Raw genomic sequence first — 57,671 nt, 5'->3', positions numbered from 1 at the left:
CGGTCGCCACGCATATGGCCATCGCGGATCAGGAAGGCCGCACCGGAAAGCGCCGCCAGTCCCGCACCGACGAACCATGCAGTCTTGCTGTCCACACCTTCGGGTTTGCGAGGGCGGGCAAAAGCTTCGTAATTTCCGCTACCATAATACATCGCGACTTTCTATCCGATTGGATTGGACGATCAGTTGGGCTCATCAAAAGATGTTCTCGGGCGCCAGGCATTTGCGCGGGACGCCGACCGTCAGACCGCCATCGATGACGATCTCGGAACCGGTAAGGTAACTGGACTCGTCGCTGAGTAGGAACAAGACGACCTGCGACACTTCCTGCGGCTCGGCTGCGCGCCCCAGTGGAACGGGGAAAAGGGAGGACTCGAAGCCCTCGGTCATCGGGGTGGCAGTGAAGCCGGGATGGATCGAGTTGACGCGGACTCCCGAGGCCGCAGCTTCCAGCGCAGCGGACTTGGTTATGCCCCGCACGCCGAACTTGGAAGCGACATAGGCGTGGAGTCCGGCACTCCCCCGCAGCCCCTCGACCGACGAGACGTTGACGATCGAACCTCCGCCCGCGCGCCGGATGGCCGGCAGGGCTGCCTGCATTCCGAGGAATACGCCGGTTAGATTGACGGCAAGGGTCTTGTTCCACTGATCGAGCGGGAACTGCTCGATAGGGGCTATGTTGGCGATCCCGGCGTTGTTGACCAGCCCGTGCAGCGCGCCGAAGCGACGCTCGGCGCCTGCGATCGCCTGGGCCCACTCTTCCGGCTGGGTAACGTCCTGACGGACATAGACGGCGGATCCGCCAAGTTGAGCCGCGAGAGCCTCTCCTTCTGTATGAAGAATATCCGTGATGACGACGCTGGCCCCCTCAGCCACCAGCAGGCGCGCATGAGCCGCACCCATCCCGCGAGCCCCGCCGGTCACCAGAATGACCTTGTCGTTCACACGTCCCATAGTCGTTGGCTCGTTCCGTTGATCAATGGCGGTGCAGCGTCTTCCAGGCGTCGAAGAGGACACGGGGATCGTGCTGGCCCTTGTAAAAGGGCGAGACCGGACGCTGGACATCGAGCAAGCCGAAAACGGCGGTCTGCGCCGCGCGCACGGAATATTCGACGGTAAAGACAACGTCGTCGGGAATCTCGCAGAACTGGCCGATGAAGGCGAGGTTGCGCGCCCCCTTCGGGATGACCTTCGGTCGGTCGGTCCTCATGCGCGGCATGAACTGGGCGGTAATGTAAGGCATCATCGCCGTTATGACGCGCGAAGTCTCGAGAATGTGCCGAATACTCTCTGTGAATCGCAGGTGCGAAAGCAATTCGATCAGAATTTCACGCCCCGTGCACTCCGACATGGGCTTATGCACGAAGTTGCCCCGCTTGTCCGGGAAGAGCCCATAGCCCCACCACACCCAGACATTCTCCGGCTGTTCGTAAAAGTGCGGTTGACGGTTAAGGACGACGGTCAGGAGCCAACTGGAGTCTTTGATCGTTACAAGTCCGCCCTTGCCGGCCCTACTGCCGGAGAAGGCTTCAAGCCGGTCGAAGAAGCGCGAGTCGTCCGCCGTGACTGTGAACGATTCCCATTTGGACTGGTCGATCCTGGAAACGAAGACGGCGGGGCACCCGAAGTCTGGACTCTTGGCAGCCAGACGCTCCCAAAGTTTCCACGAACCTCCGTTTCGCTCCGTATTCAGCACCGGAACCGTGTCCATCGAACCGTAGCTGGTATCGGATGTCATTGACCCGTTGGTCACGAACACAAGATCACGTTCAGCCAAATCGATGGCGCGGTCCTCGTCGCCCTGCCGATACCGCAACCGTGTCGCAGTCTTCTGCCCGCCTTCGATCACAACATCAATATCGGTCACTTCCGCCCCCGTCTCGAGCCGCACGCCCCGGGCCTTCAACCATGCAACGATCGGGCGGACCATGGCGTCGAACTGATTGAATTGCGTGCGGTAGATCCCCGCCATGGTATCGATCGTCGAGAACAGATGCAGGAAGCGTAGACAGTAGCGCTTGAACTCGACCACACTGTGCCAAGGCGCAAAAGCAAAGGTCGTGGACCAGATGAACCAGAAATTGCTGCGGAAAAAGTGGGGTTCGAACCAGTCCTGGATCGTCCTGACGTCAAGCACCGATTCTGGAGCCGCGCAAAGCGCGATCAGGTCGAGCCGAGCTCTCTCTCTGAAACCGAGATCGGAGACGTCGACGATCTGACCGCCCGAAACCAAGCGCGCCTTGTCGTTCCAGAAGAACTCCTGATGGAACTTCATCAGTTCGTCCTTCGCCGACTTGGCCGGGTCGACAAACGAGGGAATGAAGGACAACAAGTCGTAGGTGCAGTTGAACTTTTCCTCGAACATGCGGCCGCCACGCATGACGTATCCATCCTTCGGACTGCCATGCGCGTCGAGGCTTCCGCCGAATTGCTCCATCTGCTCAAACAGGACGATATTCGGGCCCGATAGCTCGCCCTCCTTGACGAGGTAGGCCGCTGCGGCCAGGGCGGCGATGCCTGTTCCGACCAGATAGGCGTTGCGAGGAGCCGCCTCCTTCGGTGGATCAAGGCGGGAAACGAGAGAAGCAGAGCACATAAAGTTCTCCGGCATGTGGCAGTTGGAATGTCTATGCAATCGGCGCGCCGATGGCGGCGCGTGCAAATCAATATGATCGCGAAGCACAGCTGACGGGACTGCATAATCAGCAAGCGCCAGAAGCCATTCGGAGTACACAGCCACATGCAGTCGCCGTCCGACGCCTGACCATAAGCAGCAACGGCGCCGCGTTGATCGGAATGGATCAAGTCATACCAGCAACGGCTGCGCGGCGCGCAAAACACTGATTGCGGGCTTTGCCTGACGACGGAATGCGAGCGTCCTCGTGTCGGGTTTCCAACCATCACCGTCTTCAACCAGACGAGACAGAAAACGACTGGACAACACGCAACTTGAGATGCTGCCGGTCGTCGCTTTTGCCGAACTCGACCATACGGCAGCACGAAGTTGCCCAAGGCGACCTTACAGGGTGCTTGGTCACCGGCCGGGTCGAGTTCGAGCGCAAGCACGTACCGGTCGTTGGCGCCTAGCTAAAGTCTTTCGGGATGCGACGCACTGCTCAACGAGGTCCGGGCTGCCTCCTATCTCATCTGTGAGGTGCTCCAAACCCTGAGAGCCCGGGCTGTGAGGCTGGCGTTCGCCAATTCTCTCCAGGACTTCCGTACTTCCATCCAACAGATTTTTCGAGCGGGCAAGGTATCGAGCATTTTCTCGGCAATTGGTGCAAAGCGCGCGGCTTCCGAGTTCGGGTCACGCTTGGCATCTTCGAGAACTTCAAGAGCAGTCGTTTCGGACCGCCTCCACCCCGACTCGGTGAACCTGCTCTCCGCGAAATACTCAAAACAGGTCCGGAACGTCAAAGCACGACCGATGATCGTATGCGCGGGCAATCCCGCCTCACTCAGCCACCTCCGAAGACAGTCACACCACTCTCGGCTGCTGAGGTCGAGAAGGTCCGCACCTTCGAAGACCAAAAGCGCCGCCATGCCAGCGATCTCGCATTGCACCTCGTCGTCCAGCTTTTCGAGCCAGTCCCGGATTGCATGCAATGGCGTCACCGGCCGATTCACAACCGATACCTGCGCCGTGTCGGCGCGATGGAACGGAACCACGTTTTCCAGCGGTGGCATGCGCGGCCACGGCCTTCCCTCCGCGTCCCACAGGACCCAGCGCTCGGCAATCTTCTTTGCCTCTTCGGGCGACCTGGTTCGCCAAAGCTCCTTGAGCGCCTCATTGACGTAATATGAGACGTCAGCTTTCAGACCGCGTGTACGTGCTATTGCCGCGAGGCGCCCGGCGTCAATGAGCCGCGCCGCGAAATTGTTCTCCGCGTTCATTTGCCGAGGCCTTTCGCGCCCTTTCCAACGCGTCCCGTTCATCCGGCTCAATATGATCAAACCAAGAGCCCGGGGGAAATGTCGCGATACGCTTGGCAAGGAAGGATTGCGGCTCCCACTCTTGTCCCTCGCGTTTCTCGAAGCTGATGACCCCCTTGCGGGTAAGATAACGGGGACTTGGAATATGGCAGTTCACCAACAGCCGCACACGCCACAGATCACCTTTCGTGGTCTGATTCTCGTCCACCTTCGGCAAGTAATCCACGCTAACAGGTTCAACGATCGTGCAACGGCCGTGCCCGAGGAGATTGCCCAGCGTGCCTTGTGCAGTCGTTACGAAGTTGAAATTGGCTTGATCATGCAGAACGCGACGATTGACGTCATTTTCGCCGTCGGCGACTTCACCGGCAATCAATGAGAGCGCGAAGGCCCGCCAACCCAATTCCATTGGCTTTGCGTACGCCGAGACAATCCTGATCGTCCCGTCGGGAACGACCTTCCAAACGATGACGTATTCTTCGAGTGATCTCTTGTCTTGGTGTCTGGTCCACGAAAGGAAGACATATTCAGATTGATCAATTGCTCCGGCAACGCCCCACGTTCGAGGGACGAAGTGCGCCACCTTCGCGACCTTGGAAATAATTTGTTCTACTGTCTCGCCGTCTTGCGCTCGCCACGTCGACCTGACCTTGTCGACAAGTGGACTGTCGTCGGCACGAACACTGTCGCTCGTGACGGCCTCAGCCAGGCCGATCAGCAACAGGCCAAGGCAGAACCAAAGCATTCGTCGTCCAGCCATTTCTTTCATAAGTCCGGGCCCATCTGTTCTTTTTCGACACGTCACTTCTAGAGTGGACCAACCGTCGAATGTGCTATTCGCGAGAGATAAAAGTTAGCGGCGACGTGACGCAGGTGCCCGCCGGTGTCCCGCACGAGCAGGCGCCGTCCCCCGTCTATGTCACGCGCCGCTAACCTCAGTAGCCAGCCACGGCTTCAACTTGCGATGGTAGCCATGCCCAAGGGAGGGCGCCCTGGGCATGTCAAGGGAGTCTGCATTCTTCGTGCCAGGCAATAGTCGGAAGTTTCGCCCCGCATTTGTGTTGGCTTTGTCTGCTTTCCAACCTGCGCACGTCGTGATGTTTGCACCCTGGCCTATCCATAGCGACCTCATGTCGACCGCTGTCGTCCCCGCAATCATCGACAACGCGAGCGAACGTTTTGCCGCTAGTTCCGACACGGATGAAAGGGTCATCGGCGCTGTTTGAGCCGGCGCCGTTGCAGGAAGGTTGACGCCCAACCCAGGCCGCGCTTTTGTGTGCATGCGACCAAGGCTTCCAAGGCGGCGGCTTGGCGCTCTGACGCAACCACGCTGCGCTCCTGGAGCTTAAGGGTGACGTCGACCAGTTGTGTTTGGCACTCTACACGGCCGCGACGATGCAACGCCGTTCTTTCAGGGCGAAGTGCGCTTCGACGACGGGATCGACGAGGTCCTCAGCTTCGAGCAAGCGAATATACGGTTGCGCGTTCTGACCTCTGCACGCGCAATGGCACGTATTAGCCTGCCGTCCATCCGCCCGTCTTCGCTATTCATGATTGGAGGCCCCACGCCATCGCATCGGTTCTCGAGCGGAGGTGGTCCCGAGTCGTTTTAGCTCCGAGCCGAGCTGCTAAACAAGTTCTTCGTGAGCATATGCCCGATGCGCTGACTCCTAAACGGCCTGACCAGCCACCCAAAGACATTTGCCGAAAAAACGCCAACCGCAAAGACGCCGAGCGCACTCCAAACGGCCATTTTCATCGAGGCCCTCTCCGCTTGCGAGGGCCCTCTCCGATTGCGTTGGGCTCGTTCAATATGTCCACGTTAGTTCCGTATCGGCAAAAAGGAACCGCGAGGCTCCTACCAGAATTGGTCGGCCTTCCAAATCAACGTGTTCGCCCAACTGTCCTGCTGGACCCACAACTGTCTTGCGCCTTCGTCAACTAGTGAGCTTGGTTATTGATCGAGAGGACGAACAGATGGCAATCCCTGTTCGATGAACCATCAAGGAGTCGATTCGCATGAAGAACATCCTGCTGGGCACAGTAGCCCTGATCGCGCTGACCGCTCCTGCCTCTTCCGCAGATTTGCCTGCAAGGCCTTACGTTAAGCACCTCCGATGGTCATTCCGATCTTCGATTGGACCGGCGTCTACATCGGCATCAATGGCGGGGGCGGCTCCGCGCATCAGTGCTGGGACGTGGTCAGCGCCGCCGGTTTGGTCTTCGCTCCGCCCCGTGGCGTGGGGTGCCACGATGCGACCGGAGGCACGTTCGGCGGCCAGATCGGCTACCGCTGGCAAATAGCCAACTCGGTATTCGGCCTGGAAGCGCAGGGCAACTGGGCCGATTTCAGAGGCTCCAACTCCAATCTCGCTTTCGTCGGTGTCCAGGATGAAACCAAGATCGACGCCTTCGGCCTGTTCACGGGCCAGGTTGGCTACGCTTGGAATAACGTGCTGCTCTATGTGAAAGGTGGCGCTGCGGTCGTCCGCGACAAATACCGGGTCTTCGATTTCTCAACGGGACTGAACGTCGATAATGGCAGCGAGACACGGTGGGGCGGCGCCGTAGGCACGGGCCTTGAATTTGATTTGGCTCCGAACTGGTCAATTGGCTTTGAGTACGATCACTTGTTCATGGGCCATCGGGATGTGGACTTCTTCTTTTCAACCGGGCTCGTGGGCGCTCCGGCGGGCGCTTTTGCAGGGACCGCGCGTATTGCTCAGGACGTCGATATCGGTTTGGTCCGTGTGAACTACCGCTGGGGCGGCGCGGGGGCTGCGAGATATTGAGTTCGCCAGGACAAACGAATTCCTTGGCCTCGCTCTGGGCCGAGAGCGGCGACAACATTAGACTATAGTCTAGTGTCCTCCTGAACCAGAAGTTCGCAACATCTGGTCGTGCTTTGCGGGGAGATTGTAACGGCGGAAGCGCTCGATGGAAGCAAGGATATCATCGGCAGATTTGGTCCATCGGAACGGTTTTGGATTGGCGTTGTGTCGTTCGATGAACGAGGCGATGTCCGCCCGGAGGGCGGCGACGCTGCGATAGACGCCGCGCCTGATCTTCTTATCGGTGAGGAGCGCGAAGAAGCGCTCGACCTGGGTGAGCCACGACGAACTGGTCGGGGTCCGATGCACGTGCCAACGCGGCCTTTTGACCAGCCTAACAAATAATTCGGACAAATGAACGCCCAGCGCTTCAGCGACGCGGTCGAGAACATCAATTGTCGGGTTTTGATTGCCGCTCAGGACTGGCCAAGTAGGAGCGGTCAATCCCGGCGCTGCTCGAGCGGCGACCGTACAAGCCAACCATGTCCCGCGATGTCGTTTATGAGATTTTCGTTTGGCATGAAGAGCAAATTATAGAGTCCCCTGGTCGACGCATTCCGCCATGTCGCGTTGAGTAGAGATGGCCCTGCGGGAGATGGTGCATGACGGGGGACCAGGCGAGGCGATTAAAGCGCGGCGACTATGTTTGCTGGCCGGGTACTCCTGAGGCGGACCTTGGCGTCGTTCGGAGTGTCGGCCGATTTGGAGCTGTCATCCGGTGGGCAAACGGCAAACAGACCTCGCCCTTGTTCAACGACATGAAGTTGATGAACCAAACCGACATCAACGGACGGCGGCGTTAAGCGCCAGAAGATCGTTTTGACGATGCCGCTCATCGATTGCCCCGCGGCCGCCACCGACTCCATCCTGGGCGCGGACACGCTCATTGTCCATACTGACCAGTATTTGCCGGGTCGTACCGTTGGCATGCTTCACGACCTTGAACGGCTTACCGTTGCGGTCGAGGATTGGATTATAGGAAGCTTACCGCCGCTCCGAAGGCAGGTCAGGCGGTCTCGCTCGTTCTGGAATAGGCGCACGATCTCGGGTGGGTCGTGTTGACCGGCCAACCACCTTCTCGGCCATCGTTCCCGATCGACCACGCATAGCCATTCAGCGAGGTCGCTGCCATTCGCCCTTCACTCCTGTCGCAATCTGACGTGTCCGGCTTGATACTTTAATGTCTCGGGTCCGACGCTGCGGAGCTCGAGCTTCAGGAGCGTAGTGCTAACCACATATTTTTCCCCATCTCTTCGAATACGGCATCTCAGCATCTGCTGATGGCACGCCGCTTGCTGATTGAGCGAGGGATCCGATTCGTGCGGTCATCGGGGTCTCGCAATTTCGGGGTGAAGCTCAGATGAGCCAACTAAGAACCAGGATGTGAGGACGATCCCTGCTCACATGCTCGACACCTGGTCACAGAAACTTAACGCATCAGAATTGAGAGGAACGTCATGGCTACGACAATCACAATCAATGTGCAAAACGACAGCCCCACGCTTCAAAACTTTTTCTTCTTTCAGCAGCCGGCGATCTACACCGGTGGGCCCGACGTATATACTAACAGCCTGTACTCTCAGGCTCTGTTACCCTATGCAACGTCCGGAGCGATCCTGACATTTTCACTGGTGCTGCAAGACTACGCCGGCGTCCAACAGCAGGTGACTCCGCCAGCGATCGGCCAACCGTCCGGTCAACTGGCGGCCACGCGAGCGATCAACGTGACCCCGGCGGCCGGCGGAACGCCTACCAAAAATACGACGACCATGACTGTGACTCCATCGCTCGGGCTCTCCCAGCCGATTTCCACGTCCGGGCCGCAAGCCGGTTCTTTCCGCATTATCACGCCGGTCTACAACCCGACCTTAGAGAACTACAACGCAGGATCCGCCCTACAGACTCTGACCGGTGGCGTCACACTATCCAACTTCGTGACCGCCCAGCCGAACACCAATCTGGACTGTCAGCCCATTCGCATTTTCTATGTCCAGACCGGCAATTACACAGCTGGCACAGTGATGAACTTCACTGCATCCTCGGCCACTGCTGCCGTTTGCGATGCGACGCCGGGATATTCTAGCTTCAGCGTGGTGTACAATGCTAACGGTACGTGGACGATCAAGCCGTTTGCGCTCGTTCGCGCGGCTGATGGCCGCGGTAGACTTGTCGAAGGTACGACCGCGACAAATGCCGAGGTGCTAAACGAAGCCGGGACAGCTACGATCTCCACCGGCTATGTTGCGGACGGCAATTTTAATCCGCCCATCCTGGTACAAAATCTGAGCAATCCTGCTGCGATCAACGTGCTTGGCGACTATCAAGTCGGGCCTATCGGTGGCGCTAAGGTCGGGACGACCTGCATCGAAAAACAGGGAACTTCCGCAACGTTCGCTCCCTAGGGCCAGCCCGTGTCATCGCCTGCCGCCTAGAGAGGGATACTCGGCCACGAGTGCCCTACGGGGCACTTACGCGACAAAGATCAGGCTATTAGAATCGCCAGCCGCGGTTTTCCTGCCTTTCCCAACGACCGCGCCCGCTGGCGTATATCTCTTCGAGAACATGAAATAATGGCAAGGAGATCGTGATGACAAACGAAGCCAGTATCACCGATGGCATGGGCCATCGCAGTCGGCGCATTTCAGGACCTCACCAAACGGGTGATCGCAACGCAGACCGAGCATCCCGCGGTGCGCATCCACCCCGAGACTCGGTGAGCGCACGTTATTGCTCGGCGCGCTGGTACAGCGGTTTGTCGACGTCCCCAAGTATGACGGCCAGAAATTGTTCAATCTATTCCAATCTCACACCACTGCGGCCGAGAACACGGTGCGCTGGAACCGGATGAAGGACGATATCGCGATATGGGACAACCGCGCGACGCTGCATTACGCGATCAACGATTATGGCGACCAGCACCGCGTCGTGCGCCGGGCGACAATCGACGGCGACGTGCCCGTAAGCGTCGACGGCCGGCGCAGCATAACGCGGCTCAAGATCAGCGAACAGCCACCCATTGATGTCGCCCAGCGCTCTCCAAGCTGAACAGTCGAGAGAGCTGAGTGAGCGGAGCTGTTCCCGCTGTTCTGGCGGATTGCCTCACGCCCTCTCGTATCTTCAGTTCGAGTGTCCGAACCAGTTGTTGAAGTTGAAGTCCATTCCTTCCAAGGACGAGGTAATCTCGACGCCGTATTGAACGCTACCAACGTTTATGTCGCCAAGGTAACCCATCGTCTTGATCCGCTCCAGGACACTCTTGATGTCTATCGTCCCGCGGTCGGTCTCGGAAGTGCGTAGCGATTCGATGACCTTGTGACCATTGAAGCCTTCAACATCTTTCAAGTCGCTCCGCCTGCGTTGACATTGCTGTAGACCGGGATCGCGGCCCCGGAAGGGGCATAGTGAATGAAATGGGCTTAAGGTTGCCGCCACCGCCGAGCGGACACGTGCTCGACGGTTCGGTTGTAGGTGGCATCCGCCTCTCGAGCCGAGGTTCCAATGGTAAGGAGGTTGGCTTTCGAGGAGCTGACGAACTCAAGGAGAAGGGTCGATCCAACGACCGAAAAGGCCGTAATCGGTAGATGTCGATCGTCGATACGCTCGGGACCGACCTAGGGCTTGCAAGGCGGCGCGCATGCTGACCAAGGATCTGATGTCCAACCCGGCATCCGAACCGTTGGAGCATGGAGCTTACGCTACGTGATCTCGAAGTACCGCTGACGTTCAAAGTCGGTGACACGATGTTGAACGGCCTCCCATTCCCAACGGCGCGAGCAAGAAAAGGCTTCAACAAATCTGTCTCCAAAGACGTCGATGGCGGCTAGAGACTGTGCAAACCGGTGTGTCGCCTCTGATAAGCTTTGCGGAAGTCCCCCGGAGGGATGGCAAGTCTTCTCGCTCGCATCACCGACGATCGAAGCCGGCAACGCCGCATTTTCTTCGATGCCCAGAATGCCTGAACCGATTGCGCACGAGAGCGCAAGATATGGGTTTATGTCTGCGCCAGCCAGCCTGTACTCGAGGCGATGTGCAGACGGGTCTGCCGGAATGACCCGTACCGCGCAGGAGCGATTGTCGACCCCCCAGCTTGGACAGGTTGGAGCCCAGCAGCCGGGTACCAACCTCTTGTAGCTATTGAAGTTCGGCGCGGCGAGCACACAGAAATCATTCATGTATTTCAGCTGCCCGCCAATGAACTGACTCATCCGTTTTGAGATACCGCGGAACCTGTCGCGGTCGTAAAACGCATTGTGACCGTCTGAGGACATCGAAATGTGAATATGTCCAGACTGGCCGGGCCATTTCTCAGAAACCTTGGCCATGAATGTGGCCATCATGCCTCGCGTCTGCGCCCACGCCTTTATCATCGACTTGAATATGATTGCGCGATCTGCTGCCTCCAGCGCATCACAATGAAGAAGTGACGCTTCGATGACACCAGGTCCCGTTTCAAAGTGCAGGCCGCTAAGAGGTATTCTGGCCTTCTCACAAAGTACCAAGATCTCACCAAACAGCTCCTGGTGTGCGACCGAGCGCGCAATCGAGTAACCGAATGGACCGCGGGTTAAGGGAACCCATGTCGCAAAGGGCTTCTCTTCTATTGTGTCGGCGTTCTCCTTGAACAGCATGAATTCAAACTCGAACCCAGCCGTGCAGCTTAAGCCATGTTCAGCGGCCCTTTGAAGGACTTTACGCAGAACACCACGCGGGCAAAGGCTTTCGTGCGCTCCCGTGAACTCGGCGAGGTAGAGCCGCAGATCCCCGACATAAGACACAGCACGCCCGGTGCCTGACAGAATGCGCAGATCGGCATCTCCGAACGCCGACAGAGGCTTTTGCGTGAAGCTGGTTGGCAGCACGCGGTCCGAACAATCCCAGGCGAGCACCGCTTCAGAGAACTTGACAACTCTATCTCCATTCGAGGCATCTTCACTTAAAACGTGTTTGCCTCGCAGGACGCCATCAAAGTCGCTCACGCCGATCATCGCCGCGCGGGCTGGATTTACGCCGGTCGGCCGGGACTCAGTTGTCATTAGTTGCGATCCTGCGTCACCAAATCGAACACTTGGTCCATCCGCATCGCTCGCAACTTGCGATAGTCGTCCTCAAGCTGGGTCAAGTCGTCATGCACGAGATAGACGATCCCCGGTGTCGACGCCAAGTCGATTGTCGGAATCAGCTTTTGACCTATCGGAACAAGTGCAATGGCATCCGCAAAGCTCGGGAGCTTACGGATTGCCTCGAGTCCCGGATATCCGGCAACAACACCACCTGTGTCGGAAATCAGCGAGACGCATAGTGCATGAGCCTGCCGCTTGTAAGCTCCGCGTCTCCTCATATATTCAGCAAAGCCTTTGGGATCTGCGTAGCGCCACGCCGTCAGCGTCATATGGTTGTGACCCAACGCCATTGTTCGTGCTTTTGCCGACATGGTACCTTGAAGCCTCGCTCCGAAGTCCACCAGAACCGGCCCCCGATGGTCGACGATGATCTCGGCATGCCCCGGTCCGTCGACGATCTGAAGCGCCTGCAATGCACGCACCAAGTAGTCGGATAACTCGTGAACAATTGGCTCCCTGCCCCCCAACAAGCGCTCAAGCGAACAGACCGATGACGCACCCTCAATAGGAACGGTGTCATAGGTCCAGACCTCCGTAACAAAGGCTTCCCCGTCGATCGAGATGGCATTTACAGTGTATTGCTGGCCGCTTATTTTTTCCTGTCCAAGCGCAAAACGGTTCAACGCTCCAACACGATTCGTCTTCCCGACAATGATGCCTACAGCTCTTTGAATGTCGGCGTCGGTCGAGCAAAAGAATACGTCCTCGGTGCCTGTACTGTTCAGAGGTTTGATCACGATTTCGTCGAAGCCCGCTTGATGCTTCCAGTTTGCGACCTCTGCCGCATTATCGGACACGACTTGGCTAATTGATCGCACGCCTGCATAGGCCAGCGCGTCGGACAAACGTGCCTTGTCACGCCGAGCGGCTGACAGAGCGGTCCCATTTGAAGCTAACCCCAGCCGCTCCGACAAGGAGTCGGCGAGCTCAACGCCGGTCTCGCACCCTGCTATAACGAACTCCAGCTTCCTGCCACGGAGAGCCTGAAGATGAAATTCAGCGACCTCTTCATCAGTCATGCGCTCGCGCGGGCGAATGATTTCGTCATACAGATCTGCATTGAAATGCGATTGAAAGATGGGTGGAATCTGCGCGGCAGACATCACGTGCACCGTTCCAATTCCATAACGCTTAAACTCGTCCGGCAAGTATCGGCCGGTGGAGTATGCATCCACGATTACACAATTCCGTCCGTTCATGCGGATCTCCGATACTGCAGGTAGATATTGCCCACGGCGAGTGCCGTAATGAGAACATTTCCAACGAACGTATGTGACGACGGCACGATGCGAGAGTCGAAGAACTGGAACAGGAACGTGATGATCGGAGCTATGGACAGGACCATATTGACCGTGACGGGCTCTATGCGGCGAACGCCCTCCTGTATCAGGAGCAGAGGGATGATGATCGTCGATAGCCCGACCGCTGCGATCGCAAACCAATGCTGAGAGATCTCAGGCACGATAGAGAAATGGTCGACCAGCCCGAGCAACAAAAGGATCGTTCCGTAAAAGCGATGCGCAAGCACCTGTCGGCCGGAAAATCCACGATCGAACAGCAATTTGATGAGTATATTCGTTAAGGCCAGCGATAAGCCGGCCACGATTGCCAAGAAAAGACCAAAGGACGATCGAGCCCCCCACTCCACGCCCGCGTTGCCGCTTGCCGAGATCCAAACCATGTAACTGCCCGTCGCTGCGATCAGAACGCTCACGACAACATCTGGTCCTGGAGGGACGCCTTGCCTTCTGATCAGCGCGTTCAACCACACTGTCGCGGCGGGTCCTAACGCCAGCATGAACGCGACGACGATCGCAGGTTCGGCGTATTTCAGTCCGATAAACAACCCCATCCAGCTTATCGCGGTCACGAGATTGAGCGACACAAAAATCAGGAACGATGACTTCGTTACTCCTGCACTATATCCCTCATAACCAGCCAGGAGATTGAATGTCAGACACACCGCAGCAAACGACAGCAGGAGAGCGACGAATACATCTGCTTGCTGAAAATATGCTGCCGCATAGACCTCACCTGCAGCACTCACTACGACATAAAGCGCCACAAAGAGAACTCCTAGAGCGAAGCGATTTGTCAATCGCCCGCTCTTGCTGGGCCTTTGGCGCGGTACCGGGCGCTCCCAAAACCGTGCTCGTCCATCAGTTCCGAGAAACTCCGCTTTCGACGTGGGTGGGCCGCGCTTGGATTGAAATGTCACAATTCGCCTCTAGTTTGTCTTTGATTGGCAGTATTCAACACACGCCTCTCCGAATGCCGTGAACAGTTTCCTGCTGACAAGATCGGTTGAGACGTGCCATTCGGGGTGCCATTGCACACCGATTTGCAGCGTCGGCGCGCCAATGACCGAAACTGCTTCGACCAGACCGTCAGGCGACCATGCCTCCCGCCTCAGCGCGGTGGCAAGCGCGTCTATGCCTTGATTGTGCAGGGAGTTCACTTGCGCTTCGATCGTGCGTGCGATCGGAAAGAGCGCTCCATCGGGACATATGCTCACGCTGTGCGCGGCATCGTACTGGCGATCTCTTGGACGATCTGGTTTCTCGGCATGCATCCGGCCACTTCTCAGGCTCCACTCCGTGAGCGATCGGCGAAGTGTGCCGCCGAAAAAGACGTTGAGCTCCTGAAGCCCACGGCAGATGCCCAAGATCGGCATTCCGAGCGCGATGGCCCCACCAATGACCACCGCAGAGAGTCTGTCCCGTGGGCGGTCACGGATCCCACCCACAACGTCTTGCTGGTCTGCCCCCGTACAGGACGCAGGCGCTCTCAAGGCAGCAGGATCGATATTCGATTCGTCTCCTGTCAACACCAGGCCGTCCAGCCCGCGCATGATCGCCAGGCCGGCCTCAACCCTCGCATCGTCAGCGTCGATCGTCGGCAATATGACGCACGCAACCCCCGCGTGATGAAGGAGGGCCTCTACGTACTTGCGCCGCAACCCGTCGCGATGCACACCGTCGACCAAAAGACGGTTCGACGTGACGCCGACCACGGCTCGCACCTTGTCTGGCCGTTGCAATGTCACGCCACTTGCCCTCTCGTGTAGGCGTCGGCCAAAGACTGCTCATACAGGCGTCGATTTCGCTCCTTCAACTGAGCGATAACGCTTGGTTGACCTTGGGGTCCCTTGACGAAGAGCCCTCCCCAGCTTGCGGCAACTTTTGCGTAATTCGGATCCTGCATCCGGATTCTCTGAGCTTTGCACAGCAGCCAGAATGGGATACCTGGCGACAGGTGATGCTCAAGGTGGTACTCATCCAGATTTTGCCCAAGGATGGCCCGCTCGAGCAAATTCCCTTTCCGATTCCTGGTTAGATAGACGTTCTTGGTCTCGGTCTCGCACAGAGGTGAGTGCTCGGCGAGCTCGACAAACCAACCAAGAACCTGAAACGTTGTGAGATAGGGCACGATCCAAAACAAGATGACGATGTGGAGCAGCCCCAGGGCATATGATCCCGCCAGTATGCCGAACCAGAAAAGATAGAAGCCATACTTGTCGACAAGTATGCTTGACCGGCTCTGGCCCTCGGCATCCGCTATCGAAAACCGATTGGTCCAGAGATACTTCAGGTACGCCATCGTCGCGCCGCCAAATATCGGCTTCCAGATAATGTTGAAGGCGTACCGCTCAGGAGGCTGGACGTCGTAAACGCCGTTGGCCAGGAAGAACTTCAGGTCCGGATCCTTGTCCGGGTCGCCGAGATACGGATGATGCAAATAGACGTGTGAGATCCGGTAGGCCCAGTGACGCTGGAACAGGGGATAGGCAGCGAACAGAATGCCGAGGATGTAGTTCCAGGTCGCGTTCTTCGCGAGCGTGCGGTGAGCCGCATCATGAGCGATTGTGGTCAATCCACGCTGATAGGCCCCGATCAGAAGAACGGCGATCGGGTAGAGCCAGCATGAGACGTAGACCGTCGCGAGCGTACAAGCTGCAATCACGGCGTAATCTTTGGCAATATAGGCAGCTCCCGTGATATTGTCGGGCCGCAGCTCGGAGAGTTGCTTATTGATCTCGCGGCTGAATTGAACGGCCTCGTAACGTGACGACCTTAGTTTCCAAGCTTCTGCCTGATTCATGAGAACCTCCTCCTGATAGCCTTGCAAGTTGTCAGATTGCGGAAAGCGCCTTATCCAGATCGCGGACGATGTCGTCGACATCTTCGATGCCGACACAAAGTCGGATCGAGCCGCCAAATATGCCGGCGGCTTCGCGCTTTTCCCGTGGCACGGTGGTGTGGGTCGTAGAAACAGGATGCGTCACGAGTGTGCGGGCATCCCCTACATTCGAAACGTGATACATCAAGTCGACGCTCTGGATGAACTTCCGCCCGGCTTGTTCGTCCTCCACCTCGAACATGACCATCGCCCCGTGTCCGTATGCGGCGTTGAGTGTCTGATCGACGGTTTCCCGATCGGCTCCTTCGAAGAGGCCGGGGTAGAAGACACGGCGCACTTTTGGATGCTCATTAAGAACGTCGGCCACGATCCTGGCGTTTGCGCAGTGCTGCTTCATGCGCAGAGGCAGCGTTTCAAGTCCTTGGATCAGTTGAAAGCTTGCAAAAGGAGCGATGGCCGCGCCGGTATCGCGCAACCAGGTCATGCGAGCCTTTAGGAGAAACTCACTTTTTCCAAGATCGTCGACGTCGCGCAGTGCGTTGCGCCAGATAATCCCCCCATGCGCATCGTCAGGACTGTTGAACAAGGGAAAGCGAGAGGTTCCCCGGTAGCTAAATTCACCGTTGTCAACGATCAGCCCGCCGAGCGTCGTGCCATGGCCGCATATATATTTCGTTGCGGAATACGTCGTAATCGCAGCGCCGAGATCTGACGGCCGGCACAACAGTGGCGTCGTCGTATTGTCCACGACCAAGGGAACGCCGTACTTACGGCCGATCTCCGCCAGCTGTTTGACCGGAAGGGGAATCAGACAAGGATTTGAAATCACCTCTCCGAACAGGCATACCGTGCGATCATCGATGGCACGCTCGAACGTCTCTGGCCTTCGAGGATCTGCCGTCCTAACGCTGATCCCAAGACGCTTTAATGTGTTGTGAAGCAGGTTCCAGGTATTGCCATATAGATACGGAGAGGCGACAACATTGTCCCCCACTTCGCCGCTTGATAAGTTGACAATGGCAAGGAACGTCGCCGCTTGACCTGATGCCACGGCGAGCGAGTCACTCCCCCTATCGACGGCCGCGTACCTCCTTTCCAGCGCGCGGGTCGTCGGATTGATGATTCTCGTATAGGTGAACCCATCAGCCTTTACGTTGTAGACGTCAGCAATGTGGTTTAGATCGCCATCGAGTTCATAAGCCGTACTCTGGTAAATCGGCACTCCAACGGCTTTCGTCACCGGGTCGCGTCGATAGCCCGCGTGCAGAACAGCCGTTTCGGCGGAGAATGGGAGCTGCGAGCTTCTTGCGACTGGAGGTGACATCTCTACGCGAGGCGCGCAAGTCTTCTGGGTTGACATCGGCCCCGCTGACGAAGCCTGACTGGACCGGAAATATGAACGAAAAGCGCACCCCAACTGCTCGATCCAACTGGATTGGATTTCTCCAATGCATCCGACCCGAAAACTCCGTGTCGCAAGGTGCAGCTTCGAGTAGACGTAAAGGTTGTGGGCCGCCAAGTGACGATATAGCCCATCGAACCCTGCCTGATCTGCGATTCTGGATGGCGCACTGAACGCGACACAGACTGGCGAGTGCAAGTCCGCGGGCAGCAGAGGAGACACCACTCCTTCGAGCTCTTTGATGAGATCGCCCCTGACTTTCTCATATCTGCGGCGCCTGGCATGAATGCCTTCGCCGTTCAAAATCTCCAACGCCTTTGTAGCAGCCTGGACGATGTGTGTGGGCGGGGTCGACCGCCACTCGCCTGTACGCTCGAGCGAGAGCCATTGATCTCTCACGTCGAGCACAAATGACCTTGGTTCTTGAACCGCATTCTCGAGCAGCTCGCGAGACGCGATGACAAAAGCGACGCCTGGCGGCCCTTCCACGCACTTGTTGCTCGACGTGACCAGGACGTCCGCTCCACCCCGGCTCAAGTCAATATCAATGGCGCCAAAAGAGCTCATCCCGTCGACGATAGTCTTGACTCCACGTCGCCTCGCCTCCTCTACGATCGGGTCCAGCGGATTGACGATTCCGGTTGTAGTCTCGCAATGCACAAGGCATAGATGCGTAACGTCGGGATTTCGGCTCAGATGCTCGGCGACTTCCTGAGGGTCCAAGGGCTCGGTGGCTCGCTTGACAAGCTTTAGTGCCTCGACGCCCCACAGCCGCAGAATTGCAAGAATGCGCTCGCCATAGATGCCGTTGATGCAAACGAGCGGCTTGTCGGCCTGGGACACAAATGAAGAGAGAGCGGCTTCCATTGCAAAGGAGCCGCCTCCCTGAATAGGGACCACCGAGTAGGCCTCAGCATTTCCCAGCAGATTGAGCACCAGCCGCCTCATGTGGGCGGTCACCTCCCTGAACTCGCTATCGCGCGATGCAAGGTCAAGCTGCATTTGGCTCTTGACCGCTGCCGACAGCGACAGTGGACCAGGCGTCAGCAGAGAGCGCTGTTTTGTCACACAATCCCCCTTAAGTTGTTCTCCTCAACCGATCTGGAGCATGATGGCGCGGCCGAGGAGACCCTATGGCGAGCGCCGACGTCCTCGGTTCAACGGCTTTGGAAGAAACGCCACAGTCCCTGGCGCGTTCGCGTGTCGGCGCACTGAAAAATCCGGCTGACGCCAACATCCGTATCTAGCGACAGATACAGAGTGATGTTCGCAACACTGCTCACCGATATCATTGTCTCTCCTGGGAATTCGCGTTGCGACCGCGTCCTTGTACGCATTTGGTGCGACGCGCCACTCTCACCCAGCCGTCATGCATGCGCAGATTTGAGCGGCAGTCGCCGTCTTGCGTCGCCGAACGGGCAGGTCAGCCGATCGGCTTACGTGCGAGTTGTGCCATTCAGGCGAATGTTGATGTTCAGACAAAGCTGCGCGCCATCGCGTGCGGATACAGCTGCGCGCATGGCGCACTTTCTGAGCGTCCTTGGTAACAGGACTCATCCTGCGTGAGCTTGAGACTTGAGACATTCGGACACTGTCACTCGTTGGAGATTTTGACGCCGCCTATTTCGAAATCGTACAACTTGACGTTAGGGGCGTTTCAACCCTCTCCGCGATTTTCTCGCGTAAGTTTTTCCTGACGCGCACTTCCACCCGGAGCGATAGGCCAAAATCCGGCGCTGAGCGTAGTGATCGGCAGCAAGCCGGCTGAGAATTTTCGTAGCTCAACGGTAGGATCTTGGACATTCATCCTGCGAGCCGCACGCAGGCACGTGAGGTTGGCCTGCCCCTTTCGCTTCACGCGCGATCCTTGCCAAACCTCCAGACCGGGATACCGAGTTTCTTCGCCTCGTCGGCGCAATTCTCCTGGATGCCGGAACCCCGGACGTGCATGCTCCCGATCGGCAGACCGCCAGCATGGCTGCAGCGCAGCAAGATGGTTTGGGCAATGCGCCGCAGCGATTGGCATCCTGCGATCGGAGGAGCGCGGTCTCGATACCCTCGCCTGCGGCACTAGCGGGCTCGAAGCCGCCGGAATCATACGCGCCAGTGATGCGTCCCTCTATATCCGCTACACGGGCAATCAATACCGGCCGGATCTGGCTGGGCGTGTTATCGTTTGGGCAGTCGTAACAGCGGGATGGACGCGGAGTGCCTTTTCGCAAGACAGCAATGTCGCGATTGCGCAAATAATACGCGGCGAGTGTCCCACAAGATCTGCCGCGACATCTCAAAGCGCCGCTGAGCCGGCTTCGATGAGCTCGGTCCTATCTGTCGCTGGTCGGCAGCGTGCACCTCTACCAGGATGCGACCAGGCACAGAGGAACGAGGGACACCCTCATTGTGCGCGAGAGATCGAAGCCGGATGGCCGAGACGCCGAGTGGCTCGGTTTCGCGAAAGCTCGGAGTGGCGCTAGTCGCACGCGCAGGGAACGCGCTAGCGAAAACTCAAACTACTGGAAGTCGGACTTCCTCTCTGGCCTTTGTCATAGCGTCGTAGACTCTGACCTGGAGCATGGGACGCCGCTTTTTGAGCTCCTCGGCTCCTGCCCAAGCTCCATCTCTGGTCGTGAATTCGGTTTTGAATTGACCGTCGACTTCGAGCACATAACCAGCGGCGGGCAATCGACGAGTGGGTGCGATCATCTTGTTCCCTTAGAGCTATGATTCCGATCGATGCCCCTGCTTAACCCGAGTCGCCTTGGCCGGGCCAGCAGGCTGGTGAGGGTCTCCTGCAAATCGATGGCGCGACGCGAGGTGACAGGTTCGATACTACTAACCGCCAAGGATTGCGCGCGCCATCAAGACACCGACCACGTCTTCCGCCAATTTCTCAGGCGTCTGCTCCATGGTCCTGAGATGAATTTCGGGTCTTATCGGGGCTTCGTAGGACGCATCGATGCCGGTGAAGTTCTTGATCTGACCGGACTTCACCTTTGAATAGAGACCTTTGGGATCGCGCCGCGCGCATTCTTCGATCGGCGTGTCGACAAAGACTTCAATGAACTCCTCCTCACTAACGAGGCTGCGCACCATGTCTCGTTCGGTCCTGTAGGGCGAGATAAATGAGCAGATCACGATCAAGCCGCCGTCCGCTATCAACTTGGCAACTTCCCCGACGCGCCGAATGTTTTCCACGCGATCGGCCTCGGAGAAGCCAAGGTCCGCGTTTAACCCGTGCCGGAGGTCATCTCCATCCAGCAGTATGGCATGCCGCGACATTGCAAACAGCTTTTGATCGACGATGCTGGCAATCGTCGACTTTCCCGCGCCGGACAGGCCGGTGAACCAGATAATGCAAGGCTTCTGGTTCTTGAGGGCGGCCCGCTCCTTCCTTCCCACCGCAACGGGTTGCCAAGCGATGCTGGCGGCCCGCCGCAGTGGACATGCGATCATGCCGGCCGCAACCGTACGATTGGTATGACGGTCGATGACGATAAATGATCCGGTCTTGCGATTGACCTCGTAAGGATCGAACGCCGCGGGCAGCGCCGTTGAGACATCGCAGAAGCCGATCTCGTTGAGGCTAAGCGTCCTGGCTGTCAGATGCTTACGTGTGTTGACGTCGATCCGATGTTTGATTGCAGTAATGCTGCCGGCTGTGGTCTGCGACCCAATGCGCAGGATGTAACCGCGTCCGACAACGAGCGGATCCTCGTCCATCCAGATCAGATGAGCGGCGAACTGGTCGGCGAGCTCCGGCCGCTCGGTCGGACGTGCCAGGAGATCGCCACGGCCTATATCGATCTCATCTTCAAGAGTAATCGTGATGGCATCACCGGCCTCAGCGCGGGGTAGATCGCCGGCCTGAGTCACGATCTGCCTGATGCGCGCGGTCCGTCCAGAAGCCGCGACAACGATGTCGTCTCCCACCGAGATACTCCCCGAAGCCACGGACCCGGCATAACCGCGGAAATCCAGGTTCGGCCGGTTCACCCACTGGACCGGAAAGCGGAAAGCCTGGGTCGCGCTGTCGGACCGGATATCAATGCTCTCCAGGTGGCCGAGCAGGCAGGGACCATCATACCACTGAGTGTTGCCGGAACAATTGACGACATTGTCGCCATACCGGGCAGAGATCGGGATTGGAACGATCGAGGCGAAGCCAAGACCGGCAGCAAAGGCCACATAGTCAGCGAAGATCCGGTCAAAGATTTCTTTATTATACTCGACGAGGTCGATCTTGTTTACTGCCAGGACGAGGTGGCGAATACCAAGTAGCGAACAGATGAACGAGTGGCGCTTGGTTTGGACCAGCACGCCCTTGCGGGCGTCGATCAAAATGATGGCCAGCTGGGCGCTCGAAGCGCCGGTTGCCATGTTGCGGGTGTACTGCTCGTGGCCGGGCGTATCGGCCACCATGAACGAGCGTCGTTCCGTGGCAAAGAAACGGTAGGCCACATCGATCGTGATGCCTTGCTCCTGTTCGGCTTCAAGCCCGTCAACGAGCAGCGCGAAATCGATCTCACGGCCGGTGGTGCCGTGCTTGGCACTGTCGCGTTCAAGCGCCGTAAGCTGATCCTTGTAGATCATCTTGCTGTCGTGCAGCAGCCGGCCGGTCAGCGTCGATTTCCCGTCGTCCACCGAGCCGCATGTGATGAATCGCAGTTGATCTTTTGGCTTGGCCTGGACAGGTTCCGTTGTCGGCTTGGAAAGCATCAAAAGTAGCCTTCCCGCTTCTTCTTCTCCATGGAAGCGGATTCATCGCTATCAATCAAACGACCCTGGCGCTCAGATACCGTCGCGGTCTGCATTTCTGCGACGATGCCTTCGATCGTCGTCGCACCGGACTCAATAGCCCCGCTCAAAGGATAACATCCCAACGTGCGGAAACGGATCATCCGCATGTCCGGCGTCTCGCCGGAGTTAAGCGGCAATCGGTTGTCGTCGATCATGATCGTCGCGCCATTTCGACGCACTATCGGTCTTTGCTGTGCGAAGTAGAGCGGGACGACCGGGATCTTCTCGAGCATGATATATTCCCACACGTCGAGCTCAGTCCAGTTCGACATTGCAAACACGCGCATGGTTTCTCCGTGGCGGATCCGTGTGTTGAACAGGTTCCAGAGCTCCGGCCGCTGGTTACGGGGGTCCCATGTGTGCCCGGCCGAACGGAAGGAGAGTATCCGTTCTTTTGCGCGGCTCTTTTCCTCATCACGTCGGGCTCCGCCAAAGGCGGCATCAAATTCGTAGAGGTCGAGCGCCTGCTTCAGGGCGTCGGTCTTCATCACCTGGGTATGAAGAGCGGAGCCTGAGTCGATCGGATTGATCCCGCGCTCGATGCCCTCCTTGTTTACATGGACGATCAGGTCGAGGCCGAGCCGCTTGGCCGTCGCATCCCGGAAGCTGATCATCTCGCGGAACTTCCAGGTCGTGTCGACGTGAAGCAGGGGGAAAGGCAACCTTGCGGGATAGAAGGCCTTGATCGCGATGTGCAGCATCACGCTCGAGTCCTTTCCGATCGAGTAAAGCATGACCGGCCTTTTGAACTCGGCGACCACGTCACGCATGATTTCAATCGATTCAGCTTCGAGACGGCGCAGATGTTTTGGCAGCATATGTTCTTTTCGATGCAGTATCTCTGTTCTTCGCCGCTCTACGACTCCGGCCCAGATGAGAAACTCCCACGGCGGAAACGCGTTCGCCAGAGCGCATGGCTCGTCCATCAGGTCCAGTGCCCGTTGGGCAGCAGACATGCACACCGGACAGCCGATTGGATTCTACGGCTGTACGGCCGCAGCCTGCGCCACGTTATCGGTGCGCAGCGCTCTGAAGGATGTTGGCTAAATCAGCCAGCGTGTTTTGACCGCAAGCATCCAGATCACCTAGCACAAATTGAGGATCTGCTCAAGCCGCCAGACCTCGCCTCACAACATCGCGACCACCGCGTCGCAATTCCGAATGGCATCAGGCCCGCAGCTCGATCAGCTTCTGACGCCAACGGCGCTTGTTGCAACGGAGCTGCCATTGAATTCGCCGGCCGCAAATTCTCCTCAAGGTTGATCCCAATAGATTTTGCGCCTGCCGCAGCACCATGGAGATGTCAGACGCGGAGCAGAAGTTCTCTGAAACCTGCCGGTCAGTGTGGACTGGCTCACCGGCATGAGATGGGCCGGACGATGCTCCTGCCTTGCTACTGCGCAAATCCCCCCATCTTTCGGAATATCCGCCGATAGAGCTCGGTTACCTCCCGTCCGCTAATCGCGCACGACGCATGGGACGTTGTTATGTCATGCCGGCACGATGTCGTTTGCTGCGGCACTGAAAACGACAAATGCGACATGCACCTGCCTGACGCTCGGCATACACGAGAGAAATTCGGCAAAGAGCGGACCGGTCGACGAGCGAACCAAGGAAGCAGGCCAAAGTCGCGGACATCCCACCTTGGTCATGGCGCATCGATCTGACCTGCGCGCGGGTTCGATCCCGACGAGAGCTGCTGCCTGCGAGTGCCGCCGCTGGTCCGTCAAGACAATGAGCGCCGTACGCCCAGAGCAGCTCCGGCGCCAGTGTTATTCGCAAGCTCCACTTCCGTCCGGACCGTACCAAGCATTTGATTTGCCTACTCTTGCGGCGTTGTTCCTGCTTCCAATTCGCGCTAAGGGAAGCCGGTATAAGGATGGAACCCGACCTCCGATGCCGCCGGATTTACCTGCTGCAGCAACTGCGCTTGGCAGTATCTCTTCTGACGGACAGGAGATGGTCCGGCCGTTCATGTGGGAGATCAGGTCGATCAGCGCCTGTCTCGAAGAACTTGCCAAATTCCGAGCCGATGTGCTTGGCATCACTGGGCCACAGTGGATGATCCTGATGGCAGTGGCCTATTTGGACAGGAAAAACGGTGTCGCTGTCAACGAGGTGTCAAAGTTGATGCACGTCGATGCTTCCTTCGTCACACGACCCAGTCAAAGCTGCTAGAGAAAAAATGGGTTTCTACGCCGCAAGTCTTCCGCAAGCGATACGCGGGTCGTGCAGATGTCGCTGACGGCAAAAACCCGCAAACATCTCTCAACTTTGGCGCCACGACAGGAAGCGCTCGATGAGCTCGCTTTTGATGAATTCGGGGTTAACGGGTCAAGCGAGTTCATTACCAAGCTGGCAGCAATGAGGCATCGTCTGGAGAAGGCCCGCCATGAGAGCCGTTCTGGCGTTCTAAGGACCAAACGCACGACCGTCAGAAATGACGCTGGCTAGCCATGTCGAGACTTCCAGCCTTCGACTTTTTCTTGAAGCAGCGCGGGCGAAGGTGGTTGTGGTCGGTTCACACCGCCGAAGGCACGCAGCTGATGACGGGTTCAGGGCGTAGCCGCTCCGCCGCCAGGTATCAAGCTAGCAGAGCGCTTTTTCTGTTGCTGCTGAGCGCGCCGTATCATTGCGGAGCTCAAGCTAATCAACAGGCCCGGCGGCGCCCGCTTAACCCCTAAACTGCGTGTTTCGGCAATTTCCGGACAGCAATTTCGGTAATTCGCGGACAGCGATTTCAGTAATTCCGGGACAGGGATTCCGCTAAATCGCGGACAGTTGCGGGAGGTTGGTTTTCGGGAGCGCCGTTCAGGCAATGTTCTCTCTCAAGCTGTGAGTTTGAGAGGGGCAATGCCGAGACGGAAGCAAGCGAAACGAACCACTGTGAAGGACCTACGATCGATCCTGAGGCTGACGTACGAGCAGGACCTGTCGGTTCGGGAGATCTCGGAACGGCTGCAGATCAGCAAGAGTTCGGTTGCCACCTACCTGCTGCGAGCGCGTGAAGCGGGTTTGAGCTGGCCGCTGCCGCCGATTTACGAGAGCGAGGCGGCCTTGCAGCGAGCCTTGTTCCGGCGGGTCGGGCGGCCCCCGCAGGACTTGAGCGAGCCTGAGTGGCCACGGGTGGCGCAGGAGCTCAAGCGCAAGGGCGTGACGCTGACGCTGCTGTGGCAGGAATACCGGACGGCGCATCCCGACGGCTATGGTTACACGTGGTTCTGCGAGAAGTTTGACGCCTATCGGCGCCGGGCGAACCCGACCTTCCGTCATCGCCACGCGGCGGGTGCAGTGATGCAGACCGACTATGCGGGTCCGACGGTGGAGGTGATCGATCCGCAAACCGGCGAGATCCGTCAGGCGCAGATATTTGTCGCGGTGCTCGGGGCCTCGTCGCTGACCTTCGCTATGGGGAGCTTCGGTCAGCGACTACCAGATTGGATCGAAGGCCAGACCCGGGCCTTGTCGTACTTCGGCGGAGTTCCCAGGGCGATCGTCTGCGACAATCTGAAGGCCGGGGTCGTCAAGGCGTTGTGGTTCGAGCCGACGCTCAACCAAACCTTTGCCGCCATGGCCGAGCACTACGACACGACGATTTTGCCGACCCGCAGCCGCAAGCCGCGCGACAAGGGCAAGGTTGAAGGCGCGGTGCTGATTGTTGAGCGCTGGATTCTGGCACGGCTGCGCCATCGGCGGTTCTTCAACCTGACCGATCTCAATACTGCGATCGCCGGTTTGCTGGAGGAGCTGAACCATCGGCCGATGCGCCATATCGGCAAATCCCGCCGGCAGCTGTTCGAGGAGATCGAGCGCGCTGCGTTGACGCCGTTGCCGGGCGAGCCGTTCGAATACGCCGAATGGAAAACGGCGAAGGTCCACCCCGATTATCACGTCGAAGTCGACAAGACCTTTTACTCGGTGCCGCACCGGCTGATCGGCCGTCGGGTGGACGTCCGGCTCACCTATCGAGCCGTCGAGATCTTCCAGGATCACACGCGTGTTGCCAGCCATGTGCGCCGCTCTCAGCGCAGCGGCCATGTCACCGTGAACGAGCACATGCCCAAGGCCCATCAGCGTTACGCCAATATGACGCCGGCGAGCTTGATCAAGATGGCAGCGCGGATCGGCGTCAACGCCGCCACGCTGGTCGAGCGGATGATGCGTGAGCGCCCGCATCCCGAGCAGGGTTATCGCTCCGCCATGGGGATCATCGCCCTGGCGCGGCGCTACGAGCGCGATCGGCTCGAAGCAGCTTGCGAGCGGGCACTCGTCATCAACGCGATCAGCTACTCCTCGGTGAGCGCGATCCTCAAATCCGGGCTCGACCGCGCGAGCCCTGCTGCCGCCCCCGTCAAAGCCACCCCCTCGCACGCCAACATCCGTGGTGGGGGCTATTATCAATGAAGGAAAGGACCATCGCGATGCTGACCCACCCGACCCTCGACCAGATGCAGGCGCTCGGCCTTGCCGGAATGGCGGCCGCCTACCGGCAATTGGCCGAACAGGACAATGCCGCCGATCTCAGCCGCGACGAGTGGCTCGGCCTGATGCTCGATCGCGAAGCCGCCATGCGCGCCGACCGGCGCCTGACCAATCGGCTGGCCGCAGCCAAGCTGCGCTTCATCGACGCCTGTATCGAAGACGTCGACTTCGCGTCCCGCCGCGGTCTTGACCGGCGCAACACCCTGCAGCTGGCGCAAGGCGCCTGGCTGAAAGCCCATGAGAACTTCATCATCACCGGCCTGACCGGGACTGGCAAAACTTGGCTGGCGTGCGCCTTCGGACGCCAGGCGGCCAGGCTCGATCATTCCGTCCTCTATTTGCGTATGCCGCGCCTGTTCGAAGACCTCGCCATGGCCCGTCTCGATGGTCGCTTCCCGCGCCTCATCGATAAGCTCGCACGTGTCCAGTTGCTCATCCTCGACGATTGGGGCACCCACACCCTCAATGACCAGCAGCGCCTTGATCTCCTCGAAATCTTCGAAGAGCGCTACAGGCGCAAATCGACCTTGATTACCGCTCAGCTGCCCGTTGCCCAATGGCACGACATGATCGGCGAGCCAACCATCGCAGATGCTATCCTCGACCGGATCATCCACAACTCCCACCGTATCGCCCTCGAAGGCGACAGCATGCGAAGGAAAAAAGCTGCGCGCCCCTTGACCGACGTCGAAAACAGCGAAACGAATACCAACTGACTTCAACAACCAGGCAACCAAAAGCCAGCGCCGCCACGCTGTCCGCGATTTAGCGAAACTGCTGTCCGTCAGTTAGCGAAACCGCTGTCCCGTTTTTGCGAAATACGCACCTAAACTTTAGCCTACCATGATCTTTGGAGGTGCGCCTCACTGAGTTCACGAGATTCGGCGCCCCACATTATATCGCGCCGACTATGCTAAGTTCTCGGTATTTGCATGAGGAGAATGGTGGCGATGAAATCGATCGGAAATCAGCTCGGGCGCTCGTAGTTGATTGCCTCACAGTGGACCGAGTTATCGGGATCGGAAAATCACTGCGCTCCAACGGCAGCCTACGCACGCAGGGCCAGGCAGGATTCGGATCCGCAGAACATTTACCGCAATTCCCAAGACGAATTTACGATACAATATCAAAGGGCATAAAGGGCGGCCCGCGAGCCGCCCTACTGGACCAGTTACCAGTACTGCTTAGTAAGCTACCGCTGATGTCCGAGTCCGATTCCGAGATGCAAGGCCTTCTGGCGTAGCGCACCGACAGTACGCTTGGTCATTTTTGCGATTTTTATGACCGGGGTCCGAGCCTTCGAATGGACCTTGAGATCTTTGATATCTGCCTTGGTCCACTCGCGCCGCTTAACGCGTTTCTTGGTTACTTTTTTCACAATGATGCTCCTTTTGAGAGGAGCGGCTTGTAACATAGTTTTTTCGGAGCGACGACCGCAAAAAACAGGCAATCATAGGAGCTCGCGCAACCTGCCAGCTCAGCCATGTGTTTGGAAGACAAGAGCTTGGGTACTAATGGCGGCTGCGGGATCGCTAATGTCGTGCGGGCGCCGTGTCGAGAGGCTCCGCCATGAATAGGCGAACGGAGCCCCTAATCGAGACCTGCTTATTCGATGCTAATCATTAGGTTATAATATATCTGTGAAAGAGATGAGCAAGCGAATTGCGATTAGCCGGAACAAACTCCAAATCGGGCACGCTCGAGATTCGGGTTAGGTTAAGCTTGGAGGGATCAGCCATCGAATCTCTGTGAGACGTCGTGGCACTCTCACTATGGTCGCTCTGACCACGCTTGGCGCTCCGCGTCGTCTAAACTGCTGGAGCCTCTTTTGGGCTGGGCGAGAAAACCAGATCGGATCTCGTCTTTGTGCCCGTCGCCCGGTCTCAATGTATCGGAGCGGTGTGGTTTTCAAGCTTCGGTTGATCGTAGAGATAGATGGATAGAGAGGCTTCGGCCGACGTCAACGCAATCAGACTTGATGGCGCGCTCTTGGTCCAAATCGCCTCCTATGTGATTCATGCATGTTCGCCCAGACGGCAGGCGCTGAAGCTTGATAGTCCTCGATCGGAGCTGTCGCGCCGCGATGGATTTCTCACTGAGCCATATCAGTCCCATCATAGGATTCTTAGCCGTACCGATCCGAAGCGACCTGCGGTATGCATCGAGCCCCCCTCACCGATCGGCCGGCTCAACCTCGACTTTGCGGTTCGCGTGTCCCGCAGTTGCGGCGGTGGACCGACTGGACGCCAAAGCTTGGCACTCGCCTGCACAGCGTTGACCACCGCTTCCGGTCCATTTGCACTATTTGGACCGGCGCCGACGGCCCGTCGGACTCGTCATCGGCGATGGCGCGCCAGGCCGCGCCATCGAGATCGTCATACTGGCCACTCTTGAGCGACCACAGAAAGCCGAGCAGGCCGACGAAGCCGAGCGCAAGGGCGAGCGGAACCAGATAGACTAGGACTTCCATCAGACTGCCTCCCTCCTTCGCGCCCGCAGCGAATTGAGCATGACCAGCACCGACGAAGCTGACATCGCCGCGGCGGCAATCAGCGGCGTCACCAGGCCGGCGATCGCGACGGGCACGGCCAGGACGTTGTAGACGACTGCGAGCCAGAGATTCTGCTGCATCAGAAGCAGCGCCCTGCGCGAGCCCCTGACGGCCGTCATCACCGGCCCGAGACGCTCACCGAGGAAGACCGCATCAGCGACCGCTTGGCTCATATGGGTTGCAGTGACAGGCGACATCGAGGCATGGGCCGCAGCGAGCGCGGGCGCGTCGTTCAAGCCGTCGCCGACCATCAACACCTTGTAGCTCCGGCTCGTCAGACTTTCGACCCGGGTGACCTTGTCCACCGGCGAGACGTTAGCGCGCCACTTATGAATGCCGAGTGTCTCTGCCGCCCGCCGAACTGCTGGCTCGCGATCCCCGGAAACGATCTCCACCATGATGCCAAGGCGTGCGAGGCCTGCGACGACCTCGGCTGCGTCTGGCCGCATCCGTTGCCGGACAGCAAAGACATGCTTGGCATCACCATGGCTGAACGCGACGACGGAGGCCTCAGGATCGCGGCACAGGATCTCGTCGGCGAGGATGTCAGCACCGCAGAACGAGGGGCGGCCAAGCCGGATCGGCGCCCCCTCATAGTAACCTTGGATGCCTCGCCCCGGCTCCTCTTCAATGTCAGCCAGCGGCTCACTTGCGCCGGCAGCTCGCGCTACGGCGGCGGCGACCGGATGGCGGCTCGACAGCGCCAGCCTGCCCGCCAATTTGACGACATCGTCGGGAATGCTGGCGAGATTGGCGACATCGAGCTCAGGCAGCGTCAGCGTACCGGTTTTGTCGAAGATCACCCGGTCCACCTCGGCAATACGCTCGATCGCATCCCCGGCATTGAGCAGCACGCCGGAACGAAACAGTGCGCCGGAGGCCACGGTCTGCACCGCCGGTATAGCCAGACCCAGCGCGCAAGGGCAGGTGATGATCAGGACCGCGATCGCCGTGACGACCGAATCGTGGAACGTGGCGCCAGAGGCAAGCCAGCCCAGCATCGTCAGGAAGGCAGTTGCGTGAACCATCGGTGCATAGAGCCGCGACGCGCGCTCGGCGAGGCGCAGATAGCGCGAGCGCGCTTGCAGGGCATGATCAAGCAGCCTGGAAATCTCGGCAAGCAGTGTGTCGCCCGAAGCCGCCGCCGCGCGGACGCGCAGGGTGCCGGATCGTACCAATGTGCCGGCGAACACCGCGCTGCCAGGCGTCGCGGTCGCCGGCAAGGTCTCTCCGGTAATGAGGCTTTGATCGACCTCGGAACGTCCCTCGATCACGTTGCCGTCGACGGTGCAGCATTCGCCGGGCCGCAGCAGCACGATATCCCCCGGTTTGATCGCTGCCGCCGGAACGGTTCTGATCTCGGTCGGGCTTATGAACTTCGCGGCCGTCTCCGCCTTGAGTGCGGCAAGGTTGTTGGCGAAGGCGCGGGTGCGCCGCCTCATGTTCTGGTCGAGATAGCGGCCTGCGAGCAGGAAGGCGATCAACATGATCGCCGCATCGAAATAGGTGTGCTCGGCATGACCGATAGTCTCGATCAGCGAAGTCGCCAACGCCAGCAAGATGCCGATACTGATCGGCACGTCCATATTGGCTCTGCGCGCCCGCAGCGCGGCAAAAGCGGAAGAGAAGAACGGTTGCGCGGAGTAAGCCGCGGCCGGCAGTACGATCAGCGCGGAGAGCCAGTGAAAGAAGTCGCGCTGCTCCGGCAGCATGTCCGAGACATTGCCGGACCATACCGGGATCGACAGCATCATCACATTCATCGCGGCAAACGCGGCGACGCCCAGCCGCCGCAGCAAGCTGCGCGCCCGCTCCGCCTCCAGCGTCTCCGCATCGTTCCGCTGGAAGGGATATGCCCTATAGCCTAATTCGGCGAGCCGCTTGACAAATAGGGCCGGATCGAGCGCTCCTGCCTTCCATTCGAGCGTCAGCCGGTGATCGGTGAGGTTCACGCGTGCCGCGGTCACGTCCGGAATGCTCGACAGATTGCGCTCGATCTTGCTCATGCAGCTCGCACAATTGATGCCCTCCACTGCGAGATCGAGTTGGAGGAGGCCCGCGCCTGTCCTCTTCAGATAGTGAGAAAAATCGATGTCCGCCTGCATCTGCATGTACTCTCAGTTCAGGACGATGCGGTTCTTCGTCAGAAACATGCGGCGGCCATCGGCGTCGCCCTTGATCACGAGATCCCACTGCCCGACAGCGACGCCCTCGGCGCTGCCGCGGTAGGTTCCAGCATGAGCCTCCGAGATATCAATCGTCCGATCGGCTCGACGGTCTACCGGTCGCTCGAGCTGGGCCACGAAACCCATTCCGGCGAGAGGCGCGCCTGCGCGGTCGTGCGCCTCGATCGCAAGCACAGCAAGGCCATCGGACTGCCGGTGGATATGTGCCTGCACCTGCCAGTTTCGCTCGTTCTGCTGCCGTGCCGCGATGATCTCACGCTGATAGGCGAGGCTCGCGCTATAGGCGCTGTCGACCTCTGTCCCCGGCAGGGTCATGATGGCAAGGCGCATCATTGCCAGATTGGCGCCAATCACGACCGAAAAGAAGACGAGAATGACGATCAGGACGTAGCGTCCGGTGATGGGCCGCGCGACTGGCACTGATGCGGTCATGATGAGATCCCGTGTATGGTCGTTAGGGGAGAACGAAATGATCTGTTGCGGAAGCGACCTCGCCGAGGCCAATGTCGGTGACCCGAAACCTCACCGGCACCGACCGTTCTGACTTGTCGTCGACCGGCGCTGTCACCAGCACACGCAGTTCTGTCGTGGTATCGCGAGCCAAGACGATCATCGGTCGATCCACAGTCACCGAATCGACGCCGACGACGTGGACGGACGCCTCAGGCGGCCCATCGATGTCGATCGCGACCACGCGATCGAAGCCGCGCTTGTTGAGCAAGCGCACGGTGTAACCGTTGCGAATCGAACCATCGCTGAGCTTGACCGCCACGGGATTGCGATCGTGCAGGACGCTGAGATCGAGCAGCGTTCTCGACAACAGCGCATGAAGCATCACCGCGCAAACGACCGCGATCAAGGAAGCATAGACGATCGTGCGCGGGCGTACCGGCTTGAAGAGCTCCGACTTGCCGTCCATCCGGCGTCGGATATTGATGTCGTTGTCATAACCGATCAGGCGAGTTTTGCGCTCTACCTTCTTCATGACGGCATCGCAGGCGTCGATGCACAGCCCGCACTGGATGCAACCGAGCTGGGCGCCATTGCGGATATCGATCCCGGTCGGGCAGACAGCCGCGCATTGATTGCAATCGATGCAGTCCCCGACCCTTTCGCCGCGCGCGCGTAGATCGAATGATTTCTTCAATGAGCAGCGCTGCTCGCCGCGATCGTATTTATAGGTGACATTGAGCGCCCACTCGTCGGTGAGCGCGGCCTGGATGCGCGGCCACGGGCACATATAAACGCAAACCTGCTCGCGCATGTAGCCAGCCAGCAGATAGGTCGAAGCCGTCAGGATCCCAATCCAGATATAGCCGATTGCGGGCGCCTGGAAGGTCGCCAGATCGCGCACCAATGTCTGCGCGTCGGCGAAGTAGAGCACCCAGGCGCCACCGGTCCACCAAGCGATCATCAACCAGATCGCGTGCTTCAGCACGCGCTTTGCCGCGCGTCCCATTGTCGTTGGGCGTGCAGCGGCCCTCAGCCGCTCGCGACGGTCGCCCTCGACCCAACGCTCTACCGCATAGAACAGGTCGGTCCAGGCCGTCTGCGGACACAGATATCCGCACCAAATTCGCCCGCCCAGCGCGTTCATCAGGAACAGTGCCATGGCAGCAAGCACGAGCAACCCGGTGAAATAATAAAGCTCTTGCGGCCACAGCTCGATGAAGAAGAAGTAGAACCGCCGGTTCGGCAGATCGAGCAACACGGCCTGGTCCGGCGCGCCCAGGCCACGATGCCAACGCACGAATGGCAGCAGATAGTAGATGCCCAGACACACCACCATCAGCCGCCATTTGATCGTCCGGAAAGTGCCGCGGACACTCTGCGGATAGACCCTCTTATGCGCTACATAGAGGGGTCTGTCCCCCTCGATCAGCAGGTCATCCTGCGAAACGGTCTTGTTCATGGCGGACTTCATGGCCGACCTCGCATTTGGCGCAGACGTTGACCCACTTCAGCGGCGCCGCGGGCTTCCCGACACTTATCGCCTATTGTCCGCCGCCGAGCGAGTGCACGTAGACCGCGAGTGCTTTGACTGTGATGGGATCGAGGCGCCCGCTCCAAGCCGGCATGACGCCGGCGCGGCCATAGCTGATGGTCTCGATCAGCGTCGTCTCGTCCGAGCCGTACAGCCAAATTCCGTCAGTCAGGTTCGGCGCGCCGAGTGCCTGATTGCCTTTGGCATTCTCGCCATGGCAGACCGCACAATTCTCGGCAAAGATCCTTGTGCCGGCCGCAGCATCGAAATTGGCGGCCGTTGCCAAGCCTGACAGCGACCGCACATAATTCGCTAGCGTGACGACCTCACCGATCTTGAGGATGCCGTCGCGGCCGAAGGCCAGCATTTGTCCTTCATGCGCCTCGGCATGCCCGGAACGTGCGCCGAACTGGATGGTCTGCAGGATCTGGTCAAGCGATCCGCCCCACAACCAGTCATCGTCGTTGAGATTCGGATAGCCCTTGGCACCCGCGGCACCGCTCCCATGGCAAGGCGCGCAATTGTCCGCGAACACCGTCTTGCCACGAGCGCGGGCCAGTGCCAGCAGGGTCGGATCGTTCTCGATCTCGGTCAGAGACGCCTTGCCAAGCACAGCCATCTTCTCGCCGCGCAGCTTTTCGAGACCGGCAAGGTCGCTGACGACGCTGGCGCGGGTCGAATAATGCAACGCGCCGGTGGTGTAGTTTGAGAGGAGCGGCCAGGCCGGATAAACGACCCAGTAGCCTATCGCCCAAAGGATCGTGGCGTAGAAGGTCAGAATCCACCAGCGCGGCAGCGGCGTGTTGAGCTCCCTTATACCATCCCATTCGTGCCCCGTCGTGGAACGGCCGGAGATGCGATCGAAGTCGTTGTGCTCAGTCATGATCTGTCAATCCCGGCGCAACGGCAAGCGCGCCGCAGAGTCAAAGCGCCTCTTGTTGCGGGGCCACAGCGCATAAACGACGATGGCTAAGAAGATGCCGACGAACAACGGCGTCCAGAGGGTCACGACGAAGCTTGACGCCAGGTTCTCGATCGAAATGACGGCTTTCATCCCAGAACTCCTTCAGCGCAGATTGGCTTTTTCGTCGTAGAGCTTGAAATCGATCAGCGTGCCAAGCATCTGCAGATAGGCGATGAGCGCATCGAGTTCGGTCGGATTGCCAGCGCTACCGTCGAAATTGCGGACAGCCGCCTTCGGATAGCGCTTCTGGAACGACGCGACGTTCGCGTTGTCAGGATCGATCTGCGCCTTCAAGTCGGCGACGGCGTTCTTGATCTGGTCCTCGGTATAGGGGACGCCGACCGCCCGGTTGGTGCGCAGATGAGCGACCATGTCAGTCAGGTCAACCTCCGTGTGCGCCAGCGACGGATAGCCCGGCATCACCGATTGCGGCACGATGGCGCGCGGATTGATCAGATGCGTGACGTGCCATTCATCGGAATATTTCGCGCCAACACGAGCAAGGTCCGGGCCGGTACGCTTCGACCCCCATTGAAACGGGTGATCATACATGCTTTCAGCGACCAGCGAGTAATGTCCGTAGCGCTCAACCTCATCGCGCAACGGCCGGATCATCTGCGAGTGACAGAGATAGCATCCCTCGCGTACGTAGATGTTGCGGCCAACAAGCTCGAGCGGCGTATACGGCCGCACGCCGTCCACCGCCTCGATCGTGCTCTTGAGGTAGAACAACGGCGTGATCTCGACCAGGCCACCGACCGCTATCACGACAAGGATCCCAGCGATCAAGATGATCGAGTTCTTCTCAAAGATCTTGTGTCGGTTCCAGAGAGACATGCGATAACCTATTCCGCGACTTGGAGCATTCCAGCGTCCTGGATTTGATCGGCCTGCTTTGCATTCACCGTCATCCAGAGATTGGCGGCCATGATTAGCGCGCCGATCAGGAACATTGCGCCCCCCGCGGCACGGATGATGTAGAAGGGATGCATGGCCTCGACCGACTCGATGAACGAATACTCGAGAAAACCAAGGGAAGTGTAGGCGCGCCACATCAGCCCCTGCAGGATGCCAGACACCCACATCGCGGAGATGTAGAGCACGATCCCGATCGTGGCGATCCAGAAGTGCCAGTTGACGAGCTTGAGGCTGTACAGCTGGCGATTCCAAAGCCAGGGAATCAGACAATAGAGCGCGCCGAATGATACGAAGCCGACCCAGCCCAACGCGCCAGAATGCACGTGGCCGACCGTCCAATCGGTGTAATGACTGAGCGAATTGACGACCTTGATTGCCATCGTGGGGCCCTCAAATGTCGCCATGCCGTAAAAGGCAACCGAGACCACCAGCATACGGAGCACCGGGTCTGTGCGCAGCTTGTCCCACGCACCCGAGAGCGTCATCAGGCCGTTGATCATGCCGCCCCATGAGGGCATCCACAGCATGATCGAGAACGTCATGCCCAGCGTCTGGGTCCAGTCCGGCAGCGCCGTGTAGTGTAAATGGTGCGGTCCAGCCCAGATGTAGAGGAAGATCAGCGCCCAGAAGTGGATAATCGAGAGGCGGTAGGAATAGACGGGGCGTTCGGCTCTCTTCGGAATGAAGTAGTACATGATCGCCAGGAAGCCGGCGGTCAGGAAGAAGCCGACCGCATTGTGGCCGTACCACCACTGAAACATGGCATCCTGCACGCCACCCCAGGCGATGTAGGATTTCGAGCCGAATACCGAGACCGGCAATGCGGGATTGTTGCCAACGTGGAGCACCGCAATGGTGACGATAAAGGCCAGATAGAACCAGTTGGCGACGAAGATATGCGGCTCCTTCCTTTTCATCAGCGTCATCAGAAACACAATGAGATACGTGATCCAGACGATCGTGAGCCAGAAATCGGCATACCACTCCGGCTCGGCGTATTCCTTGGACTGGGTGGCGCCGAAAAGATAACCGGTGCCTGCGATCAGAATGAAAAAGTTGTAGCCGACCACCACAAACCACGGCGCAAGATCGCCAGCGAGTCGGGTCCGGCAGGTCTTCTGCACCACGTAGAACGAGGTCGCGATAAGCACGTTTCCGCCGAACGCAAAGATCACAGCCGAGGTGTGCAGCGGGCGGAGCCGACCGAAGCTCGTCCAGGGCAGATCAAAATTCAGTGCAGGCCAAGCGAGCTGTGACGCGATGAGAAGGCCAATGGAAAAACCCGCGATGCCCCAGAACATCGCCAACACCGATGCGAATTTGATCGGACCAAGATTGTAGTTCGGCCGGCCATTTATCTCGGCCGGCGGTAATAGCGCCGGCCGTTCATAGTAGCGATTGAGGATGACGGCTGCGGCGGCTAGACTGGCAGCGGAAGCCAGCAATGCGTGGAAGGTAAACGCGGAATCGTGCCCCATCGCCCCGGCGAAAAAGCAAACGTAGGCAGAAACAGCGAATACCGACATCAGGCCTGCTTCACCCATCGTCGTGGATTTCGAGGCAGTGGATGGGCTTGTCATGTCTTGGCCTTCTTTGAAAGCGGGATGGCTCGGGACTCACATTTCCGGTGAGGGAACGGTTGAGCGCGATCAGTCGCGAAAGCGCTGCGGGAGCCCGCCGATCTCGCGACCGAGCGCGAGCAAGGTTTGCTCGTTGGGGCAGTCTTTCAGGGGACTTACAAACTTCTCTCTTTCGACGGCGGCGGCGCAGCGGGCCTTGGCCTGACACAGGCCGCACACCCGCTGCAGATCGCGCAATACGTCACCATGGCGGGCGGCAAGCGCATTCTCGGAAAACTCCGCAAGTGCGAGGCGCTTGCTCAAGAGTTCAGGAGAGCCTGGACTTTGCACCATCGTTCGAAAAGCGGACGTGGACAGATTAAGCTCACGCGCGATCGCATCGACGTCTTGCGGGCTCAAGTAAGCCAGTTCGGATGTCAGAGACAGGCTCGCTCGCACCCGGCCAAGCAGATTTCTAAACCGGCAAGGAAACCACCAAGGACCCCCGATATGTGCAGATTGGCTAACCATGTGTCATATTCCTCGAGGCAGCCTTAACTGCTTCCTCGAGGCAGCCTTAGCTGCCGGAGGCAGATTTGTTTTTGACATGCATCAAACAAGACCAGTTTGTGAGATCAAATCGTTTTGATCCGGATCCGTCTGCCGGACCGACGCTCGGCGGAGCGCCGCAGCGAGCCAGCTGAATGATCGATCGACCGGCAAAAGTCCGGCAAGGTCTGCTTGGTGCCGCGGACATCAGGGCGCCTGCTGAATTGGTGACGGCATCGCAAGGCTCCTCTCTCGAATCAGCGCTCGCAATAATGTTTTTGCGATCGCATTTGAACTCGCAGATTGTACTGCGTCATGAAATTCGCGGACCTCTGGCTAGCCGAACTCAGGCTAGCCACCCCATGCCGGCGGCAGTGCAGGCGGGGTTCGAAGCTCCATCGCATCGGCGAAGATGGTCCAATCGCGGACACCCCTTTGCTTGCAGAAGTCGGTCTCCGCCTGCTGTGCAGCAGCACTCAGCGAGGCGGCATCAACCTTGAACGCTGCCTGGCAGGCACGATGCTCGTGGCCGGCATCGTCGCAAACGGTCTTAATGAAGCGAACGTTAAATGAAGGCATGACACCCTCCTTCCTGTGGGTTGGCTTAGCCATGCCTATTCTGCCATTTGCGCCAGAAACGTATTTGATTTGCCTCAAGCCGCATCGCAAAGAGATTGTCTGTTGCGGTTCGTCGACATCACGTCGAGGCTTGGGCAGCGCGACGAAAACGTTCTTATTCTTCTACAGAATCCGCAATCGCTAGCTTGACGTGGCTCCGCGACAGCGACTTCTGGTCTGTTCATGCGTTCGAGCGATTAAGTTGAGACGCTGATCCGGGAATTTCTCGTCGATAGGGTCGAGAGCGGCGTGAACCGTCACGTCCGAGATACCGATTGTTGCCCTCCATCGACCCCATATTCAATCGCCGGCAATATGGCGCGCCTCAAGGCGTCGCGAATCTTGCAGGCGATGCTTAGCGTTCTCAGGAGGCATTTCCGCAAACTCCGACCAAATGGCCAATCACCGGGCAGAGCCTCTTCTGGCGAGCGCCGGACGGCTGGGCACTATCGACGGCGAGACCTGCGCGCCCGCGATCGTAGGCAAATGAGGCGAGCCGCCCCCATCCCACTTCTGACAGTCCACCCTGCCGCCGCGACCGCAAAGCCGATGATCAGGCTGGTCGCAGCCAAAGTTTCGATAATCCCAAGGTTCAGGACCTCAGCGCCGAGGCCTATGGCCGCGATCAGCGCCGACAGGGCCACCGACAATGCGAGGCGAGCAATCAATTTATCATCTCCTTCGTGGCTCTCGCAGCATATTGACACATGTTCTCATGGCCCGACGCGCGTGCAGCGCCTTCAACATTGACACAATCGCGCGTCCGGCATTTTGATTTCCATCAACCCGACTGCTCGCAGGCTTGTCGCGGACCAAGGCGCGCGCTGGCGAATCACCCGAGTTCGAACATGTTGCCTGTAAGTCCCCTGTCCCGCTCGCAGCGGCCGCTGGCTATCCGAAGCTCAAGACACGCATCTGCTTCTTGACCTGCATCAATACGTCAGCGGCGGGCTATCGATAGAAACGGCCTTCCAGTCAAGGTCAGACACATGGCAGACAGAAGACTTGGCGCCCGATCATCTTTTCGTGTCCAAGTACCGGCGACCGGGTTCAAGGACTGCTGCCGGATGACGCACCCGAGCTGCGCGCCAACGACCTGCACCCGATAACCTGCGCCGCTTGCGATGGCGTCCAATTCATCGACCTGCGGACCGGCGCGATGCTCGGGACCGAGCGTGGTTAGGTCGACCCGAATGACATCAAGCGAATGCGGGATCGTCCCGTTCTCGCTTGAAGACGCTTCTGGACTCGCAAGGACGTGGTCGCCCCCATCAACACTCAACGCCTCACGATGACGCCGTAGGAGAAGGATACTTTCCCAACGACGAAGGATGTTCGAGATGACAGGCCACGGCGAAACTTACCCCGCCGCGGGCACCGTTGCGGGAACCGCAGTGCAGTCCAAATGCTTTAGGAAGCCGATCAAGATTAACCGGCCCTGGCTTGAGCAGGTCCCGATCGACCCGACCGAAGCCCGGGAGTTGCTTTGCAGTGTCAGTCCTCATATTTCGGTTGGCGATCGGATCATCTCGCAGCACGATGGCTGCGACGGCGCCACAGCTGAGGGGACCGCGGCGGCGACTGACGCGATCGAGACCACGCGCCCCTTGGGCGATATTGCGCTGCCCCTGCTCGCGCGACGGACAAGTGATGTGGTCCGTATTGTTCGGAAGGATGCTTGAATATGTCAGTCCGCGGCGATGAACTCCGTCCGGGATCTATTGGCAACGTGACCTGGGAACGGGTCGAAACGGCACCCTTTGATTGGGACCTGGAGATTGCCGTAATCGAAGGTAATGCCATTCACCGGCTCGTCTTCCCTTGCCGCCGAATCTTCGGCGGCTGGGTCAAGACCAAGACCGGAGAACACGTTGCCGTGCAGCCCACGCACTGGCGCATCTGGCCCAAATAGCGGCGGCCATACATCGACGTAAATTGATACGCGTCTGCCTCCCGTAGCCTCCCGCGGCCAACGATGTAAAGTCGATCGAATGAGAGGGCCTGCCCGGAAATATGTCCGATCGCAACTGGTACCGCTATGGCACTGCCGCGGCAGCCGCCGCGCTGGCCCTCGTGCTGCGCGCAGCGCTAGATCCGTATCTTGAGGGCCGCGCGTTCACGATCATCTACCTTCCAGCCGTCGTTTTTGCCGCTTTCGCCGGCGGCCGCGGACCGGCGAGTTTCACTACCCTGCTCTGCCTGGTCATCAGCGCGGCCTTTTTTGGGAAAGGCCTCATCACCGATTCCGCAAACATGATCGATATCGCCGGATTCGCGGTCCTTGGTCCCATACTCGGCTTCATGGGCGATCGGCTGCGGTGGGAATCGGAGCAGGCGCGGTATCGGCAAGCCCATCTGCAGTCGATCCTGGACACCGTTCCGGAAGCGATGATCGTGATTGACGAGAAGGGCATCGTTCGCTCGTTCAGCACCGCGGCAGTGCGTTTGTTCGGCTGGTCGCCGGACGAAGTGGTCGGAAAGAATGTATCCAAGTTGATGCCGCAGCTCTATCGCACCGAGCACGACCGCTACATGGATCGTTATCTGACCACTGACGAGCGGAGCATCATCGGCATCGGCCGCATCGTGGTCGGCGAGCGGAGCGACGGCTCGACCTTTCCGATGGAGCTTGCCGTAGGTGAGGCCAAAGTGCGCGACGAACGCTTCTTCACTGGCTTCATCCGAGACCTCACCGAGCGGCGGGCGCAGGAACGGCGGCTGCAAGAGCTGCAATCTGAACTCGTGCACGTGTCGCGGCTGACCGCCATGGGTGAGATGGCATCGTCTATCGCCCATGAAATCAACCAGCCGCTCTCCGCCATTACAAACTACATGCGGGGCGCAAAGGTTGTGTTGGCGTCAGACAAGCCGGACGTCAATCGCATTGGTGATGCACTGGAACACGCCGCCCAACAGGCTCTGCGCGCGGGCGATATCGTCAAACGCCTGCGGGAATTCGTTGCCAAAGGCGAGACGCAGCATTCTGTGGAGAATCCGATCACGCTTCTTGAAGAGGCTGTTGCGCTGGCACTTCTCGGCGCCAAGGAACAAGGCGTGCGCGTGGCGATCCGCAGCGACCCCGATCTGCCGTCAATGATCGTCGACAAGATCCAGATCCAGCAAGTCGCGCTGAACCTGATACGCAACGCAATCGAGGCGATGGCGTCCTGCCCGCGCCGCGAATTGACCGTCGGAGTTACCAAGGTCGATGGCCTCGCCAGGTTTACCGTTGCCGATACGGGCCCCGGCATCAGCCCTGATATCGCCGACCGCCTGTTCCAGCCCTTTGTCACGACGAAAGAGCATGGCATGGGTGTGGGACTGTCAATCTGCCGGACAATCATCGAATCCCATGGCGGCCACATCGTCGCGGAAGCGAAGCCGGGCGGCGGCACGATTTTTCAGTTCACCCTGCCATTTGCGGAGATTGGTGAAGAGGCATGACTGGGCGGCGCATTCTTGTGATCGACGATGACGCCGCGATGCGAGACTCGCTCGCGTTTTTGCTTGATGTCAACGGTTTCTGCGTAGAGACGTATGAGACGGCGATTGAGTTCCTCGATGAGGTCGCGAGCGGTCCGGCCGACTGCATTGTATCAGACATCCGCATGCCGGGCATGAGCGGCCTCGAACTGCTCCGCAAGCTGAAGGCCGACCACGTCGGCTGTCCCGTCATCCTGATAACTGGCCATGGCGACGTATCGCTCGCAGTTGAAGCGATGAAAGCCGGTGCGGTCGATTTCATCGAGAAGCCGTTCCAGGACGAGGGTCTATTGCGTGCCATCAATAGTGCCTTGGAAGCGCAGCCAGCGAAGGCAGCCGATGACGCAGTGAAACAGCAGGCGGAAGCCCGCCTCGCGAACCTCTCATCGCGCGAGCGTGACGTTCTGCAGGGACTATTAGCCGGCAAGATCAACAAGGTGATCGCACATGATCTTGGCATCAGCCCCCGGACGGTCGATGTTTACCGCGCGAACCTCATGGCCAAGACCAATGTCCGCAGCATGTCCGAGTTGATGCGGATCGCCATCACCGCGGGGCTCTAGCAGCATCGCAAACGGCACGACATGGCTTATTCAAGGTGCGTGGATGAGGCGATGAACGGTGGTTCCAGGAGCAACGCTCCGCACCGGGCTGGTGATATTGTTGGTGGCGGTCGCTTAGACGAATTCGTCGATGAATCATCCTCAATCGCGGGGACGTGAGACGTTATGGACATATCGCGGCGGAGCCTTCAGCACGAAGCCGGGACCAACAAACCGGCATTGATCAAGTTCAGACGGCCCCGCCGGGAGCGGCAGATCCGCGCACGGCTGTCGCGCTGACATCCATTTGCCCCGATCTGCGCGATGACGTCGTCGAGCGCGTCCCGATGGCAGCAAGAGAGGCCCTCAAGAGCACCTACTCGAAGCGATGGGTGGGTTCGAGCGCCGGATTGTTCTCATCATTTCCGGGAAGCGCCGATATCGGACAGCAGGACTGATATACCTGATGGTTGAGCACATCATGATCCGAAACGATGCCGACGCGACTGCTTTTGTCATCTATCGCCGGCGAGCCGCGCTGGTTGAATTTCCAGCGCCAGTTCGAAAAGATCGAGCACTGGCGCATCCCGCTTGACCGCGGCGAACGAGCCGCTCATCACCTTGGCTGCCGGCTTGTCGTTCCTCGCGTTCAGCAAACACCTGTTTGCCACAAGATGAATGTCGACCGGCGATGGCGAGGAATGGACGGCATCCAGGGTTGCTTTGCGGCCCCGATCGCCGCACTGGTATCTGCGATGCCTAATCCTGCGGTACTGCGGCCGGCATTACCGATGCAACACATGTCATGCTGGTTCCTAGCCGCTTGACTTGGCATCGCACCGTCACGCAAACTCCTCCGGGGGCGGCTTGATCGCACTCAAACAAAATCAACGACGGCATTTGAAGGAGATCAATTGCCCAGCCCAGATTTGTGCTCCGGTGGGCAGCAGGCCTTCGATGCCCGGAGAACGGCAGTGTTCGGGACCATATTGGTCCATCTTCCCACTGAGCTTCCGGTTCGGGCTACGGTGAACGGTGCGATTTCCTTCGCACTGAGCACGGGCGCGCATCTTGACGTGGTGGCGATCGGCTACGAGAGGACCATTCTTCCGCTCGTTGGGCTCGGCGGGGCGGCAGTCACCTCGGTCTTCGAAGTCGAGCAGGCGCGTGCGTTCGAGCGAGCCGAAGCGGCACTTCATGTCTTTGATCGTCAAGCAAGGAACGCAGGCATTTCCTACACGAGCCGTCCGCTGAGTGCGGTTCCAGCCGAGGCGCGCCGAATCATCTGCGCGAGCGCGCGGGTCCACGACATGACCATCGTCACACAGCCTCAGAGCGGCTATGACAGCTACGATAACCTTATTCCCAGGAAGATCCTTATCCAGGCCGGCGGGCCCGTCCTGTATCTGCCGCACACCTTCCACGGGGCTTTTTCGACCAGACGAATCGGGATTTGTTGGGACGGCAGCCGCCGTGCTGCCCGCGCGTTGCACGACGCTTTGCCGCTGTTGCGCGAAGCCGACGCGCTCACCATCATCGCGATCACCGCTCCGGACAGGGGGCGGGCGAAAAGTTCCACCGACCATTTGGGACAGTACCTTGCAAGGTCAGGGCTTCCTGCAAAGGTCGTGTCGCTCCCAGCATCCTGGTCCGCGCAGCGCGCCCTCCTTTCGCTTGCGGCGGAGGAAAGCCTCGACCTGCTCGTGATGGGCGGATACGGCCACTGTCGGCTGCAGGAAAGGTTGCTCGGCCCCACCTCGGGGGACATGCTTCGTGCAATCACCATCCCGGTCCTGATGTCGCATTGAGAGCAGGAATTCTACGAACGACATGCCGCCGGATCTTCCTGGACGCGGTCTAACGCTGCCGCGATCGGCGCAAGGGCGACGCCATCCGCCCCGATCAGCAACAGGACCGCCGCCTCGCGGACAGTCTCTTTACCGGCCATCCGTCGGTGCCCGTGTTCAGCTTCCGGCCAGGCCAGGTCGCGATCTCCACCGGTTTCTGAAATCCTGGAGAGCAACGCCGGCTATTGAGCCAGGTCAACATGTCACGCAAGCCAAGTTCTATGATCCACTCTCCCACTCAGGACCCCACAACCGCGGATCAGATCATGAGCAAGCACGTCCTCCGAATCGCCCCGCGCAAATCGATCTGGGATGCTGCCAATGTCTGCTGCCACCAGCATGCAGCCTCCGATCCGAAGCAGCCTAGCTGGTTTTAAGCGTGTTTGAGCAACCAAGGGGCCGTGCCGCATTCATTCAAGACGCCCTCCTCACAGGACTTACGTGTAAACACTTAGGGGTTTTCACTTAGGGGAAACATCCAAGTTTCCCGATTCGTTACGAGCGGCCAATCTGCGTACCATCGAGGTTCGCAAGATTGAGTCCGCCATGTGCGCTCAGACCGCCGGTTTTCACGAGATCAGCCGTCATCCGACTAACGTGATGCGTGGGAAAGCTTGTAACCATGGACCGTTTGGTATGGTTGCCACACCGATGCGCTTCACTCGCAATAGCGAGATCTACGGCGAGAACGAGGCAGCGGAATACCTATATCAAGTGGTGTCGGGTGCGGTGCGGACCTACAAGATTCTACACGATGGACGTCGGCAGATCTGTGCGTTCTATCTGCCCGGTGACATCTTCGGCTTCGAGGCCGGAGAAGGCCATATCTCTTCGGCCGAGGCAATCTCTGAGACGCACCTGATAGTGGTGAAGTGCACCGCCCTCATTGTTCGCGCCAGTCACGAGAGGGAACTCACACGACAGCTGTGGGAAGCGATGGCGCTCGAGCTGCACCGCTTTCAGGAGCATCTGATGCTCTTAATCAGCAGCGCTGAAGAGCGGGTCGTGACTTTCCTGCTCGATATGTCTCGTCGCGCTACCAACAACGCTGCCATTGAACTCCCGATGTCACGGCGGGATATTGCCGATTACCTTGGTTTGACGATCGAAACGGTGTCGCGCACCTTTAAACAGCTTGAGCAGAATGGCGTGATCACCCTGCCGACCTCACGCCAGGTCGAGTTGCGTCTCGACAGATTGCCTAGCCGTTTTTTGCAGAACCTGGGCTAAGTTGGTTTGCGTCAGTGCAAGCACCGCGGCGAAATACGCTACTTCTGTGCACCGAACAGCGCGGACAGATTGCTGTTGCTGCGAGTGAACGACACCGAAACTCGGCGATCCAGCACTAATGGAAGAATCGCATCTAAAATTCGATTGTTCCTCCATGGAGCACGGCAATGGTCATCGATTCTTTGCTTCGAGAGCATCGCAACATTGACCTGCTTCTGGTCGCCCTCCAACGTGAGTTGGAGATTTTTGAGCATGGGATCCGTCCTGACTACGAGGTCATTCGCACAATCATCAGCTACTTCGAGGTTTACCCGGAGGTGTACCATCATCCCCAAGAACTTGATTTTTTCCAAGCTCAAGACTCGCGACCCGGATGCAGCTGCGATCGTCGGCGATCTCGCGCATGAACACCAGGAAGTCGTTGACCGTTTGCACCGCTTCGCTCACGCTATTGATGGCGTCCTCGCGGATCGTGAAATCCTTCGGCAAGACGTCGGCAACATCGTACGCGACTTTATAGTACGCGAGCGGCACCACATGATGTGGGAAGAACGAGATGTCTTCTCCGCCGCCCTTAAGGCTCTATCGGCTCAGGATTGGACCGAAATCGCTTCCGCCGTCACCGATGATGGGGATCCGCTATTCAGCGAGACCGCGGAAGCGACCTCCGATGCGCTAAGAGCGCACATTCTGGAATTGGAGCAAGAAGCTGAAGCCGAATGGAGCTCGGTCGCATTTTTGTCCGCAATGGCCGGCAACCCGCTAAATGGCGCCGAGATCGTTGGCCCGTATTGATCGCTGGCGTTTCATGAGAAGAAACCGCTTATGCTCATCTTGTTGAAATGAAGGTGGCGATGCTCGCCGGCGCACGCTGCCTGCACGGCCAGGACGGCTTCTGCGCTCGATGATCGCCTCCTTCAGCCACTGGTCGCACACGGCATGGCCGAACCTCTCCGCAGCCCGGCGGGCCGGCAGGTTCCATATCGTGACCATCCGCACGGCAGTTGGCAGTATCGCTCGGCCTACGCCGGATTGATATCGCGCGAAACCGGCGCTTCGCACGTCCGCCGACCGATACGGACGGACGATTGCGGCCGCGCGGAGCCCGGCGCGTGACCGCTTTATCGCGATCCAAAGTGCGATGTATACGCCGCAGGCATGCTCTACCAGTTTCGGTTTCATAGTCACCATGGCCATCAGCTACCCCGGATATTTGAGCCAGCGCAAAGCTTATGTGCCCCGTGTTCGGTAGCCTAGCGAGGAAGAAAGGCATCTGAATGCGACCGGACTTGGCACAATCCTACGGGCGGCACCGGCTACCGCGCTACACCAGCTATCCGACGGCCCCGCATTTCTCAGCGTCGGTTTGCGAATCCGACTACCAAACGTGGCTCAGGTCGTTGGGCGCCCGGCAATCCGCCTCAATCTACGTGCACGTGCCATTTTGTCGAAACATGTGCTGGTGTTGTGGCTGCCACACATCTATCACGAAACGCCACGAGCCGATCGCGATCTATGTAGCGGGACTGCGTACTGAAGCCTACCTTGTTGCAGAAACCGTCGGTCAACGACAGCCGATCTCTCACATTCACTTCGGGGGCGGCACCCCGACGATCATGACACCTGAAACGTTTGCTGATCTGATCGGTTCGTTGCGCTATTGGTTCGCTGTCCTGCCTGATGCCGAGATCGCCGTGGAGATCGATCCACGCATGTTGAGCGAGCCGATGGCCGAGGCGCTAGGTTATTGCGGGGTTAATCGGGCGAGCCTTGGTGTCCAGAGCTTCGATCCAGTTGTACAGCGGGCCATCAATCGTGTGCAGAGCTTCGCAGAGACAGCGACTTCGGTCGATCGGTTGCGCCGCGCCGGCGTCGGCCGGATCAGTTTCGACTTGCTCTATGGCCTGCCCCAGCAGACGGTCTCTTCGTGCCTGAACACCGTCGCCAAATGCCTCGAGCTGCATCCGGACCGGTTTTCGGCCTATGGCTACGCGCACATTCCTTACTTCAAGAAGCATCAACGCAAGATCGATGAATCCACTCTGCCCGACAGTGTCGAGCGGCACCTCCAATCCGAAACGATCGCGGAAGCTTTGGTTGATGCTGGATACGTACGCGTCGGCATCGATCACTTCGCCCTGCCCGACGACAATCTCGCCCAGGCTAGGCGGGAAGGCAGGTTGAGGCGCAATTTCCAGGGCTATACTGACGATTGCGCGGAAGCTCTCATTGGTCTGGGCGCCAGCGCCATCGGCCGCATGGAACAGGGTTTTGTCGCGAACGCCGTCTCGACAAAGGACTACCTCGCACGCATCACCGGGGATCGGCTCGCCACCGCGAAGGGCTATTTACTGACGGATGACGATCGCTTCCGCGCCGAGATCATCGAGCGAATCATGTGCGACATGGCAGTCGATCTCTCCGAGACCTCCCGTCGTCACGGCAGGGATCCGAGGTTGGCCGTCGTCGATCATTCTCGGCTCGACAGCCTTATCGCAGATGGCGTCGTGGTCATTGACGATGGCCGGCTTTCCGTAGCCTCTGGCGCAGAGTTCCTGGTCCGGAGCGTCGCATCGGCGTTCGACGCTCACCTTCCTCGGTCCTGGGCCACACACAGTTGGGCGGTCTAAACCGACCAAGCCGAACCGAGCGGTTCCGGAATCCGGAATCGACATCACCGAACCGGCTTATGCTTCGGGTTGGCACCAAACGCACGACTGAAGAGCATGTTGATCGGCATCCCGCTGCGAGTTTACCTTCAGCCGTCGTCGTCACACCTTTTCCATCTGGCCGCACAAGGGTCTCAAACAGAGGTTGGAACCGAGACTTGACAATCGGATGGAGCCGGTGAACCAATGACTGCCTGAAGCAGGGCCTCAATCAATGGCAAGGGGCTCATTGCATTGGTCACGACTATAAGATCCATGCAGTCGGCATTTTTCGTATAGTCTCGCTGATCGAGCATATCGTTTGCGGGCAGGAACGCGCACCGACGTGCGCTTAGCGCCCGCCATGCCCGCGACGCCCGGCATTGCCGCCCCGACTTTACTCGAACCGGCAAAGCGTTGCGAAAATGCCTATCAGCGACAAACCTTGGTGTAGATTTCTAATCCGAGGCGATATCGGCCGCATACCACGGCATAATTGAGCTGCGTTGAGTTTGTGCTTTAACTGGCTTCAGATTTTCGGCGAATGTCCTCGCCGTGATCGAGCCGTCGGCTGTCCTCCCTCCGCCGGTGCAAGTTCGGCGCGATGCGTAGCAGCGTCGCTCCTCCCAGACTAGACTTCCGCCCGGCCGTTAATGGCGGCCGGGCTTTTTGTGCTCATAAAGCCTCCCTCGAGATTATCGAGAGCTCAAATGGTCCACAAGCGGATCAACTTTCTCGACGATAGACCAGGCTGGATCAGCGGCCTACTGGATCGGACGCAGCGCGCAACTCGCGGGCGGCAGCGACCATATTGACCAGCGCCGGGCGAACCTCCTCCCATTTGCGCGTCTTCAGGCCACAGTCAGGATTGATCCAGAGTTGCGAATCCTGCAGCCGCTTCCGAGCCAACGCCATGAGCTCCTTCATCTCACCCGTCTCGGGAACGCGCGGAGAATGGATGTCGTACACGCCTGGCCCGATTTGATTTGGATATTTGTAGCTCCTGAACGCGTCAAGCAGTTCCATTTTCGAGCGCGAGGTCTCGATCGAGATGACATCCGCATCCATTGCAGCAATCGCATCGATGATGTCGTTGAACTCCGAGTAGCACATATGGGTATGGATCTGGGTTTGATCGGCGACGCCCGATGAGCAGATGCGGAAGCAATCGCCGGCCCACTCGAGATAAGCCGGCCATTCCGATCGACGCGATGGCAATCCTTCGCGCAGGGCAGCTTCGTCGATCTGGATCATGGTCGCACCAGCATTCTCGAGATCGCCGACTTCGTCTCGCATCGCGAGCGCAATTTGACGGCAGACCTCGCTTCGGGGAATATCATCGCGAACAAACGACCAGTTCAAGATCGTTACCGGCCCGGTCAACATCGCCTTCATCGGTTTCTTGGTTAGTGATTGCGCGTAGCGCCACCAGTCTACGGTAATCGGCCGCGGCCGTGAGACATCGCCAAACAGGATCGGCGGCCGGACACAGCGCGATCCATAGGATTGCACCCAACCATTCTTGGTAAAAGCGAAGCCGGCGAGTTGCTCGCCGAAGTACTGCACCATGTCATTGCGCTCGAACTCGCCATGCACGAGCACGTCCAGACCGATGTCCTCCTGCCAACGTACGGCGCGCGCCGTCTCCTCCTTGAGAAACTTGTCGTATTGCTCGTCGCTCATCAAGCCTCGTGCATGCGCCGCACGGGCATTACGGACGGAAGTGGTCTGCGGAAACGATCCGATCGTCGTGGTAGGAAACGCCGGTAGTCCGAAGCGCTTGCGTTGGATCTCGGCACGACTGGCAAAAGGGCTGGCGCGCCCGCGCATGGTCTGGTTGATCGCTCCGAGCCGGACAGCGACATTGGCATCGCTGATCTTCGGCGAAGTGCGACGGATGGACGCGGCACGCTCGGATTGTGCAAGAGCTTTCGCAACATTCTGGTCACCTGCGAGTGCCCGCGCCAAGGTCGCAAGCTCGCGCATCTTCTGAACCGAGAAAGCAAGCCAGCTCTTGACGTCGGAAGCGAGCTCCGTCTCGAGTTCGACATCGACCGGCACATGAAGCAGCGAGCAGGACGGGGCGATCTGGACGCGGTCCTTGCCGAGCTTCGCAATTGCGGGATCCAGCCGCTGGCGGAGTGTCGACAAGTTCGACCGCCACACATTGCGGCCGTCTATGACGCCGAGCGACATGACGAGATCATTCCGGCTGCCAGCAATGATCTCGTCCAATAACTGTGGCGCGCGAACCAGATCGACGTGCAGCCCGGCAACAGGCAGGCGCAAGGCGGTGTCCAGATTGTCGCAGAGGTCGCCGAAATAGCTGGCTACCATGATTTTGATGGCCGGCCCCTCCTTTGCGAGCCGGTCATAGGCATGGAGCAGGGATTTTCGCGAGCTCTCATCCAGATCGAGGACGAGGCAGGGCTCGTCGAACTGAACCCAGTTTGCCCCGCATTTAGCCAATTCCTGCAAAACCTCGATATAGACCGGTATCAGGTCATCCAGCAGTGACAGTGGCTGGAAGGCAGGATCCGCGCTCTTGCCGAGCTTTAAGAATGTCACCGGCCCGATCAGGACAGGGCGAGTCTGAAAGCCAAGTGCCTTGGCTTCCTCATACTCCTCGATAGGCTTGCGACAGGACAGCCTGAAAGTCTGTCCACGGTTAACCTCCGGGACCATGTAGTGGTAGTTGGTGTCGAACCACTTGGTCATCTCCTGCGCGGGTGCGCCATAGGCACGCGGTCCGTGACCGCAACTCGCATCCTGCCCGTCGCATTGTGAACCGCGTGCCATGGCGAAGTACGTCTTGAGCGAAACGGATCCGGCTTTCGACGCGTAGATATCCGGGATGGCTCCAACCATGACACTGGTGTCGAGCACCTGATCGTACAGCGAGAAATCGTTCGACGGAATGACAGTGACACCGAGGGATGTCTGGCGCGCCCAGTTCGCAGCACGCAGGCCGGCTGCGTCCTCGAGCAACTGCTGTTCGCTGATTCTTCCGGCCCAATAGCTCTCGAGCGCGAGTTTGAGCTCGCGCCTTGGACCGATGCGCGGTGTTCCGAGCGTGGCAACCGGAAGCGAGAGAAGAGACATAGCGTTAACCCCATATTGGGGGCAAAGGCCATGGCGGACGCGGGCAGGGAAGTCGCGCGAGCGACGGCTGCTTGGCGCACCACCGGGGCACCCCGCCCGTGGACGAATATATTGCCGGGGCAGGTCTCCTGGCTCGCGGGTCATCGCCGCTGTCCGGCCTTCCCGAAGCCGCGCAGGCTTCAGTGACTCTGTTGGACAGCGGCTCTCCGCTCACAGTTGCGGGGGCAGCGCCGGCATTGGCACCGGCTTCCCTCTTAGCTCCGGATCAAGTGGGACCCGGAGAACCTCGACGACTTGGATTATCGGCAAGAGAACTCTTCCGTCAACCTCTCAAATTAATGCTGTGGCCTCGCTCATGCGAATGATGGTCCACCTCCACCATTGATCTTGATGTAAAAGTCGCTCTGCAATCATGGATATCACGATGACCATGTCGGATGGTGCGTCGCCGTGGGGCCGCGCGTCAGATCTGTGCAAAAGATAAATGTGCGGCCTGCGCGATCAGGGCCATTGCGTCGAGCAGACGGTCTTCATGTGAGTCAGCTACGGTTCATCAAGAACGCTACCTACGTCCGCCTTCTCCACCAACAATCAAGGATCGGTGTTGGCAAGTGCAAGACATATGCGGAACTCCAACAGCACACTCAGCGAGCATATTATCTTATGAAGCCAGCCAGTTCTGGTGGGTGTCACGCAGGTCTTTTTTGGCGATACTGCCTTAGCAAGCATATCGAACCTCCTCAACGAGAGCAGAGAGGCCCGCAATGAAAATGGCTGTTTGGAGTGCCCTCGGCGTCTTTTCTGTTGGCGTCTTTGCGGTTGGCCTGTTCGGATGGATGGTAAGGCCGTTTATGAGTCAACCCGTTAGACAGATATTCTCGAAACTATTGAGCAACTCAAGGCGAAGCTAGCACGGCTCGACGCCCCCACCCGCTTTATGAATATCGACCCGACGGCGTGGAAGCGCACTCCTCCAATTGTGAATAGCGACGACCCGTCGATGAACGACGGGCCGATAACGTGCCATCGCGCGTGCGCAGCGCGAACACCACCGTCTCATCCGCCTGCTCGAAGGGTGCACTTCCTTGGCGTCTATTCCAAATGCTCGTCGATGAAAAGCGACTTCGCGTCGTTGTGGGCAGTAGAGTGCCAAGCACAACTGACCTCATTCCTCGAAATTCCAGCAGCGTCGCATGGCCGCGAAGGAGTGCCAAGCCGCCGCAGTGGACGCCTTGGCTGCAAGTGCCCAAAGACGTGGCGGGGATCGAACGCCGACGTTGCGGCAACGACATCGACCCAAGCGGTTCAATGGCCGCAAACCTTCTTGCAACTGTCGCCAGGAACCTGGCGGGAAGGCATTCGCCAGCGCTGCCGAAGATCCAGTGCGTGACAGGGATAAATCGTGGAAGTCGCGATGGATAGACTGAATGGAAACATCAATACGTGCGCAGGTCGGAAAGCCAACAAAGACGACACAAACATGTGTACGAACTGCCACCTATTACCTGGCACGAAGAATGCAGACCCCCGGCCTGCCCAGGCTTCTCCTCCTGGGCAGGTCCAGCATCGCAAATTGAGGCTCTGGCTGGCCATTGAAGTTAGCGGCGGGTGGCATGGAGGGGACAGCGCCTGCTCACACGGGACACCGGCGGGCGCCCGCGTCACGTCGTCGCTAACTTCTCGCGATCGCGCATAGCACGTTAAAGGTGCTCCGCTTTAGAATTGACGTGTGGACGAAAAACAGATGGGCCGGCGGTTATGAATAAAATGTCAGGAAGACGCGTGCTGTGGTTCTGTCTCACTCGATCATTGATCTGCCTGGTCGGGCTGGCTGCGACGAGCAACAATGTTCGCGCCAACGACAGCGACCTGGTCGAACAAGTCAAGTCAACGTGGCGTGCACAGGACGGTGAGACTATAGAGCACATTATCTCCAAGGTCTCGACGGTGGCACAGTTCGTCCCTCGAACGTGGGGAGTCGCTGAAGGAATTGACAGAACTGAATATGTTTATCTTTCATGGACCAGGCACCAGAACCATAAATCAGACGAACAGTACGTTATTACTTGGAAGATCGCGGCAGATGGGACGATCGAAGTTGCGTCAACCTATGCGAAGCCGATTGAATTGGGCTGGCGGGCTTTGGCGCTCTCGTTGATCGCCAGTGAAGTCACAGATGGCGAAAAGGACGCAAATCTTCACTTTTTGCATGATCCGGTTAACTTCAACTTCGTGACGACCGCGCAAGGCAAGCTCAGCAATCTTCTCCAGCACGGGCGCTGCACTATCATTGAACCTGTTGAAGTGGATTACGTGCCAAAGCCGAATGACAAGCCGGCCGAGAAAGGTGATCTGTGGCGCGTTTTGCTTTTGGTGAACTGTAATATCCCAGGGCCCCATTATTTTACACGTAACGGGGTCATCACCTTCGAGAAGAGCGAGGGACAAGATTGGGCGCCGCAATCCTTCTTTGCCAAGCGCATCGCGGCCTTTCCACCTGGCTCTTGGTTCGATCGCATAGAGCCAATTGAACGGGAAACATTGGAGAGAGCGCAAAAGGCCTCGGCAAATGGTCGCACAGAGCAAGATCGCACTGCAGTTCCTTCACGCTGAGCGCGTCGGAGCAACGGCAAAGCACATGCGCTCTGAAAGTTGACGTGTCCTGTTAAGTCTCCGCAATAAACCGCGAGCCCACCTTCGGCCCGACATGGAAAGCCAGGCAACACTGTTGCGCTCGGTCCGTTCCACGAGGGGATCGACCCCGTGACCAAGCGGCCGCGTGCCAGCCTGCGAGAGCCGGTTTGCCGCTCGCCGCACGCACGCAGTGAGAGGGCGCCAATAATCTACGACGCGGCCTGCTCTCCATGCCATCATCCACGAACTTGGCCTAGAGATGCTTGGGACCCAAGCCCCGATCCGGAGTCCGCGCAGCGCATCGCGCGACTATTGGCCCCCGCAGGAGCGTGAGCATTAGGGACATCGAAGGCGGCACGCGGAGCCGAAGTGCAGCGACGAGACCGCTTAAGAGGGTACCCGGGAACGGGGAATGATAACGACGCCGGCATACTCCATGACGGTGGGCCCTTTCCCGGGCGCCCCGGATGAGGATCTCCGCAGCCTTGCGCGAAGGATCGAAGGCGGAATTGAAGCGGAGGATCTGGATTTCCGCACGTGCATTCGTCTGTGCGTCAGAACTCCTGGTCTGAAGCATGAGAAAGCGCCTCTTTGGTTCTTCTCCACCTGCTCTGGTGCCGTCTCTGGTCGCAAATTCGGCTTTAAGTCGGCGCGTAACAAGAGACCGGCAATTCAGGGGGCTGCAAGCATTTCATTGCCATCATCCAGTGAGGTGGCTGGGAACGATGGGCAGCGTGAGCCCAAACCGCTAGCTATCTAATCCAAGACCGTTGCGTACAAGCCATTTCGCAGACCTAGTCCGCGACAACACAAGTCGCGACCGCGCCCGCCACACCGGTGGCGGTTGAGCGGGACAGTTGATGGGGGCGCCAGGCGTCGGAAGTTTGCCGACAAATGATAGCGACGGACAACGGTCAGCGGAAGATCGACGAAGTATCGGCGTCCCGAGGTTTGGCTTCCTCCTGCATGGCGCGAGGAAGAAAATCTCCCATGCTCAGCTTCGCCGAACTCGCGGGTCGAGCGCGGTGCGCGCCCACCGAGAGAGACCGTCGAGGCTGAAAGCATGCAGCAACACGCACACCGGAAGAAATCGCTTGAACCTCACCTTGCGTCAGGCCGTAGGATGTAAATCACGAGCAAGCTTTCGCTAAGCAATGCCGGACGATGCAACACAGGCCAAATAACAGACATGGTATGATCAAGCAGTCGGATGTGGCGGCGGTGCCGGACAATACGTGTGTCTGAGCGGATGGACCAAGGGCGAAAGGTTGTCGAGATGAAACGCCGCGTGATGATGGCCGCGTTGCTCGCTATCGTCGCATCTCCGGTTTGCGCCGCGAAACTCAGCGGTCCTCCGCGCATCGTCGACGGCAATACGATCGAGATCGAACAAACCAAAATTCGGCTCTCGGGCATCGACGCACCAGAGACTGATCAGATTTGCCTCGACGCCCATGGCCAGAAATGGGCTTGCGGCGTAGCTGCTCGCGATGAGCTTATCAAGCATTCGAACGGACGAACGTGGGATTGTCATACCACAGGGGTAGACGAGTACGGCAGGTCACTCGGGAGCTGCTTCATCGCAGGCGAGGACGTGAACGCGTGGCTGGTAAGCTCGGGCTGGGCACTATCATCGGTTCGAGGCACCCGTACCTACGTTATCTATGAGGTTGCGGCGAGCAATGCCCTTGCGGGCCTATGGTCGGGGGCGTTCATCACGCCTTGGGACTGGCCTCACCGCAACAAGGGGACGATCATTGTTGGCGCGAGCTCGGTACCGACCGACGCTCAGGAACTCCTGCTTGGATCCGCGTTGCTATCGGACCCGCCCTCACCCGAGTGTCTGATAAAGGGCACAGTGGGCCGCGACGGCGAGCGCATTTATCACCTCCCCGGGCAACTCGGTTACGGACAAATCGATATGACGAAGAAGCTGGGTGAACGCTGGCTCTGCAGCGAAGCAGAGGCCGAAGCCACGGGATGGCGTAAATCCGCGCGCTGAGTGACCCACATGCATGCAGACCGTGCCCCGAATATGTCTTGTCCGTTCACGATCGTGCCCTCGCGCCGCTCGCTGTTGCTGTTCGCTGTTTCGGCGGTTGGCATGCGGCTTGGCAACATTGTTGACGCGAAGGAAGCAAAAGGGCCGCCCAAGCCGGACAACCTGCTCTCGCCTGATGCTGCGCTAAAGCGGCTCTTGGAAGGTAATGACCGCTATGTCCAGGGCGCATCACGGCGTAGCGCCCGAATTTACCTTCGATAGCGGACTTGGTGATCTGTTTGTCTGCCGCCTCGCCGGCAATGTTGCCAATGATGACACCGTCGCCAATATGGAATATGCGGTCACCGTTCTGAACACGCCGTTGATCATGGTGCTCGGTCACGATCATTGCGGCGCGATAGACGCCACGATCAACTCGCTCAACGACGACAAGCCGCCGCCAGGGCGTATTCCATCCCTCGTCGCGGCGCTTGCGCCTGCGGTAATGGAATCTCGCCAGCAAGCCGGTGACACGTTCGCCAATGCGACCCGGCAAAACGTCGTCGATAACGTCAATAAGCTCAAATCGGCGGGGCCGATTCTGAACGCGGCAGTTGGACAGAACAGACTGAAGGTAATCGGGGGTCTGTATCGGCTCGACACCGGCAGGGTCGATCTGCTGAGCTGACGCTGGCACCTTCGCCCGGGCGCTCAGCCGCTTGCAGGCCCACCAGGGCTTCTTGAGCCCCCCGCGCGCTGCGAGGCATGTCGGGGTCCGCGCTCGCTCTCCAGGATCCGCGAGAAATTCCAGCAGTTTTCGCCGGCTCGTCCGTTATAGCATCGATATAGATCGTCCCGTTAGGATCACCCGGCTCAGCCAGGGCTGAAGATCAGATAGAGCAGGATTGCGACCACAACAGCTGTCCAGCCGGCTGCCGTGAGGAAAACTGTTACTCGCGTCGGCATCGGAGGGCAGTTCTGCTCTAGGTGTTTGGTCGTCTGGCCACCGCGCGAATGCCCGACGGCCTTTTTGAGCCCCCCTCTTGCGCCGCTGGCGTGCCGGCGCGGACGAGGGTGGAATCGACGATCGGGTAGTCAAAGTCCGGATCGTGCGTGAACCCTTTCGAACATGCGCAACCAGATACCTAGCCCGGTTGCGCCGGTTCAGCCATCGCCCAGAGTCTCACCCTTGCCGCGTAAGCCTGACGAACCCTCCTTCGGCTAGTTCGGCTTTGTACAGCTTGCCGTCGAGCGGGATGGTTGTTGGGTGGTCAGGGACAGGCATGTCCCCGTCTCGCGCAGCTTCTCGACCAAGGCCAGCAGCGCCCACTGCTCCGGCAGCGGGACACCGCGGCGGCGGGTCTCCCGGAAAAATGCTCCGAAATCTGGCACCCCTTGCGGCCCGTCGCCGATCCTCCGGTCCCCCGAAGGGTTGTAGATGAGACGAGTGCCGCTGGTCGGGTCCTGCGCGGCCGTGTAGCGGTGACCCCGGTCTGGTAGGTCATCGCCAGCTGGTCCGCGTCAAGCAGGAGACCGTGGTGGGACAGTCTCTCGATCATTTGTTGCGGGGCGGGTTGAGAGCCGTGAGAAAAATCTCTGGGGAACCGCCCATGAGACATCATATGTTTCCTCCGGTGCCCGATGATGGCCCCGCTTCGTTTACCCTTGCTTCATCCATGACCTGACGAAGGAAATCGTCATCCGCTTGATTCCAGGCGTACTCCCCCGGGGACCTTGACGACCCGGCACCGTCGGTTCGGTTGAAATCCATGCAGCTCTCTTTTCTTGCCTTGGGAACATGGTCGCTTGGAGATTCGCCCGATGCGGTAGCCCAGGTCCGTGACCGAGAGACCAGATTTCATGCTAGTAAGGCTGACTGTCCAGAAGCTGACGAGTTTCAGGAAAACAGCTGTGCCAGCTCGCATGCCGTGGCCTGCCGCGTAGCCGCGTCTACGCAGTGACGGAGATCTCCGTCATATTCGGATGCAGGAGCGGCGGCGGCTCTTCCGCGTTCGCGAGCTTCTCCCTCAACCTCGCTTTTCTGGCCTCGAGCCGCATCTCTGACCATCCAAGAGATGGTAGCTTGGCGTCGATAAAGGATGAGCTTCCGCGCATCGAACGTAGACTTGGAAAGCTGTCGGTTACCTTCAAAGCCGGCGGCACGATCGAA

The 57,671-nt window shown here is 58.8% G+C and carries 41 protein-coding genes, 5 pseudogenes and 1 riboswitch (2 of these 47 cut by a window edge); of the genes and pseudogenes, 18 read left to right on the top strand and 28 right to left on the bottom strand.

Annotated features, from left to right (window positions below; translation table 11 throughout):
• The 5 genes and pseudogenes from ACE103_RS10465 to ACE103_RS10445 form a co-directional block, all read right to left on the bottom strand.
• Positions 1 to 152 (bottom strand): annotated as a pseudogene (locus ACE103_RS10465) (oleate hydratase) (its annotated part extends 1,601 nt beyond the left edge of the window); the annotation flags it as partial.
• Between the two features lie 43 nt (positions 153 to 195).
• Positions 196 to 954 carry a glucose 1-dehydrogenase gene (locus tag ACE103_RS10460; protein WP_375779337.1) on the bottom strand — a complete coding sequence of 253 codons (759 nt, stop codon included), beginning with the start codon at positions 952 to 954 and terminating at the stop codon, positions 196 to 198.
• 22 nt (positions 955 to 976) lie between these two features.
• Positions 977 to 2,596 (bottom strand): oleate hydratase, encoded by a 1,620-nt coding sequence (locus ACE103_RS10455; RefSeq protein ID WP_375779336.1) that lies wholly within the window; start codon positions 2,594 to 2,596, stop codon positions 977 to 979.
• A gap of 542 nt (positions 2,597 to 3,138) precedes the next feature.
• Positions 3,139 to 3,894, bottom strand: a complete 756-nt coding sequence (locus tag ACE103_RS10450; RefSeq protein WP_375779335.1) for a hypothetical protein — start codon at positions 3,892 to 3,894, stop codon at positions 3,139 to 3,141.
• On the bottom strand, positions 3,857 to 4,678 hold the full coding sequence (locus tag ACE103_RS10445; RefSeq protein WP_375779334.1) for a nodulate formation efficiency C protein: 822 nt from the start codon (positions 4,676 to 4,678) through the stop codon (positions 3,857 to 3,859). Before ACE103_RS10445 ends, ACE103_RS10450 begins: the two co-directional genes overlap by 38 nt.
• A gap of 1,372 nt (positions 4,679 to 6,050) precedes the next feature.
• On the opposite strand from ACE103_RS10445, the gene ACE103_RS10440 reads away from it, so the two are divergent.
• Positions 6,051 to 6,725 (top strand): outer membrane protein, encoded by a 675-nt coding sequence (locus tag ACE103_RS10440; protein WP_375779333.1) that lies wholly within the window; start codon positions 6,051 to 6,053, stop codon positions 6,723 to 6,725.
• A 69-nt stretch (positions 6,726 to 6,794) separates the two neighbouring features.
• On the opposite strand, the pseudogene ACE103_RS10435 reads toward ACE103_RS10440, so the two are convergent.
• Both ACE103_RS10435 and ACE103_RS10430 read right to left on the bottom strand, forming a co-directional pair.
• Positions 6,795 to 7,097: pseudogene (locus ACE103_RS10435) on the bottom strand (IS630 family transposase); the annotation flags it as partial.
• 293 nt (positions 7,098 to 7,390) lie between these two features.
• The gene (locus ACE103_RS10430) at positions 7,391 to 7,600 is read right to left on the bottom strand and encodes a hypothetical protein (RefSeq protein ID WP_375779332.1); all 210 of its coding nucleotides are present in this window, start codon (positions 7,598 to 7,600) and stop codon (positions 7,391 to 7,393) included.
• A 621-nt stretch (positions 7,601 to 8,221) separates the two neighbouring features.
• Between ACE103_RS10430 and ACE103_RS10425 the strand changes: the two genes are divergently transcribed.
• Together ACE103_RS10425 and ACE103_RS10420 are read left to right on the top strand one after the other, a co-directional pair.
• Positions 8,222 to 9,166, top strand: coding sequence for a hypothetical protein (locus tag ACE103_RS10425; RefSeq protein WP_375779331.1), 945 nt, complete (start codon positions 8,222 to 8,224; stop codon positions 9,164 to 9,166).
• 270 nt (positions 9,167 to 9,436) lie between these two features.
• Positions 9,437 to 9,809 (top strand): annotated as a pseudogene (locus tag ACE103_RS10420) (TauD/TfdA dioxygenase family protein); the annotation flags it as partial.
• 72 nt (positions 9,810 to 9,881) lie between these two features.
• Here the strand turns inward: ACE103_RS10420 and ACE103_RS10415 are convergent.
• The 9 genes from ACE103_RS10415 to cysD form a co-directional block, all read right to left on the bottom strand.
• Positions 9,882 to 10,106: a hypothetical protein gene (locus ACE103_RS10415; protein ID WP_375779330.1), complete on the bottom strand. Its 225-nt coding sequence runs from the start codon at positions 10,104 to 10,106 to the stop codon at positions 9,882 to 9,884.
• A gap of 353 nt (positions 10,107 to 10,459) precedes the next feature.
• Positions 10,460 to 11,797 carry a glutamine synthetase family protein gene (locus ACE103_RS10410; RefSeq protein ID WP_375779329.1) on the bottom strand — a complete coding sequence of 446 codons (1,338 nt, stop codon included), beginning with the start codon at positions 11,795 to 11,797 and terminating at the stop codon, positions 10,460 to 10,462.
• Entirely contained in the window at positions 11,797 to 13,083 is a 1,287-nt protein-coding gene (locus ACE103_RS10405; protein ID WP_375779328.1) for an ATP-grasp domain-containing protein, read from the bottom strand. The genes ACE103_RS10410 and ACE103_RS10405 overlap by 1 nt, the downstream gene beginning before the upstream one ends.
• On the bottom strand, positions 13,080 to 13,949 hold the full coding sequence (locus ACE103_RS10400; protein ID WP_375779327.1) for an EamA family transporter: 870 nt from the start codon (positions 13,947 to 13,949) through the stop codon (positions 13,080 to 13,082). Before ACE103_RS10400 ends, ACE103_RS10405 begins: the two co-directional genes overlap by 4 nt.
• A 162-nt stretch (positions 13,950 to 14,111) precedes the next feature.
• The gene (locus ACE103_RS10395) at positions 14,112 to 14,897 is read right to left on the bottom strand and encodes a gamma-glutamyl-gamma-aminobutyrate hydrolase family protein (RefSeq protein WP_375779326.1); all 786 of its coding nucleotides are present in this window, start codon (positions 14,895 to 14,897) and stop codon (positions 14,112 to 14,114) included.
• Positions 14,898 to 14,926: 29 nt separating this feature from the next.
• The gene (gene rtxC / locus ACE103_RS10390) at positions 14,927 to 15,985 is read right to left on the bottom strand and encodes a dhydrorhizobitoxine desaturase (protein WP_375779325.1); all 1,059 of its coding nucleotides are present in this window, start codon (positions 15,983 to 15,985) and stop codon (positions 14,927 to 14,929) included.
• Between the two features lie 31 nt (positions 15,986 to 16,016).
• Positions 16,017 to 18,494 carry a 2-aminoethylphosphonate--pyruvate transaminase gene (locus ACE103_RS10385; protein ID WP_375779324.1) on the bottom strand — a complete coding sequence of 826 codons (2,478 nt, stop codon included), beginning with the start codon at positions 18,492 to 18,494 and terminating at the stop codon, positions 16,017 to 16,019.
• Positions 18,495 to 20,258: 1,764 nt separating this feature from the next.
• On the bottom strand, positions 20,259 to 22,142 hold the full coding sequence (cysN, locus tag ACE103_RS10380; protein ID WP_375779323.1) for a sulfate adenylyltransferase subunit CysN: 1,884 nt from the start codon (positions 22,140 to 22,142) through the stop codon (positions 20,259 to 20,261).
• Positions 22,142 to 23,041 carry a sulfate adenylyltransferase subunit CysD gene (cysD, locus tag ACE103_RS10375; RefSeq protein ID WP_375781080.1) on the bottom strand — a complete coding sequence of 300 codons (900 nt, stop codon included), beginning with the start codon at positions 23,039 to 23,041 and terminating at the stop codon, positions 22,142 to 22,144. Before cysD ends, cysN begins: the two co-directional genes overlap by 1 nt.
• A 1,078-nt stretch (positions 23,042 to 24,119) precedes the next feature.
• Here cysD and ACE103_RS10370 point away from each other — a divergent pair.
• From ACE103_RS10370 to istB, 3 genes are all read left to right on the top strand, one after another.
• On the top strand, positions 24,120 to 24,401 hold the full coding sequence (locus ACE103_RS10370; RefSeq protein ID WP_375779322.1) for a MarR family transcriptional regulator: 282 nt from the start codon (positions 24,120 to 24,122) through the stop codon (positions 24,399 to 24,401).
• Positions 24,402 to 25,076: 675 nt separating this feature from the next.
• Positions 25,077 to 26,627 (top strand): IS21 family transposase, encoded by a 1,551-nt coding sequence (gene istA / locus ACE103_RS10365; protein WP_375781039.1) that lies wholly within the window; start codon positions 25,077 to 25,079, stop codon positions 26,625 to 26,627.
• Positions 26,628 to 26,644: 17 nt separating this feature from the next.
• A complete protein-coding gene (istB, locus tag ACE103_RS10360) occupies positions 26,645 to 27,421 on the top strand; it encodes an IS21-like element helper ATPase IstB (protein ID WP_375781038.1) in 777 nt (258 codons plus the stop codon).
• A gap of 1,604 nt (positions 27,422 to 29,025) precedes the next feature.
• On the opposite strand, the pseudogene ccoS reads toward istB, so the two are convergent.
• The 10 genes and pseudogenes from ccoS to ACE103_RS10310 all read right to left on the bottom strand — a co-directional run.
• A pseudogene (gene ccoS, locus ACE103_RS10355) lies at positions 29,026 to 29,175 on the bottom strand (cbb3-type cytochrome oxidase assembly protein CcoS); the annotation flags it as partial.
• Entirely contained in the window at positions 29,175 to 31,361 is a 2,187-nt protein-coding gene (locus ACE103_RS10350) for a heavy metal translocating P-type ATPase (RefSeq protein WP_375781079.1), read from the bottom strand. The pseudogene ccoS and the gene ACE103_RS10350, both read right to left, overlap by 1 nt.
• A gap of 12 nt (positions 31,362 to 31,373) precedes the next feature.
• A complete protein-coding gene (locus ACE103_RS10345) occupies positions 31,374 to 31,874 on the bottom strand; it encodes a FixH family protein (RefSeq protein WP_375779321.1) in 501 nt (166 codons plus the stop codon).
• A gap of 22 nt (positions 31,875 to 31,896) precedes the next feature.
• A complete protein-coding gene (ccoG, locus tag ACE103_RS10340) occupies positions 31,897 to 33,354 on the bottom strand; it encodes a cytochrome c oxidase accessory protein CcoG (protein WP_375779320.1) in 1,458 nt (485 codons plus the stop codon).
• An 82-nt stretch (positions 33,355 to 33,436) separates the two neighbouring features.
• Positions 33,437 to 34,309, bottom strand: coding sequence for a cytochrome-c oxidase, cbb3-type subunit III (ccoP, locus tag ACE103_RS10335; RefSeq protein ID WP_375779319.1), 873 nt, complete (start codon positions 34,307 to 34,309; stop codon positions 33,437 to 33,439).
• A 6-nt stretch (positions 34,310 to 34,315) separates the two neighbouring features.
• Complete coding sequence (locus ACE103_RS10330) at positions 34,316 to 34,480, bottom strand: cbb3-type cytochrome c oxidase subunit 3 (RefSeq protein WP_375779318.1); 165 nt, start codon at positions 34,478 to 34,480, stop codon at positions 34,316 to 34,318.
• Between the two features lie 12 nt (positions 34,481 to 34,492).
• Positions 34,493 to 35,227, bottom strand: coding sequence for a cytochrome-c oxidase, cbb3-type subunit II (ccoO, locus tag ACE103_RS10325; RefSeq protein ID WP_375779317.1), 735 nt, complete (start codon positions 35,225 to 35,227; stop codon positions 34,493 to 34,495).
• An 8-nt stretch (positions 35,228 to 35,235) separates the two neighbouring features.
• The gene (gene ccoN / locus ACE103_RS10320; RefSeq protein WP_375779316.1) at positions 35,236 to 36,888 is read right to left on the bottom strand and encodes a cytochrome-c oxidase, cbb3-type subunit I; all 1,653 of its coding nucleotides are present in this window, start codon (positions 36,886 to 36,888) and stop codon (positions 35,236 to 35,238) included.
• Between the two features lie 69 nt (positions 36,889 to 36,957).
• Positions 36,958 to 37,287: a hypothetical protein gene (locus ACE103_RS10315; protein ID WP_375779315.1), complete on the bottom strand. Its 330-nt coding sequence runs from the start codon at positions 37,285 to 37,287 to the stop codon at positions 36,958 to 36,960.
• A 480-nt stretch (positions 37,288 to 37,767) separates the two neighbouring features.
• On the bottom strand, positions 37,768 to 37,995 hold the full coding sequence (locus ACE103_RS10310; RefSeq protein WP_375779314.1) for a hypothetical protein: 228 nt from the start codon (positions 37,993 to 37,995) through the stop codon (positions 37,768 to 37,770).
• Positions 37,996 to 39,365: 1,370 nt separating this feature from the next.
• On the opposite strand from ACE103_RS10310, the gene ACE103_RS10305 reads away from it, so the two are divergent.
• From ACE103_RS10305 to ACE103_RS10280, 6 genes are all read left to right on the top strand, one after another.
• Entirely contained in the window at positions 39,366 to 39,716 is a 351-nt protein-coding gene (locus ACE103_RS10305; RefSeq protein ID WP_375779313.1) for a hypothetical protein, read from the top strand.
• A gap of 2 nt (positions 39,717 to 39,718) precedes the next feature.
• Complete coding sequence (locus ACE103_RS10300; protein ID WP_375781078.1) at positions 39,719 to 39,946, top strand: hypothetical protein; 228 nt, start codon at positions 39,719 to 39,721, stop codon at positions 39,944 to 39,946.
• Positions 39,947 to 40,047: 101 nt separating this feature from the next.
• Complete coding sequence (locus ACE103_RS10295) at positions 40,048 to 41,478, top strand: PAS domain S-box protein (RefSeq protein ID WP_375779312.1); 1,431 nt, start codon at positions 40,048 to 40,050, stop codon at positions 41,476 to 41,478.
• Positions 41,475 to 42,080 (top strand): response regulator FixJ, encoded by a 606-nt coding sequence (gene fixJ / locus ACE103_RS10290; protein WP_375779311.1) that lies wholly within the window; start codon positions 41,475 to 41,477, stop codon positions 42,078 to 42,080. The genes ACE103_RS10295 and fixJ overlap by 4 nt, the downstream gene beginning before the upstream one ends.
• 953 nt (positions 42,081 to 43,033) lie before the next feature.
• Positions 43,034 to 43,867, top strand: coding sequence for a universal stress protein (locus ACE103_RS10285; RefSeq protein ID WP_375779310.1), 834 nt, complete (start codon positions 43,034 to 43,036; stop codon positions 43,865 to 43,867).
• A gap of 585 nt (positions 43,868 to 44,452) precedes the next feature.
• Complete coding sequence (locus ACE103_RS10280; protein WP_375779309.1) at positions 44,453 to 45,136, top strand: helix-turn-helix domain-containing protein; 684 nt, start codon at positions 44,453 to 44,455, stop codon at positions 45,134 to 45,136.
• Between the two features lie 38 nt (positions 45,137 to 45,174).
• On the opposite strand, the gene ACE103_RS10275 is transcribed toward ACE103_RS10280, so the two are convergent.
• The gene (locus tag ACE103_RS10275) at positions 45,175 to 45,390 is read right to left on the bottom strand and encodes a hypothetical protein (RefSeq protein ID WP_375779308.1); all 216 of its coding nucleotides are present in this window, start codon (positions 45,388 to 45,390) and stop codon (positions 45,175 to 45,177) included.
• Between ACE103_RS10275 and ACE103_RS10270 the strand changes: the two genes are divergently transcribed.
• A complete protein-coding gene (locus tag ACE103_RS10270) occupies positions 45,389 to 45,931 on the top strand; it encodes a hemerythrin domain-containing protein (protein ID WP_375779307.1) in 543 nt (180 codons plus the stop codon). The genes ACE103_RS10275 and ACE103_RS10270 overlap by 2 nt on opposite strands.
• Before the next feature lie 482 nt (positions 45,932 to 46,413).
• Positions 46,414 to 47,766 (top strand): oxygen-independent coproporphyrinogen III oxidase, encoded by a 1,353-nt coding sequence (hemN, locus tag ACE103_RS10265; RefSeq protein ID WP_375779306.1) that lies wholly within the window; start codon positions 46,414 to 46,416, stop codon positions 47,764 to 47,766.
• Positions 47,767 to 48,540: 774 nt separating this feature from the next.
• Here the strand turns inward: hemN and metE are convergent.
• On the bottom strand, positions 48,541 to 50,886 hold the full coding sequence (metE, locus tag ACE103_RS10260) for a 5-methyltetrahydropteroyltriglutamate--homocysteine S-methyltransferase (RefSeq protein WP_375779305.1): 2,346 nt from the start codon (positions 50,884 to 50,886) through the stop codon (positions 48,541 to 48,543).
• Between the two features lie 100 nt (positions 50,887 to 50,986).
• Positions 50,987 to 51,190, bottom strand: a riboswitch (cobalamin riboswitch).
• 1,454 nt (positions 51,191 to 52,644) lie between these two features.
• Here metE and ACE103_RS10255 point away from each other — a divergent pair.
• The 4 genes and pseudogenes from ACE103_RS10255 to ACE103_RS10240 all read left to right on the top strand — a co-directional run.
• Positions 52,645 to 53,499, top strand: a complete 855-nt coding sequence (locus ACE103_RS10255) for a nodulate formation efficiency C protein (RefSeq protein WP_375779304.1) — start codon at positions 52,645 to 52,647, stop codon at positions 53,497 to 53,499.
• A 1,297-nt stretch (positions 53,500 to 54,796) separates the two neighbouring features.
• Positions 54,797 to 55,522 (top strand): thermonuclease family protein, encoded by a 726-nt coding sequence (locus ACE103_RS10250; protein ID WP_375779303.1) that lies wholly within the window; start codon positions 54,797 to 54,799, stop codon positions 55,520 to 55,522.
• Positions 55,523 to 55,531: 9 nt separating this feature from the next.
• Positions 55,532 to 56,189: pseudogene (locus tag ACE103_RS10245) on the top strand (carbonic anhydrase).
• Positions 56,190 to 57,458: 1,269 nt separating this feature from the next.
• Positions 57,459 to 57,671 carry the 5' portion of a hypothetical protein gene (locus tag ACE103_RS10240; protein WP_375779302.1) on the top strand. 78 nt of this gene lie beyond the right edge of the window, so 213 of the gene's 291 nt are visible here — the first part of the coding sequence; the start codon lies at positions 57,459 to 57,461; its stop codon lies beyond the right edge, outside the window.

It is taken from the genome of Bradyrhizobium sp. ma5, from assembly GCF_042258955.1.
In the GTDB taxonomy this organism is placed as follows: domain Bacteria; phylum Pseudomonadota; class Alphaproteobacteria; order Rhizobiales; family Xanthobacteraceae; genus Bradyrhizobium.
Note: the sequence above shows the minus strand (reverse complement) of the source record. Positions and strands in the feature narration are given on the sequence as shown.

Coding starts and splice junctions, on each gene's coding strand:
- ACE103_RS10460 (WP_375779337.1), bottom strand. CDS start 954: ATGGGACGTGTGAACGACAAGGTCATTCTGGTGACCGGCGGGGCTCGC.
- ACE103_RS10455 (WP_375779336.1), bottom strand. CDS start 2,596: ATGTGCTCTGCTTCTCTCGTTTCCCGCCTTGATCCACCGAAGGAGGCG.
- ACE103_RS10450 (WP_375779335.1), bottom strand. CDS start 3,894: ATGAACGCGGAGAACAATTTCGCGGCGCGGCTCATTGACGCCGGGCGC.
- ACE103_RS10445 (WP_375779334.1), bottom strand. CDS start 4,678: ATGCTTTGGTTCTGCCTTGGCCTGTTGCTGATCGGCCTGGCTGAGGCC.
- ACE103_RS10440 (WP_375779333.1), top strand. CDS start 6,051: ATGGTCATTCCGATCTTCGATTGGACCGGCGTCTACATCGGCATCAAT.
- ACE103_RS10430 (WP_375779332.1), bottom strand. CDS start 7,600: ATGAGCGGCATCGTCAAAACGATCTTCTGGCGCTTAACGCCGCCGTCC.
- ACE103_RS10425 (WP_375779331.1), top strand. CDS start 8,222: ATGGCTACGACAATCACAATCAATGTGCAAAACGACAGCCCCACGCTT.
- ACE103_RS10410 (WP_375779329.1), bottom strand. CDS start 11,797: ATGACAACTGAGTCCCGGCCGACCGGCGTAAATCCAGCCCGCGCGGCG.
- ACE103_RS10405 (WP_375779328.1), bottom strand. CDS start 13,083: ATGAACGGACGGAATTGTGTAATCGTGGATGCATACTCCACCGGCCGA.
- rtxC (WP_375779325.1), bottom strand. CDS start 15,985: ATGAATCAGGCAGAAGCTTGGAAACTAAGGTCGTCACGTTACGAGGCC.
- cysN (WP_375779323.1), bottom strand. CDS start 22,142: ATGCTTTCCAAGCCGACAACGGAACCTGTCCAGGCCAAGCCAAAAGAT.
- cysD (WP_375781080.1), bottom strand. CDS start 23,041: ATGCTGCCAAAACATCTGCGCCGTCTCGAAGCTGAATCGATTGAAATC.
- ACE103_RS10370 (WP_375779322.1), top strand. CDS start 24,120: ATGCCGCCGGATTTACCTGCTGCAGCAACTGCGCTTGGCAGTATCTCT.
- istA (WP_375781039.1), top strand. CDS start 25,077: ATGCCGAGACGGAAGCAAGCGAAACGAACCACTGTGAAGGACCTACGA.
- istB (WP_375781038.1), top strand. CDS start 26,645: ATGCTGACCCACCCGACCCTCGACCAGATGCAGGCGCTCGGCCTTGCC.
- ACE103_RS10350 (WP_375781079.1), bottom strand. CDS start 31,361: ATGCAGGCGGACATCGATTTTTCTCACTATCTGAAGAGGACAGGCGCG.
- ACE103_RS10345 (WP_375779321.1), bottom strand. CDS start 31,874: ATGACCGCATCAGTGCCAGTCGCGCGGCCCATCACCGGACGCTACGTC.
- ccoG (WP_375779320.1), bottom strand. CDS start 33,354: ATGAACAAGACCGTTTCGCAGGATGACCTGCTGATCGAGGGGGACAGA.
- ccoP (WP_375779319.1), bottom strand. CDS start 34,309: ATGACTGAGCACAACGACTTCGATCGCATCTCCGGCCGTTCCACGACG.
- ACE103_RS10330 (WP_375779318.1), bottom strand. CDS start 34,480: ATGAAAGCCGTCATTTCGATCGAGAACCTGGCGTCAAGCTTCGTCGTG.
- ccoO (WP_375779317.1), bottom strand. CDS start 35,227: ATGTCTCTCTGGAACCGACACAAGATCTTTGAGAAGAACTCGATCATC.
- ccoN (WP_375779316.1), bottom strand. CDS start 36,888: ATGACAAGCCCATCCACTGCCTCGAAATCCACGACGATGGGTGAAGCA.
- ACE103_RS10310 (WP_375779314.1), bottom strand. CDS start 37,995: ATGCCTTCATTTAACGTTCGCTTCATTAAGACCGTTTGCGACGATGCC.
- ACE103_RS10305 (WP_375779313.1), top strand. CDS start 39,366: ATGTTCGAGATGACAGGCCACGGCGAAACTTACCCCGCCGCGGGCACC.
- ACE103_RS10300 (WP_375781078.1), top strand. CDS start 39,719: ATGTCAGTCCGCGGCGATGAACTCCGTCCGGGATCTATTGGCAACGTG.
- ACE103_RS10295 (WP_375779312.1), top strand. CDS start 40,048: ATGTCCGATCGCAACTGGTACCGCTATGGCACTGCCGCGGCAGCCGCC.
- fixJ (WP_375779311.1), top strand. CDS start 41,475: ATGACTGGGCGGCGCATTCTTGTGATCGACGATGACGCCGCGATGCGA.
- ACE103_RS10280 (WP_375779309.1), top strand. CDS start 44,453: ATGTGCGCTCAGACCGCCGGTTTTCACGAGATCAGCCGTCATCCGACT.
- ACE103_RS10270 (WP_375779307.1), top strand. CDS start 45,389: ATGGGATCCGTCCTGACTACGAGGTCATTCGCACAATCATCAGCTACT.
- ACE103_RS10275 (WP_375779308.1), bottom strand. CDS start 45,390: ATGCTCAAAAATCTCCAACTCACGTTGGAGGGCGACCAGAAGCAGGTC.
- hemN (WP_375779306.1), top strand. CDS start 46,414: ATGCGACCGGACTTGGCACAATCCTACGGGCGGCACCGGCTACCGCGC.
- metE (WP_375779305.1), bottom strand. CDS start 50,886: ATGTCTCTTCTCTCGCTTCCGGTTGCCACGCTCGGAACACCGCGCATC.
- ACE103_RS10255 (WP_375779304.1), top strand. CDS start 52,645: ATGAATAAAATGTCAGGAAGACGCGTGCTGTGGTTCTGTCTCACTCGA.
- ACE103_RS10250 (WP_375779303.1), top strand. CDS start 54,797: ATGAAACGCCGCGTGATGATGGCCGCGTTGCTCGCTATCGTCGCATCT.